This is a genomic window from Gordonia paraffinivorans NBRC 108238 (assembly GCF_000344155.1).
Classification (GTDB): Bacteria; Actinomycetota; Actinomycetes; order Mycobacteriales; family Mycobacteriaceae; genus Gordonia; species Gordonia paraffinivorans.
Genome location: NZ_BAOQ01000009.1, coordinates 57,672 through 99,475, shown reverse-complemented (window position 1 = coordinate 99,475; position 41,804 = coordinate 57,672). Strand labels below are relative to the sequence as shown.

The window sequence follows — 41,804 nt, the reverse complement described above, 5'->3', positions numbered from 1 at the left end:
TGCCTCGGAGGGGGTCGCGGGGGCGACCGTCGCGACGTCCGGGGTGCCGTTGTCGTCGGACCCGCAGGCCGTGATGATCGCCACACCCGCGGCGAACGCGGCCGCCGCGGCGACGGGGCGCCGCAACCGTGCGAGGCCTCTCGGGGGCTGGTGACGGGGGCGCGATCGTCTGGGCGAGTGCATGAATCCATCTTGCGCGACCGGCCGACCGGCCCCGGCGGCCGGGTCGACCGGGTGGGCGCCGCCGCGGGTACCAGTAGCATCGGGCGCCGTGACCGACACCATGACCTGGACCCAGTCGATCGTCCTCGGGGCGCTGCAGGGTCTCACCGAGTTCCTGCCGATCTCGTCGTCCGGGCACCTGCGCATCGCCTCGGAGCTCATGTTCGGCGAGGACGCCGGGGCCTCGTTCACCGCGGTCACCCAGCTCGGCACCGAGGCGGCCGTGCTGTTGTTCTTCGCGCGTGACATCGTCCGCATCATCGCGGCGTGGTTCCGGGGTCTGTTCGACGCGGACGAACGCGACCTCGACTACCGGATCGGCTGGTATGTGATCTTCGCGACCATCCCGATCGGTCTCATCGGATACCTGTTCAAGGACGAGATCCGCACCAGCGGACGCAACCTGTGGCTGGTGGCGGTCATGCTGATCGTGTTCGCGGGCGTGTTCTGGCTGGCCGAGCGGTACGGCAAGAAGCAGCGTCCGCTGGAGAAGCTGACGCTGCGCGACGGCCTCACGATGGGCGCCGCCCAGTGTCTCGCCCTCATCCCCGGTGTCTCGCGGTCGGGAGCGACGGCCAGCGCCGGCCTGTTCCTGGGCCTCGAGCGCGAGGCCGCGTTCCGGTTCTCGTTCCTGCTGGCCATCCCCGCGGTGACCGCCTCGGGCCTGTTCAGCCTGCCCGATGCGTTCAGCCCGAGCGGCTCGGGCATGGAGGCCACCGGTCCGCAGTTGCTCGTGGCGACGCTCGTGGCGTTCGTCGTCGGCTACGCGGCGATCGCCTGGTTGCTGAAGTTCGTCGGCTCCCACTCGATGAACTGGTTCGGCGGCTACCGGGTGATCCTCGGCGTGACGCTGATCATCCTGTTGTCGACGGGCGTCATCCCGGCCACCTGATCCCGCAGATCCAGCTCCGCGCGGGTTCGTCGTGTGCGGCGTGTCCGGTCTCATGCCTATGGTTGTGGAATGACCGTGATCCTTCTCCGGCACGGCCGTTCGACGGCGAACACCTCAGGCCTGCTCGCCGGTCGCAGCCCCGGAGTCCACCTCGACGACCGGGGCCGCGCACAGGCGGACGACCTGGTGACCCGACTCGGCGACTACCTCGGCGAGATCCGGGCCGTGGCCCGCTCGCCGCTCGACCGGTGCGCGGAGACCGTGGCGCCGCTGCTGAGCGCCCTGGGCACCAACGGCGACCGTCCGCCGGAGATCGTCGTCGACGAGCTCATCGAGGTCGACTACGGCGGCTGGACCGGCCGCCCCATCAAGGAGCTGCTGGGCGAGCCGCTGTGGAAGGTGGTGCAGCAGCAGCCGTCGGCCGCGGTCTTCCCCGACGGCGAGGGACTCGCCGACGTCCAGGCCCGCGCGGTGCGCGCCGTGCGCGAGCTCGACCGCATCTACGGCGGGCCCGACGGGTCGGGGGTGTGGGTGGCCTGTTCCCACGGCGACGTCATCAAGTCGGTGATCGCCGACGCGATGGGCAGCCACCTCGACTCGTTCCAGCGGATCGTGGTCGAGCCGGCGTCGATCAGCGTGATCCGCTACGGCTCGGCGCGGCCGTACGTGCACACCGTGAACCACACCGCGAAGGTCCCGGTGCCCCGGCCGCCCCGCGAGGCCGCGGCCGCCGACGACGCGGTCGTGGGCGGTGAGACCGGCGCCGACGCCGACGCGTCTGCGACGGTCCCGGCGACGTCGCGATAATGAACACAACAGTCGAGGAGGTGTGATGTCCCGAGCGATCCACGTGTTCCGGAGTCCGGACCGGTTCATCGCCGGCACCATCGGGCAACCCGGTGACCGCACGTTCTACCTCCAGGCCGTGCACGAGTCCCGCGTCGTCAGCGTGATGCTGGAGAAGCAGCAGGTCCAGATTCTGGCCGACCGGATCGGCGCACTGCTCGACGAGATCCACCGCCGGTTCGGCACCCCGGTGCCGCCGCCGACCGACCGCGTCGGCGATCTGAGCCCGCTGGTGATGCCGGTCGACGCCGAGTTCCGCGTGGGCACCATGGGATTGGGTTGGGACGCCGAGTCCGAGGCCGTCGTCGTCGAGCTGCTCGCCATCACCGAGGGCGAGTTCGACGAGAGCGTCGTCCTCGACGACACCGACGAGGGCCCCGACGCGGTGCGGGTCTTCCTGAGCACCGCGGCGGCGCGCGAGTTCGCCGCGCGCTCGGCGAAGGTCATCTCGGCCGGTCGACAGCCCTGTCCGCTGTGCAACGAGCCGCTCGACCCGAACGGGCATCTGTGCGTGCGCACCAACGGCTACAAGCGGGACGCCGAGCTCAGCAAGTCGCTCGACTTCATCGACCCGGCGGTCTTCAACAGCCTTGCCGCGCAGGGCGACCCGAGCTTCTCCGTCGAGGACGACGACGAGCCGGACGATCCCGACGACCCGGACGAGACCGGTCCCGAACGGCCATGACGCCCGAACCCGCGTCGGAGCCCGCTGCATCGGAGCCCGTTGCGTCAGAAGCCGTTGCGTCGGAATCGCTTTCGGAGTCAGCGTCGGAGGTGGCGGTCCTCGACGTCCTGCGCGAGGGCGAACTGACCATCCTCGGGCGCATCCCGTCGGCGAGCAACGCCACGCTCGTGTGCGACGCCGCGCTCGACGACACCGAACTGCGGTGTGTCTACAAGCCGGTCCGCGGCGAGGTCCCGCTCTGGGATTTCCCCGACGGCACGCTGGCCGGGCGAGAGGTGGCGTCGTACCTCGTCTCCGAGGCGCTCGGCTGGGGCGCGATACCCGCCACGGTGCATCGTGACGGCCCGGTGGGTCCGGGCATGGTGCAGCGCTGGATCGAGACCCCGGACAATTCCGAACACCCGCGCGCCGACGCCGGATCGCCGCGGGTGGACCTGGTCGACCTGTGTCCCGCCGACTCCGTGCCCACCGGCTTCTTCGCGGTGCTCGAGGCCTACGACCACACCGGCGAGCCGGTGGTCCTCGTGCACGCCGACGACCCGCGGCTGCAACGTCTCGCGGTGCTCGACGTGGTGCTCAACAACGCCGACCGCAAGGGCGGCCACGTGCTCGAGGGGCTCGACGGCGGGGTCTACGGCATCGACCACGGGATCTGCCTGCACTCCGAGGACAAACTGCGAACGGTCCTGTGGGGCTGGGCGGGAGAGCAGGTGCCGGCCCATCTCGTCGCCGACGTCGCGACGCTGGTCGAGCAGCTCGAGACCGCGGGTTCGGAGTTGCGCGAGGAACTGCGGGAGCTGATCACCGCGGACGAGATCGAGGCGTTGACGCTGCGGGCGATGGTGATCGCGGAGAACGCGACGATGCCGTTCCCGCCCGGGCGTCGTCCCATCCCGTGGCCCCCGTTCTGACGCCTGCCGCGGTGTCCCGGCTCTGATCGCGCTGTCCCGGACGGCCCCGCGACCGCGGCGGCCCGTGCACCGGACGGCCCGTGAACACCGTCCGCGCGGCGGGCAATACAGTGGACGCCATGCAGTCGTGGCCCGATGTGGAACTTCCGGTGGTACCCGGCGGTGGACCCGCCCTCCGTCTCTACGACACCGCCGACCGAGCCGTCCGCCCCGTGGCGCCGGGGGAGACCGCCACCATGTACGTCTGCGGGATCACCCCGTACGACGCGACCCACCTGGGTCATGCCGCCACCTACGTGACCTTCGACCAGATCAACCGCGTGCTGCGCGACCAGGGCCACGACGTTCACTACGTCCAGAACGTCACCGACGTCGACGATCCGCTGTTCGAGCGCGCCGACCGCGACGGAGTGGACTGGCGCGACCTGGGCGCACGCGAGACCCAGCTCTTCCGTGACGACATGACCGCGCTGCGTGTCCTGCCGCCGCGCGACTACGTCGGCGCCGTCGAGTCCATCGGCGAGGTCATCGAGGTCGTGGAGAAGCTGCTGGCCTCGGGCGCGGCCTACGTCGTCGACGACGCGGAGTACCCGGACGTCTACTTCCGGACCGACGCGACCGAGCAGTTCGGCTACGAGTCCGGCTACGACCGCGAGACCATGGCGCGCTTCTTCGCCGAGCGCGGCGGCGACCCCGACCGCCCGGGCAAGCGCGATCCGCTCGACGCGCTGCTGTGGCGCGCGAAGCGGGAGGGCGAGCCGTCGTGGGATTCGCCGTTCGGTCCGGGCCGGCCCGGCTGGCACATCGAGTGCTCGGCGATCGCGCTGAACCGCCTCGGCATCGAGTTCGACATCCAGGGCGGCGGCAACGACCTGATCTTCCCGCACCACGAGTTCTCCGCGGCCCACGGTGAGGCGCTGACCGATTCGCGTCGCTTCGCCCGCCACTACGTGCACACCGGCATGGTCGGCCTCGACGGCGAGAAGATGTCCAAGAGCCGCGGCAACCTGGTCTTCGTCTCGCACCTGCGCCGCGACGGCGTCGACCCGGCCGCGATCCGGCTGGCGTTGCTGGCCGACCACTACCGTGGCGACCGCATGTGGACGCAGGGTGTCCTCGACACGGCCGTCGAGCGCCTCGCCCGCTGGCGCAGCGCCTTCGCCGCGGCAACCGGCCCGGACGCGACCGAGGTCATCGCACGCGTGCGCCAGCACCTCGCCGACGACCTCGACACCCCCAAGGCGCTGGCCGCCGTGGACGGGTGGTGCGAGGACGTGCGCATCGGCATCGGCTCCTCGGCCACCGCGCCGGGCGAGCTGGCCGCCGCGGTCGACGCGCTGCTCGGCATCCCGCGGACTCCGCAGGCCGGCTGATCGGCCGAGATCGGTTGCGGCAGGAGTCGACCGGGCGTGCGTGCCGGCGACACCGCACGACGGTCGCCGGCCGCACTGGGTAGAGTGCTCTCGTGGCGCGTGTGCAAGAGATCCGACCCGACACGGACTCCGGGGTGTTCACCGTGGTCACCCGGACGTCCACGTATCTGCTCGACTTCGACGAGATGACGCTGTTGCGTGCACCGGGTGTCGGTGGCACCGAGAGCGAGGAATGGACCGTGAGCCGGCTGCGCCGCGACTCCGAGGACATCCCGCTGCTGGGGGTCAAGTCCTGCCGTCTCGGCGAATCCGCCCAGTTCTGGGTGCGCGCGGCCGACGACCCGGATGTGCGCACGTGGCGCATCACCACGCCCGTTGTCTCGATAGAGAAGATCGGCTGAGTCTCGATAGAGAAGATCGGCTGAGTCTCGATAGAGAAGATCGGCCGGGTGTCGTCAGAAGATCGCCTGGTCTCGGCGGAGACCGTCCGGCTCAGCCGCGGATCCGGTCCCGCAGCGCGTTCAGGGCGTCGAGGTAGAGCGACGGCTGCTGCCGGTGGATGTCGTGTCCCGACGGGATGTTGTCGACCAGCAGGCAGTCGGGCATGAGCGTGTGGGCGCGGTTGGCGTCGTCGGAGGTCATCGCACCCAGCAGGACGCCGTCCTGGTCGTGGGTCGTCGTGTGCAGCAGGGTTGCCGGGACGCGGACCCGGCGGAGGGTCTCGGCCTGGTCGAATCCGGCGAGCCAGCTGCCGTCGTAGAACATCTCGCCGTAGCGCAGGTCGTAGTCGCCCGTCCCGTCCTGCAGGCAGGCCGTGAGCGCGATCGCGCGGTTGAGGGTGGGCGGCAGCCACCACAGCTTCGGGACGACGCGGGGATCGCGGTCGAGGCGGCGCTCGACCGGTCCGCGGACCAGCGACTGCCACGCCCGGTCGCCGAACATCGTCCGCAGGTAGCTGTGCTGCAACCAGTACCGGGTCCAGCTGTCCGCGCCCGCCGAGGCGCCGGCCTCGAGATAACGGTGGATGTTGCGGAACGTGTCCAGCCAGGCGTAGGTCGAGCGTGCTCGCTCGGGTTCGGTCCCGAAGAAGGGCGCGTCCTCGATCAGCACGGCGCGCACGCGGTCGGCGAAGTCGGCGGCCAGGCGCACGGCCAGGAGCCCGCCGGAGGAGTGACCCGCGACGACGACGGGAGCGCCGACGACGTTCTCGACGAACCAGGCCAGCGCCTCGGTCTGCGGCAGGGCGGGGTACCGCGACGGGTCCTTCTCCGAACCGCCGTGCCCGAACGCGTCGACGGCGAACACGTGCCAGTCACGGGTGAGGGTGCGGAGGACGGATGCGTAGTCCGCCCACGACACCTGCTGGCCGTGGACGAGCAGCAGGGGAGCACCGCGCGCGGGTCCCTCGCCATAGGTGATGACCGCTCCGTCGGGTGTCGTGACCGCCCGCGCGCGCATCCCGCTGGACGCGAGTCGGGCCGCCTCCCGGGTGTCGTAGGTGAGATTGCGCGCGGCGTACGCCGCGGTTCCGGCGCCCAGAGTGGCGATGCCCGCCGCGATCCCGGCGCCGACGCGGGTGGCCGTCGACCGGTTGCCGCTCACCCTCCGAACGGCCCCTGTTGTCCGCGGCGCTTGAGATAGCGCTCGAACTCGGCGGCGAGTGCGTCGCCGTCGATCTTGGCCATGACCTCGTCCGGATCGAGTTCGGCGTCGCCGCGCTCCTCGAGGCCGCGCACGTACTCGGCGATCTCCTCGTCGTCCTCGGTCATCTCGGTGACCGCGCGCTCCCACTCCTCGGCCTGTTCGGGCAGCGTCCCGAGCGGCACCTCGATGTCGAGGACCTCCTCGACGCGCGTCAACAGGGCGACGGTCGCCTTGGGGTTGGGCGGCGTGGACACGTAGTGCGGGACCGCGGCCCAGAAGGACACCGCCGGCATGCCGGCCTGGACGAAGAGGTCCTGCAGGACGCCGGTGATGCCGGTGGGACCCTCGTAGCGGCTCTCGGCCAGGTTGTACCGCTCGGCGGTCTCGCTGCTGTACGCCGATCCGGTGACCGGCACCGGGCGCGTGTGCGGGGTGTCGGCGAGGAGCGCGCCGAGCATGACGGTCATCTCGACCTCGAGTCGGTGGGCGAGTTCGACGATCTCGGCGCAGAACGCGCGCCAGCGCATGTTCGGCTCGATGCCCCGGACCAGCACGATGTCGCGGTCGGCGCCGCGCGGGCTGCACCAGGAGATGGAGGTCGTGGGCCACTCGATTCGCCTGGTCACGCCGTCGATGAGCTTGATGGTGGGACGGTTGACCTGGAAGTCGTAGTATTCATCGGAGTCGATGTCGACGAGCGGACGGGCGTCCCATTCGAGTGCGAGATGCTCGACCGCGCTGCTGGCGGCGTCTCCGGCGTCATTCCATCCCTCGAAGGCTGCGAGCAGAATGGGTCTGCGCAGCCGGGGGAGGTCGGACATCTGCTCAGCGTTCACCGAACCAGCCTACGACCGAACACGCAGAGAGGGCGAACTACGCTGTCAACCATGTCCTTCGAGAACCCCGGCCACCGACCGAGCGACTTCGACACGACCTTCATGTCGTCGATGTCGCGGCGAGTGCTGATCGGCGACGGGGCGATGGGCACGATGCTGCAGGCCGCGGATCTGACCCTCGACGACTTCCTCGGCCTCGAGGGCTGCAACGAGATCCTCAACGACACCCGCCCGGACGTGCTCGAGGCCATCCATCGCGCCTACTTCGAGGCAGGTGCGGACGCGGTGGAGACCAACACCTTCGGCTGCAACCTGTCCAACCTCGGCGACTACGACATCGCCGACCGCATCCGCGAGCTGGCCTACAAGGGCACCGCGATCGCCCGCGGCGTCGCCGACGAGATGGGGCCGTCGGCCGACGGGACCGACCGCTACGTGCTCGGTTCGATCGGCCCGGGCACCAAGCTGCCCAGCCTCGGTCACACCACCTTCGCGGTGATCCGCGACGCCTACATCGAATGCGTCATCGGCATGCTCGAGGGCGGCGCCGACGCGGTGCTCATCGAGACGTGCCAGGACCTGCTGCAGGTGAAGGCGGCGGTCGTCGCGGCGCGCCGGGCCATGGACCGGGTCGGCCGACGCATCCCGATCATCACCCACGTGACCGTGGAGACCACCGGCACGATGCTGCTCGGTTCGGAGATCGGTGCCGCACTGGCCGCCATCGAGCCGCTCGGCGTCGACGTGATCGGCCTGAACTGCGCGACCGGTCCCGCCGAGATGAGCGAGCACCTGCGCTACCTGTCCAAGCACGCGCGGCTCCCGGTCTCGGTCATGCCGAACGCGGGCCTGCCCGTGCTCGGCCCGAACGGCGCCGAGTACCCGCTGACGCCGGAGGAGCTGGCCGAGGCCCTCGCCGGGTTCGTCGGCGAGTTCGGCCTGCAGTTCGTCGGCGGCTGCTGCGGCACCACCCCCGAGCACATCCGCCAGGTCGCCGAGGCGGTCGCCGGGGTCACGCCCGCGAGCCGCCGGCCCGAGCACGTCTCGGAGACCTCCTCGCTCTACACCGCGGTCCCGTTCGACCAGGACGCCAGCTTCCTGGTGATCGGCGAGCGGACCAACACGAACGGGTCCAAGGCCTTCCGCGAGGCGATGATCGCCGGCGACTACCAGAAGTGCCTGGACATCGCCAAGGACCAGACGCGCGACGGCGCGCACATGCTCGACCTCAACGTCGACTACGTGGGTCGCGACGGCGCCGCCGACATGACCGCCCTGGCGAGCCGCTTCGCGACGTCGTCGACGCTGCCGATCATGCTCGACTCGACCGAGCCCGACGTCATCCGCGCCGGGCTGGAGACGCTGGGCGGACGCTGCGCGGTCAACTCGGTGAACTACGAGGACGGCGACGGCCCGGACTCGCGGTTCCACAAGATCATGGAGCTCGTCGTCGAGCACGGCGCCGCGGTCGTGGCGCTCACGATCGACGAGGAGGGGCAGGCGCGCACCGCGGACTGGAAGGTCCGGGTCGCCGAGCGCCTCATCGCCGACATCACCGGCAACTGGGGCCTCGCCGAAGAGGACATCATCATCGACGCCCTGACCTTCCCGATCTCCACGGGTCAGGAGGAGGTCCGGCGCGACGGCATCGAGACCATCGAGGCGATCCGTCGCCTCAAGGAGGCGCATCCCGACGTCCACTTCACGCTGGGCATCTCGAACATCTCGTTCGGCCTGAACCCGGCCGCGCGGCAGGTGCTCAACTCGGTGTTCCTGCACGAGTGCGTCCAGGCCGGTCTCGACACCGCGATCGTGCACGCCTCGAAGATCCTGCCGATGGCGCGCATCCCCGAGGAGCACCGCCAGGTCGCGCTCGATCTCGTCTACGACCGTCGCCGCGAGGGCTACGACCCGCTGCAGAAGCTCATGCAGCTGTTCGAGGGCGTGTCGGCGGCGTCGGCGCGTGAGTCGCGTGCGCAGGAGCTGGCCAAGCTGCCGCTGTTCGAGCGTCTGGAACGGCGCATCGTCGACGGCGAGCGCGACGGCCTGACCGACGACCTCGACGAGGCGATGAAGCAGGTCCCGCCGCTGGCGATCATCAACGACACCCTGTTGTCGGGCATGAAGACCGTCGGCGAGCTGTTCGGCTCGGGCCAGATGCAGCTGCCCTTCGTGCTGCAGTCCGCCGAGGTGATGAAGGCCGCGGTGGCCCACCTCGAACCGCACATGGAGTCGACCGGCGAGGACGGCAAGGGTCGCATCGTGCTCGCGACCGTCAAGGGCGACGTGCACGACATCGGCAAGAACCTCGTCGACATCATCCTGTCGAACAACGGCTACGAGGTCGTCAACATCGGCATCAAGCAGCCGATCTCGACGATCCTCGAGGTCGCCGCGGACAAGCGGGCCGACGTCATCGGCATGTCGGGTCTGCTCGTGAAGTCGACCGTGGTGATGAAGGAGAACCTCGAGGAGATCAATTCCCGGGGCCTCGCCGACGAGTACCCGGTGCTGCTCGGCGGCGCCGCGCTGACGCGCACCTACGTCGAGAACGACCTGTCCGACGTCTACGAGGGCGACGTGCACTACGCGCGTGACGCGTTCGAGGGTCTGCGCCTGATGGACGAGATCATGGCCCGCAAGCGCGGCGAAGGTCCCGATCCGGACAGCGAGGAGGCCAAGGCGGCCGCCGCCAAGGCCGCCGAGCGCAAGGCGCGTCACGAGCGCTCCAAGCGGATCGCCGAGAAGCGCAAGGCCGCCGAGACGCCGGTCGAGGTGCCCGAGCGGTCGGATGTGGCCGCTGACAACGAGATCCCGACGCCGCCGTTCTGGGGGACCCGGATCGTCAAGGGCATCCCGGTCCACGACTATCTGCAGTTCCTCGACGAGCGTGCGCTGTTCCTCGGCCAGTGGGGCCTGCGCGGAGCCCGCGGCGGCGAGGGCCCGTCGTACGAGGAGCTCGTCGAGACCGAGGGCCGTCCGCGGCTGCGGTACTGGATCGACCGCCTCGCGACCGAGAACATCCTGCAGCACGCAGCGGTGGTGTACGGGTACTTCCCGGCGGTGAGCGAGGGCGACACGGTCCACGTGCTCGCCGAGCCGGATCCGGATGCCGAGGTGCGCCACAGCTTCTCGTTCCCGCGCCAGCAGCGCTCGCGCTTCCTGTGCATCGCCGACTTCATCCGGTCGCGCGAGGCGGCGAAGGAAGCCGGCAAGGTCGACGTCATGCCGTTCCAACTGGTGACGATGGGGCAGCCGATCGCCGACTTCGCCAACAAGCTGTTCGCCGAGAACGCCTACCGCGACTACCTCGAGGTGCACGGCATCGGCGTGCAACTGACCGAGGCGCTCGCCGAGTACTGGCATCAGCGGGTGCGCAGCGAGTTGCGGTTCGACGACCGCAGTGTGGCCGCCGAGGATCCGGAGCACCCGCAGGGCTTTTTCGACCTCGAATACCGCGGTGCGCGCTTCTCGTTCGGTTACGGCGCCTGCCCGAACCTCGAGGACCGCGCCAAGATGGTCGCGCTGCTCGAACCCGAGCGCATCGGCGTCGAGCTGTCGGAGGAGCTGCAGCTGCATCCCGAGCAGTCCACCGACGCGTTCGTGCTGCACCATCCCGAGGCCAAGTACTTCAACACGTAGCCGGCGTCGAGAAGGGGCGATCGTGAGCACAGTGATCGAGCGGTCGCGGGGGCCGGTACGGATCATCGGGATCGACCGGGCCGAGCGGCGCAACGCCGTCGACCGTCGTACCGCACAGGCCCTCGCCGACGCGTTCCGGAGATTCGACGCCGACGAGTCCGCGTCGGTGGCCGTCCTCTACGGCGAAGGCGGGACCTTCTGTGCCGGAGCGGATCTCAAGGCCATCGCCGACGGTGACCCGAACCGGGTGGAGTTCGACGGCGACGGCCCGATGGGGCCGACGCGGATGAACCTGTCCAAGCCGGTGATCGCGGCGGTCTCCGGCCACGCGGTGGCCGGGGGCCTCGAGCTGGCGTTGTGGGCCGACCTCCGGGTGGCCGACGAGGACGCCGTCTTCGGGGTGTTCTGCCGCCGCTGGGGAGTGCCGCTGATCGACGGCGGCACGGTGCGCCTGCCGCGGCTGATCGGGGAGAGCCGTGCGATGGACCTGATCCTCACCGGGCGTGCGGTCACCGCCGACGAGGCGCTGCAGATCGGCCTGGCCAACCGTGTGGTCCCATCGGGCACGGCGCTCGACGCCGCCGTCGAACTCGCCGAGCAGATCGCGGCCTTCCCGCAGACGTGCCTGCGCGAGGACCGGGCGTCGGTGCGCGAGCAGCACGGCATGGACGCCGATTCGGCGATGGTCAACGAGCTCCACCACGGCATGGTGTCGCTGGCCGCGGACACCGCCGCCGGCGCCTCCCGTTTCGCCGGTGGGGAGGGGCGCCACGGGCAGGGCGTCGGCCGCTGACTCCCGGCCGCACTCGGCTCGCCCGCGACCTCGCTGCCGGCCACGGGCCCGGATTGTTGTAGATCTACAATCGTTGAATGCCTACAACCAACTCGCGGAGGGGCGTCGCCGATCCCACGGCGACCACGGTGTGGTTCGCGATGAACGGCCTCGTGCGTGATCGGGCCCGGGAGTCGCGGGCGCGGATCACCGAGGTCATCGACATCCCCTTCAGCCGGTTCCGCGCGCTGCGACGGGTCGCCGAGCGGCCGATGACGCAGCGTGAGCTCGCCGAGGGCATGGGGGTCGACAAGTCGGCGATGAGCGGGATCGTCGACGACCTGGTCGAGCGCGGGCTGGTCACCCGCGAGCCCGAGCCGTCGGATCGCCGCTGCCGGCTCGTCACCATCACCGACGCCGGACGTCGGGTGGTCACCGAGGTCATCGACAATCCGGCCGTGGCCCCGGCCATGTTCGACGCCCTCGACGGAGCCGAGCTGCGGCAGCTCGCCGGCCTCCTCGACAAGCTCCGCCGGGCGGCGGAGTCGTGAGCCGCGTGTCCGCACTGCGCGCGCGTTCGGCCGGCGGCACCCTGACCCGCCGCGACCGCCTCGTCATCCTCGCGACGTGCTGCCTCAGCCTGTTCATCGTCGGTCTCGACGTCTCCGCGCTCAACGTCGCGATCCCGTCCATCGGCCGCGACCTCGACGCGACCGAGTCGCAGCTGCAGTGGGTGATCGACTCGTACGCGCTGGTGATCGCGAGCCTGCTGATCTTCGGCGGGACGCTCGGAGACCGCTTCGGGCGCAAGCGGATCTTCCAGCTCGGCCTGCTGGTCTTCGGGGTGGCGTCGGTCCTGTGTTCGCTCGCGCCGACCGCGGAGTTCCTCATCGGCGCCCGCATGGTGCAGGCGATCGGCGGGTCGATGCTCAACCCGGTCGCGCTCGCCATCGTCACCAACGTCTTCGTCGACCCGCGGGAACGCGCGCAGGCGATCGGGGTGTGGGGCACGGCATTCGGCCTGAGCATGGCGTTCGGGCCGGTCGTGGGCGGAGCGCTCGTGTCCGGGATCGGGTGGGAGGCGATCTTCTGGCTCAACGTGCCCGTCTGCCTCCTCGCGATCGCGCTGACCGCCCGGTTCGTCCCCGAGTCGCGCGCCGAGCACGCACGACGCGCCGACCCCGTCGGGCAGGTGCTGATCCTGGCCTTCCTCGCCACGCTCACCTTCGCCATCATCGAGGGCCGGCCGCTCGGCTGGACCTCTCCGACGGTCCTCGGCTGCTTCCTGATCTCGGCCGTGTCCCTGGTCGCGCTGGTGTGGTTCGAGAACCGGCGCGACGAGCCGCTGCTCGACCCGCGGTTCTTCGGCAGCGCACCGTTCTCGAGCGCCGTCGCCTGTGCCGTGATCGCCTTCGCCGCGACCGGCGGCTTCCTGTTCCTCAACACCCTGTACCTGCAGGAGGTGCGTGGCCTGTCGCCGATGAACGCGGGCCTGATGACCCTTCCGATGGCCGCCGCGTCGGTGGTCTGCGCACCGATCGCGGGTCGCCTCGTGGGCGACCGCGGCACCCGCTTGCCGATGATGATCGGCTCGTTCGCCACCATCGCCGGCTCGGCCATGCTGATCGGTCTGGGCGAGGACACCTCGTATGTCTACGTCGGCGCGTCGTACCTGGTGTTCGGACTCGGCTTCGGCTTCCTCAACGCGCCGATCACCAACGGCGCGGTGTCCGGCATGCCCCGCACCCAGGCGGGGCTGGCGTCGGCGATGGCCTCGACCGGGCGACAGGTCGGCACCGCACTCGGTGTGGCCGTGTTCGGCGCGCTCGCGTTCGCCGGGATCGACGGCTCGATCGCCGACGGTCTGTCCGCCGCGGCGCGGCCGGTGTGGATCGCGATGGCCGCCTGCGGGTTCGCCCTCGCCGTGATCGTCTACGTCTCCACGGGCGAGTGGGGCCGTGCCACCGCGGAACGGACCCGCCGGCGGATCGAATCGACGAGCGGCACCTGGAGGGCCTGAGCGTCAGCCGGATTCGGGTGCGTCCTCACGCATCTCACCGGTGACCACCGCGCCGGGCCCCGACGTCCACCACTCGGCGATCCGCCGGGCCACCACCTCGGGGGCGCGACTCCATCCGAGATGCGTCGCGTCACCGCCGGCCGGGCAGCACGACTCGTCGTAGGTCCAGCGGGTGACGACGTCGCGGGAGAACGCCGCCTCGTACGCGGCCGCCGCTTGGTCGGTGACCAGTTCGTCGTCGCCGAGGCGGACCATCAGCGCCCGAACCCGGATCGAGCCGTCGAGATCGAAGGGCGGGCGACCGGTCAGCACCATCCGGGCCCACTGGCGCATCAGGGTCCGCGGCGTCGGCCCGGCGAAGCCCTGCCGCGGCCAGTGACCGACGACGGCGGTCACCGGGCGGACCGAGGCCGCGAGTGCGGCGAAGGGCACGGCGCGGCGGCCGTAGTGGCGGAACCACGGCACCGACGCCCCGATCGCGACGATGCCGTCCGGTCGATGGTCGGAGCGTTGCGCCGCCAGCGCGGCCAGCTGAGCGCCCAGGCTGTGGCCGATCACCAGGACCGGGCCGCCCGTGCGGGCCCGTGCCGCCGCGATCGCCTCGGCGAGGTCGTCCGCCTCGTCCTCGTGTGACCAGTCGACGGCGCGTGCGGGCGGGGAGAGCCGTCCTCCACGCCGCGCCGCCCCACCACGCCCACCTCGAACCCGGACTGCGCCGATGCCCCGGACGCCGATGCCGCGGACGCCAATGCCCCGGACCCCAATGCTTCCGACAACCGCCGGTACACCCGGGCGGGAACGCCCATCGCCGGGGAGATCAGCGCCGTGCCCTGCCGCTCGTGAATCCCGTGTGTCATGGGCCCAGCGTGACGCCTCGGTGCGCGGCGCGCGATTACCCGCCGGGTAGTGGTTTGAAGACGCGCCGATGAGGTAATCGTCGGGTCATGTCCGATGTGAGTGACTTCTCCCACACCTGCGAGCAGATCGCGAAGGCAGTCCTCGACCGGGGCGAGCACATCGCCGTGGCCGAGTCGCTGACCGGCGGCAACCTCGCCAGCGAGCTGAGCAAGGCCCCGCAGGCCGGCACCTGGTTCCGCGGCGGTGTCGTCGCCTATCACTCCGACGTGAAGTACGGCCTGCTCGAGGTGCCGGAGGGGCCCGTCGTCAGCGAGACGGCGGCTCGTGCCATGGCGGCCACCACGGCACGGCTCTTCGACGCCGAGATCGTCGTCGCGGTGACCGGCGAGGCCGGCCCCGAGCCCGACGAGGCCGCGCCCGGCACGGTGTGGTTCGGTCTCGACCACCGCGGCCGGGTCAGCGCCACCTGCAAGGAGTTCGACGGCGAACCCGAAGAAGTCCTCGCACAGACCATCGGGTTCGCCCTCGAGCTCATCGAGGGTTGCCTACGGTGAGTTCATGACCGTCGAGGTGGGGACGATGCTGCGGCAGTGGCGTTCTCGGCGGTCGGTGAGTCAGCTCGACCTCGCCCACGCGGTGGGGGTGTCGCCCCGTCACCTCAGCTTCGTCGAGACCGGGCGGTCGCGACCCGGCCCCGCGCTGTTGGACGCTCTCGCCGAGCATCTGGACATCCCGCTGCGGGAACGCAATTCGCTCTTCGTGACGGCCGGGTACGCGCCGCGGTACGAGGAGCGGCCGCTCGACGCCGAGACGATGTCGCGCGTGCGCGCCGAGATCGTGCGACTGCTCGACGCCCACGAACCCAATGTCGGGGTCGCGCTGGACCGGACCTGGAACGTCGTGCTGGCCAACGACGCCGCCGTCCGGTTCCTCGGCCTGCTTCCCGAGCGATTCCAGACCGCCCCGGTCAATCTGTTCCGGGCGTCGCTGCATCCCGACGGTTTCGCCCGCATGACGCACAACTTCGACGAGTGGGGCGGCCACCTCGTCGACCTGCTGCGCCGCATGACGCGGATCACGGGCGACGAACGACTGGTGGAACTCGAGCGCGAGGTGTCGTCGTACGAGACGGTCGTCGGCCTCGACGAGCGACGCGCGGCAGGGGAGACCGTGTACGAGCCGGACCGCCTGCTGGTGCCGTTCGAGGTGGTCCTCGGCGAGCAGAAGCTCTCCTTCTTCAGCACCCTCACCACGTTCGGGTCGCCGCGTGACATCACCCTCGAGGAGCTGACCGTCGAGCTGTTCTATCCGGCCGATGAGCCGACCGGACAGTGGGTTGGGATGATGCAGGGGTGACCGACTCCCTCTTCGTCCCTTCCCGACTCCCCGCCGCCGTCCTCTGGGACATGGACGGCACCCTGCTCGACTCCGAGCCGCTGTGGGAGATCGCGATGAGCGAGCTGGCCGAACGTCACGGGATCGCCATGACGCCGCAGCTGCGCGAGTCGACCCTCGGCAACTCCCTGCCCGACGCCCTGGCGAAGGTCCACGTCGCGGCCGGCATCCCGCCGGCCGATCGCGACCCCGCCGCCGACGGCCGGTGGACGCTGGACCGGGTGGGCGAGCTGTTCGCGCAGGGGCTCCCGTGGCGCCCCGGCGCGGTGGAGGCGCTCGACCTGGTCGCCGGCGCGGGCATCCCGATGGTCCTGGTGACCAACACCGTGCGCGAGGCCGCCGACGTCGCCCTGGAGACCATCGGCCTGCACCGGTTCGCGGCGACCGTCTGCGGCGACGAGGTCCCCGTCGGCAAGCCGGCGCCCGATCCCTATCTGCGCGCCGCCGAGCTCCTCGGCGTGGCGAGCGCCGACTGCCTGGCGGTCGAGGACTCGCCGACCGGAACCCAGGCCGCGACCGCCGCCGGCTGCCCCACCCTCGTCGTGCCGTCGGCGGCCCGCGTCGAACCGGGTCCGCTGCGCGTGTTCCGGAGCTCACTCGTCGGCCTCGGCCTCGACGACATCACCGAGGCATGGACCGGCGGGCTCGCGCATATCGCGACATGCAAAAATGGTGACTCGTGAAAACATTCGAGGAGCTGTTCGCCGAACTGCGCGAGAAGGCCGAGACCCGTCCCGAGGGATCGGGAACCGTCGCCGCGCTCGATTCCGGCGTGCACACTCTCGGCAAGAAGATCATCGAGGAAGCCGGTGAGGTCTGGCTTGCCGCGGAGCACGAGTCCGACGACTCGCTCGGCGAGGAGATCTCTCAGCTCATCTACTGGTTGCAGGTCATGATGATCAAGCGGGGTCTCGAGCTGGAGGACGTGTACCGACATCTGTGACCGGAGGACCCGGCCAGACACGTCTCCCTGCCCAGCCTGAGTGCAAACCCACGAAAAGGACATCGAAATGTTGCGAGTTGCCGTGCCCAACAAGGGTGCGCTCTCCGAATCCGCGTCGGCCATCCTCCTCGAGGCCGGCTACCGCAAGCGGACCGATTCCAAGGACCTGACCGTCCTCGACATCAACAACGACGTCGAGTTCTTCTTCCTCCGGCCCAAGGACATCGCGATCTACGTCGCGTCAGGTCGCCTCGACCTCGGCATCACCGGCCGCGATCTCGCCCTCGACTCCGGCGCGGCCGTCGACGAGCAGCTCGCCATGGGCTTCGGCTCCTCGACCTTCCGCTACGCGGCCCCCGCCGACCAGACCTGGACCGTCGAGGACCTCGCGGGCAAGCGCATCGCCACCTCGTACCCCAACCTGGTGCGCAGCGACCTCGGCGCCCGCGGCATCGAGGCCGAGATCATCCGCCTCGACGGCGCCGTCGAGATCTCGATCCAGCTCGGGGTCGCCGACGCCATCGCCGACGTGGTCGGCTCCGGACGGACGCTGCGCCAGCACGGGCTCGCCGCTTTCGGCGAGTCGCTGTGCAACTCCGAGGCCGTGCTCATCTCGCGTCGCGACGCCGAGCTCAGCAAGGCCGAGAAGCAGTTCATCGCCCGCGTCCAGGGTGTGGTCTTCGGCCAGCAGTACGTGATGATCGACTACGACTGCCCGCGGGCGATCCTCGAGCAGGCCTCGGCGATCACGCCGGGACTCGAGTCGCCGACCGTGGCCCCGATGGCCGACCCCGACTGGGTGGCCGTCCGTGCGATGGTCCCGCGCAAGAACCACCAGAACCTCATGGACGAGCTGGCGGAGTTGGGCGCCAAGGCGATCCTGGCGACCGACATCCGGTCCTGCCGCTTCTGACGCATCGACGAGAAGAGGGGCCCGTCACCGGCCGGTGACGGGCCCCTCTTCTCGTCGATGCCCGAGGTCAGCCGACGGCGTTGAGCATGACCGTCTGCGCCGACCGGCCGATGTGGCCGGAGGCGTCGAAGAGCTCGCCGAAGGTCGCGCCGAAGCCGTCCGGCCCGGCGACCATGTGGGCGTCGATGCCGACCCACGGCCCGCTCGGCACGCGGGTGAGGTGCACGGTGGTGTCGGTGTTCATCCACGACCACTTGTTTGGCCGCAGGCGGGTGCCCAGCCCGTTGGCGACGTCGATGACGGTGAAGATCGACTCGAGGTCGCTGGTCTTCTCGCCGTCCACCAGCGGGATCACCGGTCTCAGCCACACCGCCGGGGTCTCGCCGTAGCGTCCCTCGGTGCGCGCCGACTCGACGGTGCCGATGAACCCGAGTGTGCCCCAGTCGACCGCCTCGCCGCTGTCGTCGGGGAACCCGATGTGTCGCTCGAGCTCGTCCGGACGCGCGGCCAGGGGAGCGGGGGCGTTGGCGATCTCGGCGGTGTCCGCCGCGCGGATGCGCCAGCCGACCGACCGTGCGGCGGTGCGGAACGAGCCGTCGGGCTGCTGCACGTCGAGCTCGGTCTCGACCATGCTGATCTGTCGCCCCGGGCGGGTGACCCGCGCGTGGATTCGGTTGACGCCCAATCCGATCGGACCGAGGATCTCGGTCGTCACGCGGGTGAAGTGCTGGGCCGGATCCGGGTCGCACCGCAGCAGCGAGCGCATCATCAGCGCCGACGGCGGTCCGCCGTGCTGCATGGTGGGCGACCAGACGCTCAGCGTGGCCGGGGTCGGCCGGAAGAACTCATGGGTCACCGTCGGGTCCGCGTCGGGACCGGTGCCGGACGACGCCGGCGCCTCGACGGGTTCGTAGTACGCCTTCTCCACGTCGCCAGCCTATGACAAACGACATAGTCGCTGCGTCCGGGGGTGGCGGGTCACCCCGCGTCGAAACCGGGCGGCGGGCCCGGGTACGGCGGGATCTCGCCGCCGAACTCCGGGCAGCGCGCCTTGTGCTCGCAGAATCGGCAGAGCCCGGTCTTCTTCGGCCGGAAGTCGCCCGACGCGACGGCCGTCCGGATCGCCTGCCAGATCGCCCGAAGCGTGCGCTCGAACCGCAACAGCTCCTCGTGGTCGGGGTGGTAGATCAGCTGCTGGCCGTCGGCGAGGTACATCAGCTGCAGCCGGGCCGGCACCACGCCGCGGGTCCGCAGGATCGCCAGGGCGTAGAACTTCATCTGGAACAGCGCCTTGGACTCGAAGGCCACGCCGGGGGAGCGTCCGGTCTTGTAGTCGACGACCCGGATCTCGCCGGTCGGCGCGATGTCGATGCGGTCGATGAAGCCGCGCATGAGCATGTCGTCGGCCTCGATCTCGACGTGCTCCTCGACCGCGGCGGCGTCGAACGCGGTCGGGTTCTCCATCGTGTAGTAGGTCGCGATCAGCTTGTGGGCCCCGGCGAGGAACGCCTCCTGGCCACCCTCGCCGATGATGCGCGCGAGTTCAGGGTCCTCCTCGCACAGCGCCGCCCAGGCGCCCTCCACCAGCAACTCCGCGGACTCCTGCGTGCGCAGCTCGGCGGGCATGTCGAAGAGATTCTCCAGCGCCGCGTGCACGACGGTGCCGCGCGTCTGGGCCGGGGTCGGCGTCTCGGGGAAGCGGTCGATGGCGCGGTAGCGGTAGAGCAGCGGGCACTGCTTGAAGTCGGCGGCCCGCGAGGGCGACAGCGCCAGCGGGCGCCCGACGATGCCGCGCCCGCCGGACGGGGGAGCCGTCGACGCCGGGTCGGACGACGGGGATGCGGCCGTGTCGGGGGTGTCGGTGCCGGTCATCGTGCTCACGTCTCGCAGATTAGGCCTCGCCACCGACACCGCGTGGCTCCGACGCGCGATCGGCGGGCACCCGGCGGTCGGGTATCGTCCTGACCGCCCATTCCGGCAAGTTCCACGAGAGGAAGCACCTGTGCCCACCACCGGACCGTTCGTCGTCGGCGATCGAGTGCAGCTGACCGATGCGAAAGGTCGCAAGTTCACGGTGCACCTCGAGGAGGGCAAGCTCTTCCACACCCACCGCGGCGCCATCGCCCACGACGACCTCATCGGCGCCCCCGAGGGCAGCATCGTCTCGGCCACCAGCGGCACCCAGTACCTCGCGCTGCGTCCGCTCCTCGTCGACTACGTGCTGTCGATGCCGCGCGGCGCGCAGGTGATCTACCCCAAGGACGCCGCCCAGATCGTGATGGAGGGCGACATCTTCCCAGGCGCCCGCGTGCTCGAGGCCGGCGCCGGTTCCGGTGCGCTCACGTGCTCGCTGCTGCGCGCGGTCGGCTCCGAGGGCGAGGTCGTCTCCTACGAGATCCGCGACGACCACGCCGAGCACGCGGTCCGCAACGTCGAGACCTTCTTCGGCGGCCGGCCGGAGAACTGGCACCTCACCGTCGACGACCTGGTCAACATCGACACCGACGAGCGTTTCGACCGCGTCGTCCTCGACATGCTCGCCCCGTGGGACACGCTGGACGTGGTGCGCACGGTGTTGAGGCCAGGCGGGGTCTTGACCGTCTACGTCGCGACCGTCACCCAGCTCTCGCGCGTCGTCGAGGCGCTGCGCGAGCAGGAGTGCTGGACCGAGCCGCGTGCCTGGGAGACCCTTCTGCGCGAGTGGTCGGCCGTGGGACTGGCCGTGCGGCCCGAGCACAAAATGCAAGGCCACACCGCATTTCTCATCACGGCCCGCCGCCTCGCCGACGGCACCACGACGCTGCGCCCGCAGCGTCGGCCCACCCGCGGCTGAGTCGCGGCCGGGTCGCCGGGCGGCCGACCGCCGCGAAGGTCGCGATCACATTGCGAACACGCAGATTTAACACACCGTCAACACCGCCGATCGCGGGGTGGAGGGCGATTCTCGGTCGGCCCCGGTAGCGTAGTGATACGGCGCGAGCATTCCGATCGAGGGATCGGGTGATTGCCGGGGAGAGGAGTCAGCAATGACCGAATCTGACCGTCACGACGCCACCGGGGACCCCGCGGTCCCCGAGAGCGCGACCACACCCGACGAGGGATTCACCCCTGCCTACACGCCGCCTCTCGCGCGGAGTGGTTCCGAACGCCCGTCGTTCGGACGCCAGGCGGACCCCAGGGAACTCCAGGAGCGCGTCGAGGCCCTGACGGCCCGCAACGCGAAGCTCCTCGACACCCTCAAGGAGGCGCGGCAGCAACTCGTCGCCCTGCGCGAAGAGGTGGACCGCCTGGGCCAGCCGCCGAGCGGATACGGCGTGCTTCTCGAGACCTACGACGACGGGACCGTCGACGTGTTCACCTCGGGTCGCAAGATGCGGCTCACCTGCTCGCCGAACATCGAGACCGAGAACCTCCGCAAGGGCCAGACGCTGCGTCTCAACGAGGCCCTGACCATCGTCGAGGCCTGCGACTTCGACACGGTCGGCGAGATCAGCACCCTGCGTGAGGTCCTCGGCGACGGCAAGCGCGCCCTGGTCGTCGGCCACGCCGACGAGGAGCGCGTCGTCTGGCTGGCCGAGCCGCTGCTCGGCGAGGTCGACGGCGAGGACGGCAACCGCCGCAAGCTGCGCCCGGGCGACTCGCTGCTCATCGACACCAAGGCCGGCTTCGCCTTCGAGCGGGTCCCCAAGGCCGAGGTCGAGGACCTCGTGCTCGAGGAGGTCCCCGACGTCGGCTACGAGGACATCGGCGGTCTCGGCCGCCAGATCGAGCAGATCCGCGACGCCGTCGAGCTGCCGTTCCTGCACAAGGACCTGTTCCGCGACTACCAGCTGCGGCCGCCGAAGGGCGTGCTGCTCTACGGTCCGCCCGGCTGTGGCAAGACGCTCATCGCCAAGGCCGTCGCGAACTCGCTCGCGAAGAAGATCGCGCTGGCCCGCGGCGACGACGCCAAGGAGGCGAAGTCCTACTTCCTCAACATCAAGGGCCCCGAGCTGCTGAACAAGTTCGTCGGCGAGACCGAGCGTCACATCCGGCTGATCTTCCAGCGCGCCCGCGAGAAGGCCTCCGAGGGCACGCCGGTCATCGTGTTCTTCGACGAGATGGACTCGATCTTCCGCACCCGCGGTTCGGGCGTCTCCTCCGACGTCGAGACCACGGTCGTCCCGCAGCTGCTCAGCGAGATCGACGGCGTCGAGGGCCTCGAGAACGTCATCGTGATCGGTGCGTCGAACCGCGAGGACATGATCGACCCCGCGATCCTGCGTCCGGGCCGCCTGGACGTGAAGATCAAGATCGAGCGCCCCGACGCCGAGAGCGCGATCGACATCTTCTCCAAGTACCTGACCGAGGACCTGCCGATCCACGCCGACGATCTCGACGAGTTCGGCGGCGACCGCGCGGCCTGCGTGAAGGCGATGATCGAGAAGGTCGTCGAGCGGATGTACGCCGAGAGCGAGGACAACCGCTTCCTCGAGGTCACCTACGCCAACGGCGACAAGGAGATCATGTACTTCAAGGACTTCAACTCGGGCGCGATGATCCAGAACGTCGTCGACCGGGCCAAGAAGTACGCGATCAAGTCGCAGCTGGAGACGGGTACCCCGGGTCTGCGGGTGCAGCACCTGTTCGACTCGATCCTCGACGAGTTCGCCGAGAACGAGGACCTGCCCAACACCACGAATCCGGACGACTGGGCCCGGATCTCGGGCAAGAAGGGCGAGCGGATCGTCTACATCCGGACCCTCGTCACCGGCAAGAGCGCGGGCGCGAGCCGCGCGATCGACACCGAGACCAACACGGGTCAGTACCTGTAGCGGTAGCGCACCTCGTCTCCCACCAGACGGCCGACTCCTCCGGGGGTCGGCCGTCTGGTGTACATACGCCGATTCCAGGGGCTCCTCGGTTTAAGGTTGGCGGCGATGAACAGTTCTCCGATGGCGCGTGGACGGGTGGTCGTCGACGGCGGGCCGCCCCATCCGCTGGGCGAGTCCCCGCGTCTGACCCTCGGCCGCGAGCCCGACAACGACATCGTCGTCAACCACCCGCTGGTGTCGCGACGCCATCTCGCGATCGAGTGGCGCGGGTCGGCCTGGTATCTCGTCGACCTCGGCAGCACCAACGGCTTCTTCGCCGGGGGACAGCGGGTGCCGGAGTTCGCGGTCTCCGGTCCGACCCGGGTGCGTCTCGGCGACGCCACCACCGGTCCCGTCCTCGACGTCGCGTTCGACCCCGCCGGCCACCGGCCTCCCGGTTCCGTGCCGCGCACGCCCGCCCCGCCCGGCGCGTTCCCGTCGGGTCCCCGGTCGGCCGGGTTCGGCGGGCCGGGCAGCGCGCCGCTGTCCGGGCGCATGCCCGCCGCGATGTCCCCGGGTGGCCCGCCGCGTCCGGCGGCGCCCGCGCCGATGCCCCCGGAGCTGCGCAGCGCGCCGCATCTGCAGTCGTTGCAGCAGAACGTCTCCGCGGTCTATCGACTCCCGGGGGCGCCGACGCCACCCGAGCGGGAGTCGATCTCGCTGCACGGCGTCCAGCGCATCGGACGCACCCCCGACAACGACATCGTCGTCAGCGACGTCCTCGCCTCGCGCCACCACGCCCGCGTGTCGACGCGCGGCGGGATGCTCGTCATCGAGGACCTCGGCTCGGTCAACGGCACCTTCGTCAACGGCCACCGGGTCGCGAGCGCGCCGCTGAACGAGGGCGACGTGGTGACCATCGGCAACAGCGACTTCGTGGTGTCCGCCGGGACCCTCATCCGCGGGCAGGAGCGCGCGGCGGTCGCCGACGGCCTCCACGTGCACGGCGTCAGCCTGGTCGTCGACGGCGGCAAGCGGCTCCTCGCCGACGTCGATTTCAGCGCCGGCCCGGGCACGCTCACCGCGGTGATCGGTCCCTCGGGTGCCGGCAAGTCGACGGTGTCGAAGATCGTGGCCGGACTGAACTCGCCGACGTCGGGCCTGGTGACCTTCGAAAGCCGCAATGTCCACGCCGAATACGAGGCGCTGCGCACCCGCATCGGCATGGTCCCGCAGAAGGACGTCCTCCATCACAAGCTCACGCTGCGACAGGCCTTGCGCTACGCAGCCGAGCTGCGCCTCCCACCGGACCTGTCCACGGCCGATCGCGACCGCGTCATCGACGGCGTGCTCGGCGAGCTGCAGCTCACCGAACACGTCGACACCCGCGTGGAGAAGCTGTCCGGCGGTCAGCAGAAACGCGCCTCGGTGGCGATGGAGCTGCTCACCGGGCCGTCGCTGCTGATCCTCGACGAGCCGACGTCGGGCCTCGACCCGGCGCTCGACCGCCAGGTCATGGCGACCCTGCGTCGCCTCGCCGACGCCGGCCGCGTCGTGCTCGTGGTGACGCACTCGCTGACCTACCTGTCGATGTGTGATCAGGTGCTGCTCCTCGCGCCCGGCGGCAAGACCTCGTTCTGCGGCCCGCCGTCGCAGGTCGAGCAGGAGATGGGCACGTCGGACTGGGCGGAGATATTCGCCTACGTCGCCGATCAGCCCGACGCCGCGCATACGCGGTACCTCCAGCGGCATCGGAGAAGCCAGGCACCGCCACCGGCCCAGCGGCCGCCCGGTCCGCCGATCCCGGTGCCGCACACGAGTTTCCCCCGCCAGGCGTCGACGATCGCGCGCCGGCAGGTCCGGCTCGTCTTCGCCGACGTCGGCTACCTCGTCTTCCTGGTGCTGCTGCCGGTGGTCCTCGGCCTCCTGACGCTGGTGATCCCGGGATCGAGCGGCTTCGCCCGTCTCGAGGTCATCCCCAACGCGCCGCCGCCGAAGGACGGCGCCGAGGCGATCCAGATACTGGTGGTCCTCGTCGTCGGCGCGGCGTTCATGGGAGCGGCGCTGACGGTGCGCGACCTGGTGGGCGAGCGCGACATCTTCGAACGCGAGAGAGCCGTCGGGCTGCGGCCCGGTGCCTACCTCTTCGCCAAGGTCGTGGTGTTCTTCGTCGCCGCGGTGCTGCAGACGGTCATCATGGTCGGCATCACCTTCGCCGGCCGGGGGCTGCCCGAGTACGGCGGGCCGGTGCTGCCGCCGCCGTTGGCGCTGCTGGTCGCGGTCGGTGTGCTCGCCTGCGTGAGCACCCTGGTGGGCCTGGCCATCTCGTCGGCGGTGAAGTCCAACGAGCAGGTGATGCCGCCGCTGGTCATCGTGGTGATGGTGCAACTGGTGTTCTGTGGCGGCCTCTTCAAGCTCGACGGCGCGGTGCTGCAGCAGCTGTCGTGGATCTTCCCGTCGTTCTGGGGCTACGTGGCGGCCGCCGGTGCGGTCGACCTCCACGACATCAACCCGGCCGCGCCGCAGCGCATCTCGCTGTGGGACACCTCGGTCGCGCACTCCGCGCTCGCCTACGCGGTGCTGGCCGTGATCAGCGTGCTGCTGCTGGCGTTCACCTACTCGAGACTGCGGCTCAAGAAGCGCTAACCGGCCACCGGGTACCGCACCAGGCCCAGCTCCGCGTCGTGCGAGAGCTGGTCGTGGCGGGGGAGCACCCGCACCGTGTAGCCGAGGTGCCCCGACGCCGGCGGCGTCACGGTCACCGCGAACACCGTCCGGCCCGACGCGTCGCGCTCGGTCGGGGACATGTCGGTGATCGCGGGTTCGACGATCTCGCCCTCGTCGTCGACACGGCCGAGGACGAGCTGCACCCGCACCGTCTCCGGGTCGAGCCCGCCGAGGCCGACGTGTGCCGCGACCCGGAGTTCGCCGTCGAGGCTCTCGTCCTCGACGCCGGCGATCAGCACCGAACCCCACGAGGTCTCCAGCGCGCGGCGATAGGCCGCCAGATCGCGCGCACCCGAGTGGTCGTCGGCGCATGCGGCCTCGAACGCCGCGGCCGCCGGGCAGTACAGCTCGGTCGTGTAGTCGCGGACCATCCGGGACGCGAGCACCTTCGGGCCGAGCCGGGTGAGGGTGTGGCGCATCATCTCGACCCAGCGGGTGGGCACGCCGCGGTGGTCGCGGTCGTAGAACAGCGGGATGACGGTCTCCTCGAGCAGCGTGTAGAGCGCCTCGGCCTCGAGATCGTCGCGGCGGTTCTCGTCGGCCACGCCCTCGGCGGACGGGATGGCCCAGCCGTTCTCGCCGTCGGCCATCTCGTCCCACCAGCCGTCGAGGATCGACAGGTTGAGTCCGCCGTTGAGCGCGGACTTCATGCCCGACGTCCCACACGCCTCCATCGGTCGCACCGGGTTGTTGAGCCAGACGTCGCACCCGGCGTAGATGTGGCGGGCCATCGAGATGTCGTAGTCCGGCAGGAAGACGATGCGGTCGCGCAACGCGGGGTCCTCGGTGAACCGCACCATCTGCTGGATGAGCGACTTGCCGCCGTTGTCGGCCGGATGGGCCTTGCCGGCGATCACCAGCTGCACCGGCCGGTCGGGGTCGGTGAGGATGCGGCGCATGCGGTCGGGGTCGCGCAGCATCAGGGTGAGTCGTTTGTAGGTGGCGGCGCGGCGGGCGAACCCGATCGTCAGCACCTTCGGGTCGAACAGGTCGGCGGTCCAGGCGAGTTCGGCCTCGGTGAAACCGCGGTCGCGTCCGCTGGCGTGCGCTCGCCGGCGCACCTCGTCGACGAGGTCGGCGCGCAGCCGCTCGTGGGTGGACCAGATCGTCTCGTCCGGCAGCGCCGCGTACGCCTCGGGCGCGGAATCCTCGTCGCTCGAGGCGAAGTCACGCCACCGCTGCGCCACCCAGGTCGGGCCGTGGACGCCGTTGGTGACCGCCCCGATCGGGACGTCCGCGGCGTCGAATCCCGGCCACAGGTCGGCGAACATCTCGCGACTGACCTCGCCGTGCAGCCGCGAGACGCCGTTGCTGCGCTGGCCGAGCCGGAAACCCATGTGCGCCATGTTGAACACCGCAGGGTCCGCCTCGTCGCCCAGTTCGACCACCGTCGCGGCGGGAAGACCCGGCAACAGACGCGAGATCCCGGACTCGTCGGCGTCGAGGTAGCGGGTGACGAGCTCGGTGGGGAAGCGGTCGATGCCGGCGGGGACGGGGGTGTGGGTGGTGAAGATGTTGGACGCCCGTACCACCGCCTCGGCGGTGTCGAAATCGAGTCCGCCGGCGACGAGTTCGCGGATGCGCTCGGTGCCGAGGAAGCCGGCGTGTCCCTCGTTCATGTGGAAGACCGTCGGCTCGGGACGGCCGGTGATGCGCACGTACTCGCGCAGCGCCCGCATCCCGCCGATGCCGAGCAGGATCTCCTGCAGGATCCGGTGTTCCTGGTCGCCGCCGTAGAGGCGGTCGGTCACCCCGCGCAGCGCGTCGTCGGTGTTGGCCGCGATGTCGGAGTCGAGCAGCAGCAACGGGATCCGGCCGACCTCGACGACCCAGATCTGCGCGGTCAGCGTCCGGCCCTCGGGCATCGAGATCTCCACGAGCACCGGCGCGCCGTCCTCGGTGAGCAACGTCATCGGGAGGTCGGCGGGATCGTTCACCGGGTAGCGCTCCACCTGCCACCCGTCGCGGTCGAGGCCCTGCCGGAAGTATCCGGAGCGGTAGAACAGGCCGACGCCGATCAGCGGCAGGCCCAGGTCCGACGCCGCCTTGAGGTGGTCGCCGGCCAGGATGCCGAGGCCGCCGGAGTAGATGGGCAGGACCTCGGACACGCCGAACTCCATCGAGAAGTACGCGATGCCGGCCGGGACCGGGTGGGTCTGTGCGAAGCCGTCGAACCACTGGCCGGCGGCGAGGTACTGCCGGAGTTCGTCGTGGATCTGTTCGACCCTCGCGCAGAAGCGCTCGTCGGCGGCCAGGTGCGCCAACCGCGCCGGGTCGACGTCGGCGAGCACCCGGAGCGGGTCGCCGGTTCGCGCCCAGAGATCCGGGTCCACGGTGGCGAACAGCTCCTGCGTGGGTGCATGCCACGCCCAGCGCAGGTTCTGCGAGAGGGGGCCGAGGGCGGCGAGTTCGGCAGGCAGCGGTACCCGAACGGTGAACCGGCGGAATGCTCTCACGGCGATGACGGTACTGCCACCGGGCCCCACCTGCGAACGGGACGATGCGAGGCCCTCCGGGCCACCCTCTACCCTCGAAGCATGCAGCGAATCATCGGTACCGAGGTCGAGTACGGAATCTCCGCTCCCGGCGACCCGACCGCGAATCCGATCATGACCTCCACCCAGGCCGTTCTCGCCTACGCGGCGGCGGCCGGGGTGCCGCGGGCCAAGCGCACGCGCTGGGACTACGAGGTGGAATCCCCGCTGCGCGATGCGCGCGGCTTCGACCTCGGCCGGGGGTCCGGCCCGGCCCCGATCATCGACGCCGACGAGATCGGCGCGGCCAACATGATCCTCACCAACGGCGCCCGGCTCTACGTCGACCACGCCCATCCCGAGTACTCCGCGCCCGAGGTCACCGACCCCATGGACGCGGTCATCTGGGACAAGGCGGGCGAACGCGTCATGGAGGCCGCCGCACGCCACGTGGCGAGCGTTCCCGGTGCTCCCAAGCTGCAGCTGTACAAGAACAACATCGACGGCAAGGGCGCCTCCTACGGCACCCACGAGAACTACCTGATGGCCCGCGAGACGCCGTTCACCGCGGTCATCGCGGGACTCACCACGTTCTTCGCCTCGCGCCAGGTCATCGTCGGATCCGGTCGCGTCGGCATCGGGCAGTCCGGCGACGAGGCCGGTTTCCAGCTGTCTCAGCGTGCCGACTACATCGAGGTCGAGGTGGGCCTGGAGACCACCCTCAAGCGCGGCATCATCAACACCCGCGACGAGCCGCACGCCGACCCCGAGCGCTATCGCCGCCTGCACGTGATCATCGGCGACGCGAACCTCGCCGAGACCTCGACCTATCTCAAGGTCGGAACCACCGCCCTCGTCCTCGACCTGATCGAGGCCGGCGTCGACTTCTCCGACATCGAACTCGCGCGCCCGGTCCAGGCGGTCCACACCATCAGCCACGATCCGACCCTGACCGCCACCGTCGCCCTCACCGACGGCCGCGAGCTGACCGGCCTGGCGCTGCAGCGCGAGTACCTCGAACGCTGCATGAAGTTCCACGAGCAGGAGCACTCCGACGACGCGCGGGCCAAGCACGTCCTCGAGACCTGGGCCGACGTCCTCGACCGCCTCGAGCGCGACCCGATGGAGTGCGCCGACATCCTGGACTGGCCGGCCAAGCTCCGCATCCTCGAGGGCTTCCGCCAGCGCGAGGGGCTGTCGTGGTCGGCGCCGCGCCTGCAGCTCATCGACCTGCAATACTCCGACGTCCGGCTGGACAAGGGCCTGTACAACCGGCTCGTCGCGCGCGGCTCCATGAAGCGCCTCGTCGACGAGAACGACGTGCTGCGCGCCGTCCACGAGCCGCCGGAGAACACGCGCGCCTACTTCCGCGGCGAGTGCCTGCGCCGGTTCGGCGCGGATGTGGCCGCGGCGAGCTGGGATTCGGTCATCTTCGACCTCGGCGGCGACTCCCTGGTGCGCATCCCGACCCTGGAACCGCTGCGCGGCACCAAGGCGCACGTCGGCAAGCTGCTCGAGCAGGTGGACTCGGCCGCCGAGCTCGTCGACGAGCTCACCACCTAGGACCGGGAGCGTTCGGGAAACCGGAGACCTCACGAGGCCCGCTGCGCGTCGGACACGGCGCCGGGTTGTGCTTCGTTCCGCCCCAGTTGTCGCTCCCACAGGTAGTGTGGGAGCACACGATTCCGAGGCCGAATCACCACGGGTCGCTTCCGGTGATCACCGGTCGGATCCGACGGATCGAACAGATCCTGGGTGGCTCGGTCACGGGCAGCCCGACACGGGGCGATCGGTTGAAGGAGGCAGCAGATGGCGCAGGAACAGACCAAGCGTGGTGGTGGCGGCGACGACGAGGGCGTGGGCCCCGATTCCGGTGCCGGACAGGAACGTCGCGAGAAGCTTGCCGAGGACACCGACGACCTGCTCGACGAGATCGATGACGTTCTCGAGGAGAACGCGGAGGACTTCGTGCGTGCGTACGTGCAGAAGGGCGGCCAGTGAGCGACGGTTTCGGTTCACTGCCCCCACTCTCACAGTTCCGTACCGGTTCCGCTCTGGGCGCCGACATCTCGTCGTTCACCGAGTTCCTCCGGCGCCATGCCCCGGAGCAGCTGCCCCAGGCGCAGGTTGACCGCGTGGGCACCTTCGCCGGGGGCGTCGACGGTGCGGGCGACATCCCGCACGGCACGACCATCGTCGCCGTGTCCTACCCGGGCGGCGTGGTGATCGCCGGTGACCGGCGCGCCACGATGGGCAACCTGATCGCCACCCGCGACGTCAAGAAGGTCTACATCACCGACGACTACTCGGCGGCCGGCATCGCCGGCACCGCGGGTATCGCGATCGAGATGGTGCGCCTGTTCGCCGTGGAGCTCGAACACTACGAGAAGATCGAGGGCGTCCCGCTGACCCTCGACGGCAAGGTGAGCCGCCTGGCCAGCATGGTCCGCGGCAACCTCGGCGCGGCGATGCAGGGCCTCGCGGCGATCCCGCTGCTCGTCGGGTACGACACCGACCACGACGACCCGCGCGAACCGGGCCGGATCTTCACCTTCGACGTGGCCGGCGACCGGCACGAGGAGTTCGGCGGCTATACCGCCATCGGCTCCGGTTCGGTCTTCGCCAAGTCGTCGCTGAAGAAGCTCTACCGTCCGGACCTGACCGCCGACGAGGCGCTGTCGATCGCGGTCGAGTCGCTCTACGACGCCGCCGACGACGACTCGGCCACCGGCGGTCCGGACCTGGTGCGCCGGATCTTCCCGATGGCCGCCGTCGTCGACGCCGAGGGCGCCCGGGAGGTGGACGCGGACGAGATCGAGAACGTGGCGCGGACCGTCGTCGAACGCCGCGCCTCCCAGCACGAGGGGGGTGCGCGATGACGTTCCCGTACTACGCCAGTGCCGAGCAGATCATGCGCGATCGCTCGGAGCTCGCACGCAAGGGGATCGCCCGCGGCCGGTCCGTGGTCATCCTGACCTACGCCGACGGTGTGCTGTTCGTGGCGGAGAACCCGTCCAACACGCTCCGCAAGACCAGCGAGATCTACGACCGGATCGGTTTCGCCGCGGTCGGCAAGTACAACGAGTTCGAGAGTCTGCGCAAGGCGGGCATCCAGCTCGCCGACATGCGCGGTTACAGCTACGACCGGCGCGATGTCTCCGGCCTGTCGCTGGCGAACACCTACGCCAACGCGCTCGGCAGCGTCTTCACCGAGCAGGCCAAGCCGTTCGAGGTGGAGTTGTGCGTGGCCGAGGTCGCCCGCCCGGGCAAGCCGAAACCGTCTCAGCTGTATCGGATCTCCTACGACGGGTCGATCACCGACGAGACGCGGTTCCTGGTCATGGGCGGCAACACCGAGCCCATCGCCGCCGCGCTCAGGGAGACCTACCGGCCCGACATGGAACTCGGCGAGGCGATCGGCGTCGCGGTCAAGGCCCTGGCCACGCCGACCGACGCCGGGAACGGCACGGCCGGCACGCCCCGGCAACTCACCGCCGGCGACCTCGAGGTCGCGATCCTCGACCGCAACCGTCCGCGGCGGGCGTTCAAGCGTCTGACCACCGCGGCGGTCGAGCAGCACCTGCCGGCTCCGACCGCCTCCGCCGAGGAGTCGACTGGCGACACCCCAACCGGGGAAACGACATCCGACGACTCCGGAGACGGATCGAATCAGTGACGCGACGGCTCGCGGCGGCCGGGTTCTCATGCCCGGTCGTCCGCGGGTCCCGCGGGTAGGGTTGGTCAAGTGCAGCGACGAATCATGGGCATCGAGACCGAATTCGGTGTCACGTGCACGTTCCACGGTCATCGTCGGCTCAGCCCCGACGAGGTGGCCCGGTACCTGTTCCGGCGCGTCGTGTCGTGGGGACGCTCCTCCAACGTCTTCCTGCAGAACGGTGCCCGGCTCTACCTCGATGTGGGCTCGCATCCGGAGTACGCGACGGCCGAGTGCGACGGCCTGATCCAGCTCATCAATCACGACCGCGCCGGTGAGCTGGTCCTCGAGGACCTGCTCGTCGACGCCGAACAGCGCCTGGCCGACGAGGGCATCGGCGGCGACATCTACCTGTTCAAGAACAACACCGATTCCGCCGGCAACTCCTACGGCTGCCACGAGAACTACCTCGTCGTGCGGGCGGGGGAGTTCTCCCGCATCTCCGACGTGCTCCTGCCGTTCCTGGTCACCCGCCAGCTCATCTGCGGCGCGGGCAAGGTCCTGCAGACCCCGAAGGCGGCCACGTTCTGCCTGTCGCAGCGCGCCGAGCACATCTGGGAGGGCGTCTCCTCGGCGACCACCCGTTCGCGCCCGATCATCAACACCCGCGACGAACCCCACGCCGACGCCGAGAAGTACCGGCGTCTGCACGTCATCGTCGGCGATTCCAACATGTCGGAGATGACCACGCTGCTCAAGGTCGGTTCGGCGGCGCTGGTGCTGGAGATGATCGAGGCCGGCGTGGCGTTCCGAGACTTCGCCCTCGACAACCCGATCCGCGCGATCCGCGAGGTCAGTCACGACCCGACCGGCCGCCGCCAGGTCCGGCTCGCCGGCGGCCGCACGGCCAGCGCCCTCGACATCCAGCGCGAGTACCACGCCCGCGCCGTCGAGCACATGGCCAACCGGCGTCCCGATCCCGAGATGGACATGGTCGTCGACCTGTGGGGCCGCATGCTCGACGCGGTCGAGACCGACGACTTCTCCAAGGTCGACACCGAGATCGACTGGGTCATCAAGCGCAAGCTGTTCCAGCGCTACCAGGACCGGTACTCGATGGAGCTCTCCGACCCGAAGATCGCCCAGCTCGACCTCGCCTACCACGACATCAAGCGCGGGCGCGGCGTGTTCGACGTGCTGATGCGCAAGGGGCTCGTCGCGCGTGCGACCACCGACGAGGCGATCAAGCAGGCGGTCACCGAGCCGCCGCAGACCACGCGCGCCAAGCTGCGCGGCGACTTCATCGCCGCCGCGCAGAAGGCCGGACGCGACTTCACCGTCGACTGGGTCCATCTCAAGCTCAACGACCAGGCCCAGCGCACCGTGCTGTGCAAGGACCCTTTCCGCAGCGTCGACGAGCGCGTCGACCGACTGATCGCGTCGATGTGACGCGGCGGGGCCGGCAGGTCTGTGCCGGCGCCGCGTGCCTTCGCCCACCGACCGCACGTACGTTCTAACCTGACCCTGTGGCCACTCCCAAAGTCGAGCGACTGCTCAACCTCGTGATCTGCCTGTTGTGGACGCGGCAGTACGTCACCGCCGAGTACATCCGCAAGAACGTCGCGGGCTACTCCGACGAAGGCCAGTCCGACGAGGCGTTCAACCGGATGTTCGAGCGCGACAAGAACGAACTGCGCGACCTCGGCATCCCGCTGGTGACCGGGCGTTCCCCGATGTCTGGCGGTGCCGAGGGCTACCGCATCGACCGCGACACCTACGAACTGCCCGACATCTCCCTGGACTCCGAGGAGGCCGCGGCGATCGCGATGGCCGCGGCGCTGTGGGACACCCCGGAGGTGTCGACCCTGTCGCAGTCGGCGATCCTCAAGCTCCGCGCCGCCGGCCTCGACGTACGCAGCGAGGACGACCTCGGCATCACCGCGGGCGGCTCGACCCGGTCGATGGGCTCGGAGCAGGTCATCGCCGGGTTGCTCAACGCCGTCCAGGACCGGCGTGCGGTCGAGTTCACGCACCGCTCCTCGGCGACCGCGACCCCGGCGACCCGTCGCCTGGAGCCCTGGGGCGTGGTGTCCCATCGCGGACGCTGGTACGTCGTTGGCCACGATCTCGACCGTCAGGCGACCCGCACCTTCCGGCTGTCGAGGATCTCCTCGGTCAAGGCGGTCGGTCGCGCCGGCGCGGTGACGGTGCCCGAGGGCACCGACCTGCAGAAGATCGTGTCCGCCGCCGTCGACTCCGCCGCGGGCACCGACGGCCGCACCGCGCGGATCTGGGTGGCCGCCGGGCGCGCCGCCGGCCTGCGACGTGCGGCGGCGGCCTCCGAGCCGGGGGAGCTGGACGGGGAGGCGGGTGACGTGCTGACCGTCGAGATCCACTCGCTGTCGGCGGTGGCGCGGATGGTGCTCGGCGCCGGCGCCGATGCGGTCGTCCTGGACCCGCCCGAACTGCGCGACCTCGTGGTCGCCGCACTCGACCGGCTGGCGGGGGTGAGCGCCTGATGGCCGCAGCACAGCCGTCGCGGCTCACCCGGTTGCTGGCGATGGTCCCGTACTTCCAGGCCCGCAACGGCATCTCGATCGAACAGGCCGCTCGCGAACTCGGCGTCACCCCGACCCAGCTCACCAAGGACCTCGAGCTGCTGTTCGTCTGCGGGCTGCCCGGCTACTACCCCGACGACCTGATCGAACTCGAGTTCAGCGAGGGGTTCGTGAACGTCGGCTTCACCGCCGGCATGGACCGTCCGCTCCGGTTGACGACGATCGAGGCGAGCACCCTGCTCGTCGCGCTCCGTGCCCTGGTCGAGACCCCCGGCGTCGTGGACGTCGCGGCCGCCCGGCGGGCGATCGCCAAGATCGAGGAGGCGGTCGGGGCGACCGCGGTCCCGGGTCTGCCCGGTCCCGACGACTCGGAGCCGGCGCGGGACAACCCCACCTACACGACCGTCCGGGAGGCGGTCCGCAAGGGTCGCGCCCTGCGGCTGCGGTACTACTCGGCCAGCCGCGACAGCGTCTCCGAGCGGGTCGTCGACCCCATCCGCCTGCAGGTGATGGACCAGCACACCTACCTCGAGGCGTGGTGCCGGATGGCCGAGGGGGTGCGGCTGTTCCGGTTCGACCGCATCGACACCGCGGAGGCCCTCGACGAGTCGAGCCGCCCGCCCGCCGAAGCCGAGGCGTCGCCGCAGTCGGTGCTGTTGCCCGAGAACCCGGACCTGCCCGCCGTCGAACTCGAGATCGACCCGGATCACCTGTGGATTCTCGACTACTACCCGGTCGAGCCGATCACCCGGATCGAGGACCGCGAGCCCGACCAGCCGGTGCGCGTCCGGATGGTCTACGGCTCGCCCGACTGGCTGACCCGCTTCGTGCTCGGGTTCGGCGGATCGGTGCGGGTGTTCGACGAACCGGCGATCGCCGAGGCCGTCGCCGTGGCCGCCGCCCGCGCACGTGACCGATATCGCCGGTCGGCGCCTGACACGGTCTGAGCTGGACTCGGGTAGCATCAGTTTCATCTGGCTTCGACCTGAAGGGTTTACTCATGGGCTTCATGTCACCGTGGCATTGGGCGATCGTCGTCGTGGTGCTGGTGCTTCTGTTCGGCGCGAAGAAGCTGCCGGACATGGCTCGAGGCCTCGGGCAGTCGCTGCGCATCTTCAAGAGCGAGGTCAAGGAGATGCAGAAGGACGACCAGCCGTCGGCCTCCGCGGCTCCCGCCGAGCCGCAGCGCGAACTCCCGTCCGCTGACGGCGAGCAGCCGGGCACCTCGTCGAACGCCGACGCCAAGAAATCGGCATAGGGGCGCGTCGGAGAGTTCGGGTGCGCATCCCCTTCGACCCTCGATACCGCAAGCGCAAACTCAACCCCGACGGCACCATGTCGTTGGTGGAGCATCTCTATGAGTTGCGCACGCGACTGGTCATCTCGATGTTGGCCATCATCGCGACCACCATCCTTGGTTTCGTCTGGTACAGCTACGGCTTCCTCGGCGTGCCGTCGCTCGGCGACATGCTCCGCGGCCCGTACTGCGACCTGCCGCCCTCGGCACGGGCGAGCCTGACCGCCGACGACTCGTGCCGTCTGCTGGCGACCGGTCCGTTCGACCAGTTCATGCTGCGACTCAAGGTCGCGCTGACCGCCGGCATCGTGATGGCGTGCCCGGTCTGGATGTACCAGACGTGGCAGTTCATCACCCCGGGCCTGCACGACAACGAACGCCGCTACGGCCTCGCATTCGTGTCGATCGCGACGACCCTGTTCGTCGCCGGTGCCGTTCTCGCCTACGTGGTCGTCGCCAAGGCCTTCGACTTCCTGTTGACGGTCGGCAACGAGGTGCAGGTCACGGCGCTGGCCGGCGACCAGTACTTCGGCTTCATGATCAACGTGCTGGTGATCTTCGGTGTGAGCTTCGAGCTCCCGTTGCTGATCATCGCGCTGAACATCGTCCGCGTGCTGCCCTACGAGCGGCTCAAGAAGTGGCGGCGCGGCCTGATCTTCGCCATGTTCGTGTTCGCGGCGATCGTGACGCCCGGCCAGGATCCGTTCACCATGCTCGCGCTCGCGCTGGCGCTGACCGTCCTGCTGGAGTTCGCGATCCAGTTCGCCCGCATCCATGACAAGCGGCTGGCCAAGAAGGCCCCGGCGTGGGAGGGACTCTCCGACGACGAGGCGAGCCCGCTGCCGCCGATGCGCCCGGTCCCGCCGCCGTCGCCGGTCGCGACCTCGGCCTCCGGGGCCCCCAACGCCACCAGGACCTCCACGCGGGACCGTGACACGTTCGACGACGTCCTGTGACGCACCTCGACGCGTTCACGTCGCTGCTCGACTTCGGACTCGACGACTTCCAGCGCCGTGCCTGTGAGGCCCTCGAAGCCGGGCACGGCGTTCTCGTCTGCGCCCCCACCGGTGCGGGCAAGACGATCGTCGGCGAGTTCGCCGTGCATCTCGCCCTGGCCGGCGGCACCAAGTGCTTCTACACGACGCCGATCAAGGCACTGAGCAACCAGAAGTACGCGGACCTGGTCGCCGTCCACGGCCACGAGTCGGTCGGCCTGCTCACCGGCGACTCGTCGATCAACCCCGACGCCCCGGTCGTCGTCATGACGACCGAGGTCGTGCGCAACATGATCTACGCCGAGTCCCGTGCCCTCGACGGCCTGTCGCACGTCGTCATGGACGAGGTCCACTTCCTCGCCGACCGCTTCCGAGGGGCGGTCTGGGAGGAGGTCATCCTGCACCTCGAACCGTCGGTGCGGGTGGTGAGCCTGTCGGCGACGGTCAGCAACGCCGAGGAGTTCGGCGACTGGATCCAGACCGTGCGCGGAGACACCTCGGTCATTGTCGACGAGCACCGGCCGGTGCCGTTGTCGCAGCACATGCTGGTCGGCAACCGGTTGTTCGACCTGTTCGACCCCGCCGACCGCGCCCCCGAGAGGCGCACAGGGGCCCGGCCGCGGGTCAATCCCGACCTCAAGCGCCAGATCCGGCACCGCATCCTCCTCGCCGAGGACGACCGCGAGGCCCGGGGCCGCGGCCGCCGCAGCGGCGCGCCCCGGCACCGGGGTGGCCGGGGCGCGGTCCTGTCTCGGCCGCACATGGTCGGCGTGCTCGACCGCGAGGGCCTGCTGCCGGCCATCGACTTCATCTTCTCGCGCGCCGGCTGCGACGCGGCGCTGTCGCAGTGCCTGCGCTCGGGGCTGTCCCTGCTCGCGCCGGAGGAGGCGGCCGCCGTCGACGAGGTGGTCGACCGGCACCTGTCGGACCTGTCGCCGGGCGACGCCGACGTCCTCGGCGTCGACGAATGGCGCGAGGGACTGCGCCGAGGCCTCGCCGCGCACCACGCGGGTCTGTTGCCGATGTTCCGGCACGCTGTCGAGGAACTGTTCGTCAAGGGTCTGGTCAAGATGGTGTTCGCGACCGAGACCCTCGCGCTCGGCATCAACATGCCGGCGCGGTCGGTGGTGCTCCAGCGTCTCGTCAAGTACAACGGCGAGTCGCACGTCGACCTGACGCCGGGGGAGTACACGCAGCTGACCGGCCGGGCGGGTCGCCGCGGCATCGACGTCGAGGGACACGCCGTCGTGGTGTGGACCCCCGAGGTGGTGCCCGAGGAGGTCGCCGGTCTCGCCGGCGCCCGCACCTTCCCGCTTCGAAGCTCCTTCTCGCCCGAATACAACATGGCCGTCAACCTGCTGGACCGGCTCGGACTCGACGGCGCGCGTGAACTCCTGCACCGGTCGTTCGCGCAGTTCCAGGCCGACCGGTCGGTGGTGGGGCAGGCCCGCAAGCTGCACGAGTCGCAGCGGGCGCTGCGCCGGCTCGACGCCGAACTCGCCCGCGCCGCGGAGGCGAGGGGACTCGAACCCGGCGGCGGCGAGGACGCCGAACCCTACGAGGGCTTCCTCGGGTACATCACCCTGCGCGAGGACATCCGGCGCCGCGAGCGAGACCTGAAGTACCGCAAGCGTATCCATACCGAGGACGCGATCGTCGCCGACCTCGCCGCACTCAAGCGCGGCCACGTCATCGCGGTGCCGGTCGGCCGGCACCGCGGTCTGGCGGTGGTCGTCGAACCGGCGACGCAGGCCGCCGACCCCAAGCCGCTCGTCGTCACCGAGGACGCATGGTGTGGCCGGGTCGCCTTGCGCGACTTCGTGAATCCGCCCGAGGTCCTGGGCAACATGCGCCTGCCGAAGAACGCCGATCGCCGGACCGGGCGCGGACGCCGCGACCTCGCCTCCGCACTGCGGTCCACCGGCATCGAGATGCCGCGCGGACGGTCGAAGAAGCGGTCGGATGCGGCCGACGACCCCGAGCTGCGTGCTCTCCGGCGCACGTTGCGCGAGCACCCGGCCCATCAACTCGACAACGGCGACGAACTGTTCCGTCTGGCCGAGCGGCGCAACCGGCTCCTGCGCGACATCGTCAACGCCGAGCGCGCCATCGGCGAACGCACGTCGACGCTGGGTATCACCTTCGACCACATCGTCGGCGTGCTGACCGAGCTCGGATATCTCGAGAAGGTCCGCGACGCCTCGGAGTCGACCGGCCACACGATGCGCGTCACCGACGCCGGGCGGGTGCTCTCCCGCATCTACAGCGAGAGCGACCTCGTGGTCACCGAGTGCATCCGCGCCGGTGTGTGGGAGGAACTGTCGCCGTCGGATCTCGCCGCCGTCGTCGCCGCCCTCGTCTTCGAGAGCCGTCGCGACAGCTACGGCGGCATCGACACGATGCCCGGCAGCCGGTCGTTGCGCGTGGCGTTGGGGGCGACCGTCGACATCTGGAACCGCGTCACCGCCGTCGAGGCCCGCCATCGGGTGACCCCCACGCGCGAACCCGACACCGGGTTCTCGCTCGCCGTCGCCACCTGGGCCTCCGGACGCTCCTTGACAGAGGCCCTCGTCCTGGCCGGCGAGCGGGGACAGTTGCTGTCGCCGGGCGACTTCGTGCGCTGGAACCGCCAGGTCATCGACCTGCTCGAGCAGATCCGGCTGTGCGTCGGCACCGACACGCGTCTCGGCGGGACCGCTCGTGCGGCGGTGAAGGCGATCCGGCGCGGTGTGGTCGCGGCCGAGCTGGGCTGAGAACCAGGCGCGAGCAAGGTTGTCGCTGGTCAACGGAGCCGACCGGCCCCGTCGTCCGCCGGCCGGACGACGTGCCCGCGCGTCCCGTGGATCGTTTCCTGATACTCGCCATCAGCTGAGGTAACGTTCATCGCGCATTCGGTGTCGGGGTGGGATCGCTCCCGGCGCTGCCGCGTGACGTCACAGTTCGCCGACACCCACAGAGGGGTCAGGCCGAGTGGGAGGGACTCATGACCGACCCGTACAACCCGAATCCGTCCCAACCCGACCCGGGCCGGCCGGGATCTTCGGACAAGACCGAGATCATCAACTCGCCGGGTACACAACAGGGCGCAGGCGCGCCGCAGGCCGACCCGACCACCGTCAACCAGAACCCGGCGTTCGGTCAGCCACCGCAGAACCCGTACCAGCAGAATCCGTACGGCCAACCGCCGCAGGGCGGATTCCCGCAGAACCAGCCCGACCCGGGCCCGCCCCAGCCCGGCCAGGCCCAGCCGACCCAGGTGGCGTTCCCGGCCTCGCAGCCCGGCGGGCAGTACGGTCCGCCCGATCAGCAGGGCTTCGGCCAGCAGGCACCCGGACAGCCGAACTACGGCGCTCCCGGCTTCGGCGGCCCGTCGCAGCCGTACGGCCAGCCGGGTCAGCCCGGTCAGTTCGCCCAGCCGGGTCAGCCGGGTCAGTTCGGCCAGCCGGGTCAGTTCGGCCAGCCGGGCCAGTACGGTCAGCCGGGCCAGGCCCCGGGCACTCAGGGCCCCTACGGCCAGCAGTTCGGTGGATCGGATCAGTTCGCCGGGATGGCCACTCCGCCGAAGTCGAACAAGAAGCTGCGCACCGCGCTGTTCGCCGGCGGCGGTGTGCTCGTCCTCGTCGCGGCGATCCTGCTGATCACCGCCTTCGCATGGCCGGGTTGGGCGCCGAAGAACCTCGACCAGCAGGCCGCGCAGCAGGGCGTCCAGAAGATCCTCACCGAGGACTACCAGGCCTCGGAGGTGAGCGACGTCAAGTGCCCGTCGGGTCAGCGCGTGAAGAAGGGCGAGTCGTTCACCTGCTCGGTCAAGGTCGGCGGCCAGGACCAGAAGGTCACCGTCACCTTCATCGACGACGACGGCAAATACGAGGTCTCGCGCCCGAGCTGATCGGTCAGCTCCAGCCCAGCGCCTTCGACAGCCGGCCCACCGAGGCACCGATGCCCAGCTCCTCGACGAGCGCATCGAGTGCCTCGGGGTCGGCGGGTTCCGACGGCAGGGTGTCGGGTCCGCTGTCGATCGTGTCGGCGTCGGTGCGCACACACACCACGGTCCGCGCCTTCTCCAGGTAATCGGCGGACGCCAGCAACGCCTTGCGCGCCCGCGTCGGCAGGCTCGACGCCGGGTCGTTCGCCGCAGCCTCGAGGGCGTCGAGGCTGCCGTACTCGCTGATGAGTTTCGCCGCGGTCTTCTCGCCGATGCCGGCCACACCGGGCAGGCCGTCGGACGGATCGCCGCGCAGCATCGACATCTCCGCATAGCCCATGCCCGCCCGCTCGACCGGCACGCCGTACTTCTCGGCGACCTCGACCGGTCCCATCATCTCGGCCTTGGCGAGGCCGCGGCCCACGTAGAGGACGCGCACCGGAACCGGGTCGTCGGCGACCACCTGCAGCAGGTCGCGGTCGCCGCTGACGACGATCACCGGGTCCTTCGCCTCGTCGTAGGCCAACGTCCCGATCACGTCGTCGGCCTCGCATCCCACCGCCCCGGACGTGGCGATACCCGCTGCGGCGAGGACGTCCATGATCATGTCGACCTGCGGGGTGAGCGTGTCCGGCACCTCCTCGACGTCGATCGTGGAGGCGCCGGTGGGATCCGTGGCGCCGTCCTCGACGGCGACGCGATGCGCCTTGTACGACGGGATGAGCTCGGTGCGGAAGTCGGGACGCCAGTCGAGGTCCAGACACACCACGAGACGGGTCGGGTGTTCGCGGGTCACGAGATTGGCGATCGTGTCGATGAATCCCCGGACCGCGTTGACCGGCCGCCCGTCGGGGCTGGTCATCTTCTCGGGCAGGGCGTAGAACGACCGGAACCACAGGCTCGCACCGTCGAGCAGCATCAACGAATCCGTCACCCTCACACTCTCGCATTGACGGCTCCGCCGCGTCACCACGACCCGCGCACCCGGCGGTAGTCTTCGACCATGGCAGCGTCTCAGAGCACCACGCCCACCGCCGATCCGGCCGATGCCGCGGCACCGCTCTTCGCCCCGGAGGTCTATCGCGACCGGATGCGCCGTGCCGCGGAGCTGACCGCCGAGGCGGGCCTCGACGCGCTGGTGGTGTCGCCCGGACCGGATCTGCGCTATCTCGTGGGCTCCCGTGCCGACACCTTCGAGCGTCTCACCGCTCTCGTCGTCCCGGCGGCGGGCACCCCGAGGCTGGTGATCGCCCGACTGGAGGTGCCGTCGTTGTCCGCCTCTGCCGTCGGCGAACTCGACATCGAGGTCGCCGACTGGGTCGACGGCGACGATCCATACTCACTCGCGCTGTCGGGGATCGGTGCGGGGGCCGCGATCGCGGTCTCGGATTCGATGCCCGCCCTGCATGTGATCCCGTTCGCCCACAA

The 41,804-nt window shown here is 70.2% G+C and carries 37 protein-coding genes (1 of these 37 only partly in view); 30 read left to right on the top strand and 7 right to left on the bottom strand.

The window, feature by feature from the left end:
- The first annotated feature begins 271 nt into the window (after positions 1-271).
- The 6 genes from GP2_RS05375 (at position 272) to GP2_RS05350 (ending at position 5,330) form a co-directional block, all read left to right on the top strand.
- On the top strand, positions 272-1,114 hold the full coding sequence (locus tag GP2_RS05375; RefSeq protein ID WP_006899462.1) for an undecaprenyl-diphosphate phosphatase: 843 nt from the start codon (positions 272-274) through the stop codon (positions 1,112-1,114).
- Positions 1,115-1,183: 69 nt separating this feature from the next.
- Positions 1,184-1,921: an MSMEG_4193 family putative phosphomutase gene (locus GP2_RS05370; protein ID WP_006899461.1), complete on the top strand. Its 738-nt coding sequence runs from the start codon at positions 1,184-1,186 to the stop codon at positions 1,919-1,921.
- A gap of 25 nt (positions 1,922-1,946) precedes the next feature.
- Positions 1,947-2,645, top strand: coding sequence for a DUF3090 domain-containing protein (locus GP2_RS05365; RefSeq protein WP_006899460.1), 699 nt, complete (start codon positions 1,947-1,949; stop codon positions 2,643-2,645).
- Entirely contained in the window at positions 2,642-3,556 is a 915-nt protein-coding gene (locus GP2_RS05360; RefSeq protein ID WP_040526457.1) for an SCO1664 family protein, read from the top strand. Before GP2_RS05365 ends, GP2_RS05360 begins: the two co-directional genes overlap by 4 nt.
- Before the next feature lie 119 nt (positions 3,557-3,675).
- A complete protein-coding gene (gene mshC / locus GP2_RS05355) occupies positions 3,676-4,929 on the top strand; it encodes a cysteine--1-D-myo-inosityl 2-amino-2-deoxy-alpha-D-glucopyranoside ligase (RefSeq protein ID WP_040526473.1) in 1,254 nt (417 codons plus the stop codon).
- A 92-nt stretch (positions 4,930-5,021) separates the two neighbouring features.
- The gene (locus tag GP2_RS05350; RefSeq protein WP_006899457.1) at positions 5,022-5,330 is read left to right on the top strand and encodes a hypothetical protein; all 309 of its coding nucleotides are present in this window, start codon (positions 5,022-5,024) and stop codon (positions 5,328-5,330) included.
- 91 nt (positions 5,331-5,421) lie between these two features.
- Here the strand turns inward: GP2_RS05350 and GP2_RS05345 are convergent, their stop codons facing one another.
- Both GP2_RS05345 and GP2_RS05340 read right to left on the bottom strand, forming a co-directional pair.
- Positions 5,422-6,531, bottom strand: a complete 1,110-nt coding sequence (locus GP2_RS05345; RefSeq protein WP_006899456.1) for an alpha/beta fold hydrolase — start codon at positions 6,529-6,531, stop codon at positions 5,422-5,424.
- Positions 6,528-7,409, bottom strand: a complete 882-nt coding sequence (locus GP2_RS05340; RefSeq protein WP_006899455.1) for a PAC2 family protein — start codon at positions 7,407-7,409, stop codon at positions 6,528-6,530. Before GP2_RS05340 ends, GP2_RS05345 begins: the two co-directional genes overlap by 4 nt.
- 51 nt (positions 7,410-7,460) lie before the next feature.
- On the opposite strand from GP2_RS05340, the gene metH reads away from it, so the two are divergent.
- The 4 genes from metH to GP2_RS05320 all read left to right on the top strand — a co-directional run bounded on the left by metH (position 7,461) and on the right by GP2_RS05320 (position 13,843).
- The gene (metH, locus tag GP2_RS05335) at positions 7,461-11,051 is read left to right on the top strand and encodes a methionine synthase (RefSeq protein ID WP_040526454.1); all 3,591 of its coding nucleotides are present in this window, start codon (positions 7,461-7,463) and stop codon (positions 11,049-11,051) included.
- Between the two features lie 22 nt (positions 11,052-11,073).
- Complete coding sequence (locus GP2_RS05330; protein WP_006899453.1) at positions 11,074-11,844, top strand: crotonase/enoyl-CoA hydratase family protein; 771 nt, start codon at positions 11,074-11,076, stop codon at positions 11,842-11,844.
- Positions 11,845-11,921: 77 nt separating this feature from the next.
- Positions 11,922-12,374 (top strand): MarR family winged helix-turn-helix transcriptional regulator, encoded by a 453-nt coding sequence (locus GP2_RS05325; RefSeq protein ID WP_006899452.1) that lies wholly within the window; start codon positions 11,922-11,924, stop codon positions 12,372-12,374.
- Positions 12,371-13,843 carry an MFS transporter gene (locus GP2_RS05320; RefSeq protein WP_006899451.1) on the top strand — a complete coding sequence of 491 codons (1,473 nt, stop codon included), beginning with the start codon at positions 12,371-12,373 and terminating at the stop codon, positions 13,841-13,843. The genes GP2_RS05325 and GP2_RS05320 overlap by 4 nt, the downstream gene beginning before the upstream one ends.
- Before the next feature lie 3 nt (positions 13,844-13,846).
- Here the strand turns inward: GP2_RS05320 and GP2_RS21125 are convergent, their stop codons facing one another.
- On the bottom strand, positions 13,847-14,770 hold the full coding sequence (locus tag GP2_RS21125; protein ID WP_083900194.1) for an alpha/beta fold hydrolase: 924 nt from the start codon (positions 14,768-14,770) through the stop codon (positions 13,847-13,849).
- A gap of 17 nt (positions 14,771-14,787) precedes the next feature.
- Here GP2_RS21125 and GP2_RS05310 point away from each other — a divergent pair, with 17 nt between their 5' ends.
- From GP2_RS05310 to hisG, 5 genes are all read left to right on the top strand, one after another.
- Complete coding sequence (locus GP2_RS05310) at positions 14,788-15,255, top strand: CinA family protein (RefSeq protein ID WP_006899449.1); 468 nt, start codon at positions 14,788-14,790, stop codon at positions 15,253-15,255.
- 4 nt (positions 15,256-15,259) lie between these two features.
- Positions 15,260-16,057: a helix-turn-helix domain-containing protein gene (locus GP2_RS05305; RefSeq protein ID WP_006899448.1), complete on the top strand. Its 798-nt coding sequence runs from the start codon at positions 15,260-15,262 to the stop codon at positions 16,055-16,057.
- 50 nt (positions 16,058-16,107) lie between these two features.
- Positions 16,108-16,779, top strand: a complete 672-nt coding sequence (locus GP2_RS05300; protein WP_040526470.1) for an HAD family hydrolase — start codon at positions 16,108-16,110, stop codon at positions 16,777-16,779.
- A complete protein-coding gene (locus GP2_RS05295; protein WP_006899446.1) occupies positions 16,776-17,039 on the top strand; it encodes a phosphoribosyl-ATP diphosphatase in 264 nt (87 codons plus the stop codon). The genes GP2_RS05300 and GP2_RS05295 overlap by 4 nt, the downstream gene beginning before the upstream one ends.
- A 67-nt stretch (positions 17,040-17,106) precedes the next feature.
- Positions 17,107-17,952: an ATP phosphoribosyltransferase gene (gene hisG, locus GP2_RS05290; protein ID WP_006899445.1), complete on the top strand. Its 846-nt coding sequence runs from the start codon at positions 17,107-17,109 to the stop codon at positions 17,950-17,952.
- 67 nt (positions 17,953-18,019) lie between these two features.
- On the opposite strand, the gene GP2_RS05285 is transcribed toward hisG, so the two are convergent.
- Positions 18,020-18,880: a thioesterase family protein gene (locus tag GP2_RS05285; protein WP_006899444.1), complete on the bottom strand. Its 861-nt coding sequence runs from the start codon at positions 18,878-18,880 to the stop codon at positions 18,020-18,022.
- A 50-nt stretch (positions 18,881-18,930) separates the two neighbouring features.
- Complete coding sequence (locus GP2_RS05280) at positions 18,931-19,824, bottom strand: RecB family exonuclease (RefSeq protein ID WP_006899443.1); 894 nt, start codon at positions 19,822-19,824, stop codon at positions 18,931-18,933.
- Positions 19,825-19,954: 130 nt separating this feature from the next.
- Between GP2_RS05280 and GP2_RS05275 the strand changes: the two genes are divergently transcribed.
- The 3 genes from GP2_RS05275 to GP2_RS05265 all read left to right on the top strand — a co-directional run bounded on the left by GP2_RS05275 (position 19,955) and on the right by GP2_RS05265 (position 25,391).
- Positions 19,955-20,785 (top strand): tRNA (adenine-N1)-methyltransferase, encoded by an 831-nt coding sequence (locus GP2_RS05275; RefSeq protein ID WP_006899442.1) that lies wholly within the window; start codon positions 19,955-19,957, stop codon positions 20,783-20,785.
- Between the two features lie 193 nt (positions 20,786-20,978).
- Positions 20,979-22,766, top strand: coding sequence for a proteasome ATPase (gene arc, locus GP2_RS05270; RefSeq protein WP_006899441.1), 1,788 nt, complete (start codon positions 20,979-20,981; stop codon positions 22,764-22,766).
- A gap of 120 nt (positions 22,767-22,886) precedes the next feature.
- Complete coding sequence (locus GP2_RS05265) at positions 22,887-25,391, top strand: FHA domain-containing protein (RefSeq protein WP_040526468.1); 2,505 nt, start codon at positions 22,887-22,889, stop codon at positions 25,389-25,391.
- Here GP2_RS05265 and glgP read toward each other — a convergent pair.
- A complete protein-coding gene (gene glgP / locus GP2_RS05260) occupies positions 25,388-27,928 on the bottom strand; it encodes an alpha-glucan family phosphorylase (RefSeq protein ID WP_083900196.1) in 2,541 nt (846 codons plus the stop codon). The genes GP2_RS05265 and glgP overlap by 4 nt on opposite strands.
- 81 nt (positions 27,929-28,009) lie before the next feature.
- On the opposite strand from glgP, the gene dop reads away from it, so the two are divergent.
- The 11 genes from dop (at position 28,010) to GP2_RS05205 (ending at position 40,340) form a co-directional block, all read left to right on the top strand.
- A complete protein-coding gene (gene dop / locus GP2_RS05255) occupies positions 28,010-29,509 on the top strand; it encodes a depupylase/deamidase Dop (RefSeq protein ID WP_006899438.1) in 1,500 nt (499 codons plus the stop codon).
- A gap of 246 nt (positions 29,510-29,755) precedes the next feature.
- Positions 29,756-29,947 (top strand): ubiquitin-like protein Pup, encoded by a 192-nt coding sequence (locus GP2_RS05250; RefSeq protein WP_004019064.1) that lies wholly within the window; start codon positions 29,756-29,758, stop codon positions 29,945-29,947.
- Complete coding sequence (prcB, locus tag GP2_RS05245; RefSeq protein ID WP_006899437.1) at positions 29,944-30,825, top strand: proteasome subunit beta; 882 nt, start codon at positions 29,944-29,946, stop codon at positions 30,823-30,825. The genes GP2_RS05250 and prcB overlap by 4 nt, the downstream gene beginning before the upstream one ends.
- Positions 30,822-31,622, top strand: coding sequence for a proteasome subunit alpha (gene prcA, locus GP2_RS05240; protein ID WP_006899436.1), 801 nt, complete (start codon positions 30,822-30,824; stop codon positions 31,620-31,622). Before prcB ends, prcA begins: the two co-directional genes overlap by 4 nt.
- A 69-nt stretch (positions 31,623-31,691) precedes the next feature.
- Complete coding sequence (gene pafA / locus GP2_RS05235) at positions 31,692-33,050, top strand: Pup--protein ligase (protein WP_040526447.1); 1,359 nt, start codon at positions 31,692-31,694, stop codon at positions 33,048-33,050.
- Between the two features lie 77 nt (positions 33,051-33,127).
- A complete protein-coding gene (locus tag GP2_RS05230; RefSeq protein ID WP_006899434.1) occupies positions 33,128-34,120 on the top strand; it encodes a helix-turn-helix transcriptional regulator in 993 nt (330 codons plus the stop codon).
- A complete protein-coding gene (locus GP2_RS05225; protein WP_006899433.1) occupies positions 34,120-35,106 on the top strand; it encodes a helix-turn-helix transcriptional regulator in 987 nt (328 codons plus the stop codon). The genes GP2_RS05230 and GP2_RS05225 overlap by 1 nt, the downstream gene beginning before the upstream one ends.
- Before the next feature lie 53 nt (positions 35,107-35,159).
- Complete coding sequence (gene tatA / locus GP2_RS05220) at positions 35,160-35,417, top strand: Sec-independent protein translocase subunit TatA (protein ID WP_006899432.1); 258 nt, start codon at positions 35,160-35,162, stop codon at positions 35,415-35,417.
- A gap of 20 nt (positions 35,418-35,437) precedes the next feature.
- On the top strand, positions 35,438-36,412 hold the full coding sequence (tatC, locus tag GP2_RS05215; protein WP_006899431.1) for a twin-arginine translocase subunit TatC: 975 nt from the start codon (positions 35,438-35,440) through the stop codon (positions 36,410-36,412).
- Entirely contained in the window at positions 36,409-39,204 is a 2,796-nt protein-coding gene (locus tag GP2_RS05210) for a DEAD/DEAH box helicase (protein WP_006899430.1), read from the top strand. Before tatC ends, GP2_RS05210 begins: the two co-directional genes overlap by 4 nt.
- Before the next feature lie 230 nt (positions 39,205-39,434).
- A complete protein-coding gene (locus GP2_RS05205; RefSeq protein WP_006899429.1) occupies positions 39,435-40,340 on the top strand; it encodes a DUF4333 domain-containing protein in 906 nt (301 codons plus the stop codon).
- Positions 40,341-40,344: 4 nt separating this feature from the next.
- Here GP2_RS05205 and GP2_RS05200 read toward each other — a convergent pair whose 3' ends face one another.
- Entirely contained in the window at positions 40,345-41,295 is a 951-nt protein-coding gene (locus GP2_RS05200; RefSeq protein ID WP_006899428.1) for a 5'-3' exonuclease, read from the bottom strand.
- Between the two features lie 84 nt (positions 41,296-41,379).
- Here GP2_RS05200 and GP2_RS05195 point away from each other — a divergent pair, with 84 nt between their 5' ends.
- Positions 41,380-41,804, top strand: partial view of a M24 family metallopeptidase gene (locus GP2_RS05195; protein WP_006899427.1) — the start only. 736 nt of this gene lie beyond the right edge of the window; the window shows 425 of its 1,161 coding nt (coding positions 1-425); the start codon lies at positions 41,380-41,382; its stop codon lies off the right edge, out of view.

Coding starts and splice junctions, on each gene's coding strand:
- GP2_RS05370 (WP_006899461.1), top strand. CDS start 1,184: ATGACCGTGATCCTTCTCCGGCACGGCCGTTCGACGGCGAACACCTCA.
- GP2_RS05365 (WP_006899460.1), top strand. CDS start 1,947: ATGTCCCGAGCGATCCACGTGTTCCGGAGTCCGGACCGGTTCATCGCC.
- GP2_RS05360 (WP_040526457.1), top strand. CDS start 2,642: ATGACGCCCGAACCCGCGTCGGAGCCCGCTGCATCGGAGCCCGTTGCG.
- mshC (WP_040526473.1), top strand. CDS start 3,676: ATGCAGTCGTGGCCCGATGTGGAACTTCCGGTGGTACCCGGCGGTGGA.
- metH (WP_040526454.1), top strand. CDS start 7,461: ATGTCCTTCGAGAACCCCGGCCACCGACCGAGCGACTTCGACACGACC.
- GP2_RS05325 (WP_006899452.1), top strand. CDS start 11,922: ATGCCTACAACCAACTCGCGGAGGGGCGTCGCCGATCCCACGGCGACC.
- GP2_RS05310 (WP_006899449.1), top strand. CDS start 14,788: ATGTCCGATGTGAGTGACTTCTCCCACACCTGCGAGCAGATCGCGAAG.
- GP2_RS05305 (WP_006899448.1), top strand. CDS start 15,260: ATGACCGTCGAGGTGGGGACGATGCTGCGGCAGTGGCGTTCTCGGCGG.
- GP2_RS05300 (WP_040526470.1), top strand. CDS start 16,108: ATGGACGGCACCCTGCTCGACTCCGAGCCGCTGTGGGAGATCGCGATG.
- hisG (WP_006899445.1), top strand. CDS start 17,107: ATGTTGCGAGTTGCCGTGCCCAACAAGGGTGCGCTCTCCGAATCCGCG.
- GP2_RS05280 (WP_006899443.1), bottom strand. CDS start 19,824: ATGACCGGCACCGACACCCCCGACACGGCCGCATCCCCGTCGTCCGAC.
- arc (WP_006899441.1), top strand. CDS start 20,979: ATGACCGAATCTGACCGTCACGACGCCACCGGGGACCCCGCGGTCCCC.
- GP2_RS05265 (WP_040526468.1), top strand. CDS start 22,887: ATGGCGCGTGGACGGGTGGTCGTCGACGGCGGGCCGCCCCATCCGCTG.
- dop (WP_006899438.1), top strand. CDS start 28,010: ATGCAGCGAATCATCGGTACCGAGGTCGAGTACGGAATCTCCGCTCCC.
- GP2_RS05250 (WP_004019064.1), top strand. CDS start 29,756: ATGGCGCAGGAACAGACCAAGCGTGGTGGTGGCGGCGACGACGAGGGC.
- prcA (WP_006899436.1), top strand. CDS start 30,822: ATGACGTTCCCGTACTACGCCAGTGCCGAGCAGATCATGCGCGATCGC.
- GP2_RS05225 (WP_006899433.1), top strand. CDS start 34,120: ATGGCCGCAGCACAGCCGTCGCGGCTCACCCGGTTGCTGGCGATGGTC.
- tatA (WP_006899432.1), top strand. CDS start 35,160: ATGGGCTTCATGTCACCGTGGCATTGGGCGATCGTCGTCGTGGTGCTG.
- GP2_RS05205 (WP_006899429.1), top strand. CDS start 39,435: ATGACCGACCCGTACAACCCGAATCCGTCCCAACCCGACCCGGGCCGG.
- GP2_RS05200 (WP_006899428.1), bottom strand. CDS start 41,295: ATGCTGCTCGACGGTGCGAGCCTGTGGTTCCGGTCGTTCTACGCCCTG.